The organism is Achromobacter sp. B7 (assembly GCF_003600685.1).
Lineage (GTDB): Bacteria > Pseudomonadota > Gammaproteobacteria > Burkholderiales > Burkholderiaceae_B > Achromobacter > Achromobacter spanius_B.
Genome location: NZ_CP032084.1, coordinates 4,903,799 through 4,959,393, shown reverse-complemented (window position 1 = coordinate 4,959,393; position 55,595 = coordinate 4,903,799). Strand labels below are relative to the sequence as shown.

Below are 55,595 nucleotides of genomic sequence, written 5' to 3'. Positions count from 1 at the left end.
GCTGGAACAACTCTGCGAACTGCTGGACACGCTGCCCATGAACAGCCGCCGCATCTTCCTGATGGCGCAGGTGGATGGCTTGTCGTATGCCGAGATCGCGCAGCAATTGGGCCTGACGCCCAATGCCGTGCAAAAGTCGCTGGCGCGCGCATTGGTGCATTGCTACACGACGGTCTACGGATGAGCCGAGGCGTGATGGACGGCGCCAAGCTGCTGCGCCCGCACGCGCCCGAGGCCGGGCGTGTCGATCCCAAGGTCTTGCGGCAAGCGGCCGACTGGTGGACGCGGTTGCGCGAAGACGCCAGCGATGCCGACCGCGCGCGCTTCGAACAATGGCGGCGCGCGCAGCCCGCGCATGAACTGGCCTGGCAACGCTTGACCGCGTTGACGCGCGATGTGGCCTCGGGCGTGGCGCAGGCCGGCCATGATGTGGCCGCCCACACGCTGCGCCAGGCGCCCTTGATCCAGTCGCGCCGCAACGCCATTCGCTGGATGGTGACGGCGGCGGGGGTGGGGCTGGGCGCGTGGGCCATGGGCGAGGCCGGCACGGTGCGCCGGATAACGGCCGACCTTTCCACCGGCACCGGCGAACGCCGCGCGCTGACTTTGCCCGACGGCACGCGGCTGGAACTGAACACGGCCAGCGCGGTGGACCTGCGCTACACCGCGACCTTGCGCGAGGTCGTGCTGCACGAAGGCGAAATCCTGGTGACGACGGCGCAAGACGCAAAGGGCCGGCCGTTTCAGGTGCGCACGCGCAGCGGCATCCTCACGCCGGTCGGCACACGCTTTGTCGTGCGCGATCTGGACGATGGCCGCGCGCTGCGCGTGGCGGTGCTGCAAGGCGCGGTCGATGTGCGCAGCCTGAACGCCGCCGATGCGCCGCGTCGCGTGCAGGCGGGCAACCAGGCAGAATTTTCAACGGCGGGCGGCTATGCGCCGCGCCCGCTTGAAGCGGCGGCATCGGCCTGGACCCACGGCATGCTGATCGCCGACGAACTGCCGCTGGCGCAGTTCCTGCAAGAGCTTGGCCGCTATCGCCCGGGTCGGCTGGCCTGCTCGACCGAGGCGGCCGCGCTGCGCGTGGTTGGCGCGTTTCCGCTGGCCGACACCGAGCGCGTGCTGGACATGCTGCAAGACGTGCTGCCCGTGCGCGTGCGCCGCTATACCCGTTATTGGGTGTCGGTGGGCTTGGCATAGAAAGTTGTAACCGGAACGGCGTAACGCATCCTCCCGCGCGTCATGTAAGGAAAGCAGCCCCATCGCGCTCTCGCGCGGCACGCTGCGCCCGTCCTTCATGAGCCAGGAATCCCCCTTCATGTCTTCTCGTCCTGCCCGCGTGGCCACCGCCGCCCGCTTGTCCACGCCGCCTCGCCAACGTTTGCCGCGCACTCGTCTCAGCGTTGCCCTGCATCTGGCGTTGCCCGCCATCGCGCTTGCGGCTCCGTGGCCATCCGCGGTGTATGCGCAGGACGCGCAGGACGCGTCGGCGTCGAAGCCGCGCACCGTGAACCTCAACATACCGGCCGGACCGTTAAGCACGGCGTTGGGCGCGTTTGGCGTGCAGGCGGGCGTGATGGTGGCCTCGGACCCGGCGCTGACCGCCAACGCCCGTACACGCGGCGTGTCTGGCACGCTTGCCGTGGACACGGCGTTGTCCGAACTACTGGCGGGCACCGGTTTGCAGGCCGTGGGCCGCGCCGGTGGCGGCTACCGTCTGCAACCCGCGCCGGCCGCCGGGCAGGCGGCAACGCTGGCGCCCGTGACGGTGACGGGCAGCTACAACCCCACGACGGACGGCACGGGGTCGTACACCACGCCCGCCGTCACCATCGGCAAAACCACACAGGCGCTCAAGGACATTCCACAGTCCATCACCGTGTTGACCCGCCAGCGCATGGACGACCAGGTGATGACCAGCCTGCCGGACGCCATCAACAACACAGCCGGCATGGTCGGCGTGCAAGGCGTGGGGGCGGGCGTGGCGATCAATTCGCGGGGCTTTCCGGTCGACCTGCTGCAATACGACGGTGTGTCCCTGCTGCGCAACAGCTACAGCCTGGGCAACTGGGAGCAGGACTCGCTGGTGTTCTACGACCGCGTGGAGATCCTGCGCGGCGCGGCCGGCCTGCTGCAAGGCGCGGGCAGCCCGGGCGGGGCGATCAACCTGGTGCGCAAGCGCGGCGGCGCCGAGCCGTCGGTGGTGCTGTCCGGCAAGGCCGGCTCGTGGGACCACTACGGCCTGACGCTGGATGCGGGCGGGCCGCTGAACGCCGCGGGCACGCTGCGCGGCCGCGTGGTGGTGGACGAAGACCAAAGCCATTCGTATATCGACTACGTGTGGGACAAGACGCGCAACCTGTACGCCGCGTTGGACGTCGACGTGACCGAGGACACCACGGTCGGCATCGGCATCAGCAACCGCTACAGCCGTTCGCGCCCGATGATTGTGGGCTACCCGCGCTACCAGGACGGCGGCGCCATCGATCTGCCGCGTTCGACGTTTACCGGGTCCACCTGGAACCGCGCCAAGAACGACCAGACGATCTTCAACGCCGACGTCACGCATCGCTTCAACGACGCCTGGCGATTCAAGCTTGCCGGCGTGGCCATGAATGAAAAGAACACCACGGTGCACCAGCGCGTGGCCGACGCCGTGCAGCGCGACGGCAGTGGCTTGTCGTATGGCGATTTCGGCGTGGACTTCAACAGCAAGCAGCGCGGGGCGGACATGTCCATCAGCGGCAGCTTCAACGCGCTGGGCATGGAGCAGGAAGTGGTGCTGGGCGCCAACTATTCCAAGCTGACCACGAACGACCGCTTCACGCGGGTGTGGGAAGAGAACGGCAATATCTTCGACCTGGACCACCATCGCCCCTGGCAGGACATCGATTCGATCGCGGCGGCCAGCGGCTATGACTCGCGCAGCAGCTACGACATCCGCCAAAAGGGCATCTATGGCACCTGGCGCGTCAAGCCCACCGAGTCGCTGGCGCTGATCGGCGGCGGCCGCGTCGGCTGGTATGACTATTCCTACAGCGGCGGCGGCAGCACCACCACATCCAGCACATCCGGCAAATTCATCCCGTACGCCGGCATCGTCTATTCGCTGACGGATAACTGGTCCGCCTACACCAGCTACACCACGGTGTTCGAACCGCAGACGCAGCGCACGCAGGAAGGCAGCCTGCTCAAGCCCATCGAAGGCAACAACTACGAAGTCGGCATCAAGGGCGAACTGGCGGACGGCCGCATCAACACGCTGCTGGCGCTATTCCGCTACGACCACAAGAACCGCGCCGTCAACGATTACGCTGCCGGCTTCGCGTGCGACGGCTGGTACTGCTCGCGCGCGTCGGGCAAGGTGCGAAGTCAGGGCGTGGAAGCAGAGGTGTCGGGTGAAGTGCTGCGCGGGCTGGAGCTGTATGCGGGGTACACCTACAACACCACCAAGTACCTGGAAGACCCCGACAACAAGGGTCAGGTCTTCAACACGTGGACGCCCAAGCACATGCTGCGCCTGTGGGCCAACTACAAGCTGCCAGGCATGATGAACCGCCTGAGCGTGGGCGCGGGCGTCAACACGCAGACCGACACCGTCAGTTCGGACCGCGCCTTCAAGCTGGCCGGCTTCACCATCTGGAATGCGCGCGTGGGTTATCAGGCCACGCCGGAACTGAGCATCGGCCTGAACGTCAATAACGTGTTCGACAAGAAATACTACGTGCCGTCCTACAACACGTTGAATAGCAACAACTACTACGGCCAGCCGCGCAACGTCATGCTGACGTTCCGCTACGCGCCCAAGCTGTAAGGGAACCCGGTCAGGACTGGCGGCCGGCGATCCGGCGGCCGGCGTTCCGGCGGCCGGCGCTCCGGCGGCCGGCGCTAGGCCCCCATCAATGCATGCACCTTGCGCGCCAGCTCATCCAGCGCAAAAGGTTTTGCCAGCGTGGGAGCGCCGGATTCGGCCAGCGTCTGTGAACCCGAACCGGTGATGAAAAGCACCTTCAGGCCGGGCCGCAACATCCGGCCGGCGTCGACCACCTGGCGCCCGTCCATGCGGCCGGGCAGGCCCAGGTCGCAAATCAGCAGATCGATCTGGCCCGGCGCCGACAGCGCGCGCAACGCGCTGGAACCGTCGTTGGCCTGGATCACGGCGTAGCCCAGTTCGGACAGCGTTTCCACGACCACGGCGCGCACCGAGACGTCGTCCTCGGCGACCAGCACGGTCGCGCCGGTGGAGGCGCGCGGCGGTTCCAGGCGCGCGGACATTTCGACGGGCGCCAGCGCCCCGTCAAAACGCGGGAAGTACAGGCTCATGGCCGTGCCTTGGCCCGGCCGCGAATTGACCTGCACCTGACCGCCGGATTGCCGCACGAAGCCATACAGCATCGACAGGCCCAGCCCCGTGCCCTGGCCGGGCGACTTGGTGGTGTAGAACGGTTCAAAAATGCGCTGCATGGTTTGTGGCGTCATGCCGCAGCCGGTGTCCGTGACCGTCAGGCGCAGGTAGTCGCCCATGGGCAGCCCGCGTTCGCGCGAGGTCTGATCGGTCAGCGTGACCTTGGCCGTTTCGATGCCCAGCCGGCCTTGCCCTTCCATGGCGTCGCGCGCGTTCAGGCACAGGTTCAGCAGCGCGTTTTCAAATTGGTGCGGGTCAACCCAGGCCGCCCACAGCTTGGGCTCGCACGCCAGGTCCAGCGCAATGCCGGGGCCCACGCTGCGGCGGATCAGGTCTTCCATGCCGCGCACCAGGTGGTTCACATCCACCGCTTGCGGCGACAGGGGCTGGTTGCGCGAAAACACCAGCAGCCGGTGCGTTAGCGCGGCGGCCCGTTCGGTGCCACGCTGCGCCACTTCAATGTGGCGTTCAAGCTCGCCCAACCGTTGCTGCGCCAGCCGCAGGCTGATCAGCTCCAGGCTGCCCGCGATGCCCATCAGCAAATTGTTGAAATCGTGCGCCAGTCCGCCGGCCAGTTGGCCCACGGCTTCCATCTTCTGGCTTTGGCGCAAGGTGTCTTCAGCTTGCCGCAGGGCTTCGGCCTGCGCGCGTTCGGCCTGTACCCGCGAAGTGGTTTCGATCACGGTGTCGATCATGCCGACCACCGCGCCGGTTTCGTCGCGAACGGGGCTGTAGCAGAAGGTGAAGGCGGCTTCCTCGGCCTGGCCGAATCGTTCGATGACCAGCGGGTAATCTTCGATAAAGGTGGCTTCGCCGGCGAAGGCGCGGTCGGCAATGGGGCCGATCATGGCCCAGGCTTCGCTCCAGACATCGCTGAACGAGCGGCCCAGCGCCTCGGGCTTGGCGCCCAGGATGGGCCGGAACGCGTCGTTGTAGATGGTGATGAGTTCCTGGCCCCAGACCAGGCAAGACGGAAAGCGGGACGACAGCACCATGCCCGCCGCCACGCGCAGCGCCGTGGGCCATTCGCTGATGGAGCCCAGCGGCGTGGCGGCCCAATCGAAGTCAGCCACCTTCCTGCCCATCTCGCCGCCGCCGGCAAGAAAAGAGGGGAACGTCGGAAGGTTCTGCATGGTGGTATTGGCGAGAGAACGGGTGCTTGATTCTATCTGACGGCATGGGTGAAGTTAAGCCGCGCGCCTTGCTCAATATCAAAGTTCGCGCACCCCATTTCCGGTAGTCGCGTGCGCGGTACAACGGCGATTGATATAAAATAAAAATCGTTCCCATTTGCGATATCGCGTCAGGTGCGCCTTGCTTGCTTCCCACTTATCCACCTTTGACAACGTCACGAAGCTCTATCGTGATCATCACGGCTGGCTGTCAATGTGGCTGCGCAAAAAGCTCGGCAATTCCTTTGACGCGGCCGATCTGGCGCACGACACCTTTGTGCGCTTGATGTCGGGGCGCCGCCATGACGGCGCCGGTCCCGAGCCGCGCGCGCTGTTGACGCACATTGCCAAGGGCCTGGTCGTGGACCACTGGCGCCGCCGCGCGATCGAGGACGCCTACCTGGCCGTGGTGGCGCAACTGCCCCCGCGCGAGGCGCCATCGCCGGAGCAGAGCGCGCAGATCCTTGAAACGCTGCACGCCATCGACACCACGCTACGCACCTTGCCGGCCAAGACCCGCGAGGTTTTTTTGTTGTCGCAATTCGATGGCATGACGTATGCAGACATCGCCACGCGCGAGCGCGTGTCGCTGGCCACCGTCAAACGCCACATGCAGCGCGCGCTGACGGCCTGCCTGATCGCCTTTGCCGGGCACGCGCCATGAGCGGCGTCGTGGGCGGCAACACGGGAAGCAACTCGGGCGGCAACGCGGGAGGCAACACGGGCGGCAACACGGGAGGCAACACGGGCGGGAACACGGGCGGCGCCATCGATCCCGCCATCCTGCAAGAGGCCGCGGGCTGGCTGGTGCGCTTGCAGTCCGAAACCCTGTCCGCCGCTGACCGCGCCGCCTTTGATCGGTGGCGCGACCGCAGCGCGTCGCATCGCGCGGCGTGGGCGCGGGTGGAGGACATGTTGCGCGGTTTCGGCCAGGTGCCGCCCGCCATTGCCAGCCACACCCTGCGGCGACTGGACCGCCCCGGCCGACGCCAGGCGATACGCGCGCTGGGCGCGCTGCTGGTGCTGGGCCCGGCTGCCGTGGCCGGTTGGCGCGGCCTGCCCTGGCGCGGCCTGTCCTGGCGCGAATGGGTGGCCGATGCGCGCACCGCCACGGGCGAACGCCGCCGGCTGGACCTGGCCGACGGGACGCAACTGGTGTTGAACACGGCCACCGCCGTCGACATCCAGTACACGGCCGATGAGCGCGTGCTGTGGCTGCGCGCCGGCGAAATCCTGCTGACCACCGGGCGCGATCCGTCGCCCGTGTACCGCCCTTTTATCGTGCGCACGGCGCAGGGGACGATACGCGCGCTGGGCACGCGCTTCATGGTGCGCGATGACGGCGCGGGCATACGCGTGGCGGTGTTCGATGGCTCGGTGCGGATACAGCCGCAAGGTCGCGGCGGGCATTCGGAGCCGGCTTCGATGCTTCTGCACGCGGGGCAGCAAACCGTGTTCACCGCCGACGACGTGGCGCCCGCGTCCGCCGCCGATACCGCGTCCGCCTCTTGGGAACGGGGCATGTTGACCGTGCGCGACTGGCGCCTGGCCGATCTGGTGGACGAACTGGGCCGGTACCGGCGCGGCGTGTTGCGTTGCGATCCGGCCGTGGCGGGGCTGCGGGTATCGGGCGCCTTTCCCTTGGCCGATACCGACGGCAGCCTGCGCCTGCTGGAAAAAACCCTGCCGGTGCGCATCAGCCGCGTCACGCCGTTCTGGATCACGGTGGCCGGCCGCCCCGACGTTACAAACTAATTGCGTTTTGGCTGAGCCTTTTTTTCGCTTCGTCCGGTGTACCGGGTGAATCGTCGCGACACGCGAGCGCCACCCCGTCCCTTACGAAGGATCGTTTCATGGTTTTCCGAAATACCCGTACGCCGCGCCTGCCCCGTGGCATCGCCACCCCGTCGTCCTGGGCGACGATGAGGCAAACCACCGGTACGGGCCTGATGCTGCTGGCCGTGGCGGGCGCGCCAGTGGCCGCCACGGCAGCGCCGGAGGCAAGCGCCGCTGCGTCGGGCGCCGTTGCGTCGGGCGCCGTCGCGCCTTCCGCAGCCGCTCCGGCGCTGCGCCAGTCTTACGCCATAGGCGCCGGTCCGCTGGGCGACGTGCTGGCGCAGTACGCGGCGGCGGCGGGGGTGCCGCTGTCGTTTGACTCGACCTTGCTGGCCGGACAGCAAAGCCGCGGCATCGTGGGCGCCTACACCGTGCGCGAAGGCTTTGCGCGCTTGCTGGACGGGTCCGGCTATACCGTGGCCGAGCAGGGCGCGGGCGCCTATTCGCTGCGCAAGCTGCCGGGCGGCGACGCCGGCGCGGCCACGCTGCTGCCCAGCATCACCGTGGCCGGATCGGGCGTGACCCCGTCGGCCCTGCCGCCCGAGTTCGCGGGCGGCCAGGTGGCACGTGGCGCGCGCATGGGCCTGCTGGGCAATCGCGACGTTATGGATACGCCGTTCAACGTCACCAGCTACACCTCTGAAATGTTGACCAACCGCCAGTCCGTCACGCTGGCCGACGCGCTGAACGCAGAGCCCTCGGTACGCTTTACCGGGCAGATCGGCGGCGTGACCGATTCTTTTTATATCCGCGGCTTTCCCATCGGCGAAGGCAACCTGGGCGAAATCGCGTTCGACGGCGTGTACGGCGTGGCCCCCAACTATCACGTCTTCACCGACTACATCGAACGCGTCGAAGTGTTGAAAGGCCCGGCCGCGTTGCTGTACGGCATGTCGCCCAATAGCGGCGTGGGGGGCGTGATCAACATGGTGCCCAAGCGCTCGCTGCCGCAAGACCTGACGCGCCTGTCGGCCGACTACGTTGGCGATTCGCAGTTTGGCGGCCGCGTGGACCTGAGCCGCCGCTTCGGCAATGACGGCGAATGGGGCGTGCGTGTCAACGGCATGCATCGCCAGGGCGACACGCCGCTGGACAACCTGTCATCGCGCACCGACATCGGCGCCTTGTCGCTGGACTATCAGGGCGAACGCCTGCGCGCCTCGCTGGACCTGTTGACCCAACATGAAAAAGTCGACGCGCCCACGCGCCCGTTCCTGGTGGCTTCCGGCATCGACGTGCCGCATGCCGCCGATGGCCGCCGCAACGCCACGCAGCCCTGGGGCTGGTGGAAGTCCGACGGCCAATCCGCGCTGCTGCGAGTGGAATACGACATCAGCGACCGCCTGACCGTGTTCGCCGATGCGGGGGGATCGGACACCGACGTGTCGCGCCTGTCCGACCAGACGCCCACCATCGTCAACAGCGCGGGCGACACGCTGGTCACGCCCAACAACTTCCGCTTCAAGGTCGAGCGCAGCACCTACAACGCCGGCCTGCGCGCCAAGCTGGACACCGGGCCGGTGCGCCACGCCATCAGTTTCATGGGCAGCCTGTACAGCGACCGCAACCTTCAGGCCAGCGTGTCGGGCACCCCGCTGACGTCCAACATCTATCACCCCATCAAGCGCCCCGAGCAGAACATACCCGCGCCGCGCAACGTGCCCAAGGTGTCTTCGTCCGACCTGACCGGGCTGGCTCTGGCCGACACGATGAGCATCCTGGACGAGCGCGCGCAGTTGACGCTGGGCGTGCGCCAGCAGCGCATCGAATCGCGCAACTTCAACGCCACGACCGGCGTGCGCACGGTGAGCTATGACGAAAGCGCCACCACGCCGCTGGCGGGCCTGGTCGTGAAACCGTGGAGCAACGTGTCGCTGTATGCCAACTACATCGAAGGCTTGAGCAAAGGCGACGTGGCGCCGGCCACTGCGTCCAACGCCGGGCAGGTGTTCAAGCCCTACAAGGCCAAGCAAAAGGAAGTGGGCGTAAAGGTGGAGCTGGACAACGCGATGCTGACCTTGAGCGCGTTTGAAATCACCAAGCCCAGCGGCCAGTTGACCAACGGCGTGTACGGCGCGGACAGCGAACAACGCAATCGCGGACTGGAGCTGGGCCTGTCCGGCGAACCGCTGCGCGGCTTGCGCCTGTTGGGCGGGGTGACCTGGCTGGACGCCGAGCTGACGCGCACCAACAGCGCCGCCACGGTCGGCAACCGGCCGGTGGGCGTGCCGACATTCTCGGCCAACCTGGGCGCGGAATGGGACACGCCGTGGGTCGCCGGGCTGACGCTGACCGGCGGCATGGTCTATACCGGGCGCGAATACATCAATCAGGCCAACACGCAGTCGGTGCCGTCGTGGACCACGTTCGACGTGGGCGCGCGTTATGCGATGCGCGTGCAGGGCAAGGACGTGACGTTGCGCGCCAATGTGGTCAACGTGACCAACCGCGCGTACTGGTCCGGCGTGGCGTCCTACGGCACGATTTCGCAAGGCGTGCCGCGCACGCTGATGCTGTCGGCGTCGATGGATTTTTGATCGGCGTGTCCACAGATCGGCGGGCCCACAGTAAGGCCCATGCGCGGAGCAGGCACGTTCCTGCCCGTGCATGCCGGGTTCTGCTGACCTCAAGCATCAAGCCCGGCGGCGCGCGAACACCATGCACACCGGGCTGCCCACGCGCACCTCGTAGCCGTCGTGCGCCAGCGTGCCGTCATGCGCGTTGACGCGCATGCGCACCAGCGTGTCGCTGTCTTCGTTCAGCACGAAGCAGAAGCGGCCGTCGGGCGATAGCGTAAAGAAGCGGGGCGTCTTGCCGCCGGACGGCACGTGCTGCACGGGCGTCAGGCGGCCACTGGACGGGTCCACCCGAAACACGGCGATGCTGTCGTCGCCCCGGTTGGACACGTACAGGTGGCGGCCGTGGGCGTCCACGGCAATGCCGGCGGCGCGGCTGTTGCCGGTACAGGTGTCCGGCAATGATGGCAGCACCTGGAAGGGCTGCAACGCGCCTGCCGTGACCGTGTAGGCCGCCACGGTGTTGTCCAGCTCGTTCACCACATACAGCCAGCGGCCGGTGGGATGAAACGCGGCATGCCGCGGGCCGGCGCCTTCGCGCGTATCGGCCACGCTGTGGGGCGCATCGCCCGTGCCGTGTTGGTCCAGCGCGAAGACGAACACGCGATCCAGCCCCTTGTCGGGCACGGCCACGAAGTGTCCCGACGGATCGACCACGTTGTAGTGCGGCTTGGCAAAGGGCTGCTCTTTGCGGTGCGGGCCGGGCTGGCCGGGCATGGCGATGCGTTGCGCCACCGGACCCAGGGCGCCGTCATCCGCCACGGGCAGCACGGCCAGCGTGCCGCTCAGGTGGTTGGACACCATCAGGAAGCGGCCCGACGGCGCCAGCGCCAGGTGCACGGGGTTGCGGCCCTGGCAGTCCTGCTGGTGCCACGGGGTCAGCGCGCCTTGATGCGGGTCGCGATGCAGCGCGCTGACTTCGTGGCTGTCGCCGTGCACGGTGTAGAGCACGGGCAGCGCGGGATGCGGCAGCAGATAAGAGGGGTTCAGCAGGCCCCCCACTACCTGTGTCAACGTCAAGGCGCCGGTGTCGGGGGCGTAGTCAAAGACGCTGATGCCATCGCCGCGGGCATTGCGTTCGCGCGTGGTGCGCGAGCCGATATAGACGTGCATGGGCTTGCCTTCTTTACAAAACAACAGGCGGCCGGGCACGTCATTGCGCGTCAGGCCGGGGAAGTCAGGATGCCGCTGATGCGCGACAGGTTGTCCAGCGTGCTGCGCAGGTGGCTGGACAGCGCGGCGGCGGCTTCATCGTTGCGCTCGCGTTCCAGCAAATCAAGTATGGCCAGGTGCTGATCGCAGTGCTGTTGGTAGCGGCTGCGGTCCTGCATGGACCGGTACGACAGCAAGCGGCGCACGCGGTTCACGCGCTTGATGGTGTCGATGAAAAATGGGTTGCCCGACGCTTCAACCAGCGATTCATGAAAGCGCACGCCGCGCTCGTGCAGCTGGTCGGCCGTGTCGGTGGCGATGCCGCCGTCCAGCAGGTGTTTCTCGGCGGCGCGGCAGCGTTCGAGGACACTTTTTTCGATGCGGAACGTGGGCTCCAGCAACGCGGCCGGTTCCAGCGCAAGACGCAGCCGGTACGACTGCAACAGGCTGTCCGGCGTGGTCATCATGGACGAGAATTCCCAGCCATAGCCGGGCCGGCGCTGCGCCCAGCCTTCTTGCGACACGCGCGCCAGCAACGCCTGCGTTTGCGCGTTGGTCAGCGCATAGCGCACCCGCAACTGCGCTTCGCTGCATTGCATGGGCAACTGGCCACGCAACAGGTCATCGGCCAGCTTGAAATAGCTTTGCGTGACGATGTCGTTAGCCGAGGGCGGCGCCAGTTCGGCCAGATGGTCCGGGTCGTCGGGCAGGGCGTCGAAGTCCTGCTGCAAGAAGTAGCCACGGTTGGGTTTGCGCGCCACGATGCCGTGGCGCTCCAGCACGCCCAGCGCGTCGTTGACGGGCGAACGCGACAGGCGCAGCCGGTCAGCCAGCTTTTGCGCGGTCAGGTGCGCGCCGCCCGGCAGGCGGTCTTGCCGGATGACTTCAAGAATTTTGGTGACGGTATTGGTTTGCGCGCTCATGGGGTCGTGGCGGGTCGGAGTGTGTCCGCTAGGATAGCGGGAATGACGCCGCCCATCCGCAACAAACGCACGTCCAACTGGGTCTCGACGGCCGCCGTGGCGTGCAACGCGTGCACCGCGCCGTTGGCGCGCAAGATGCGCACCGGCACCGACAGGCGCGGGGCCAGGCTGGCGGCCGGCGCATCGATCTCGATCTGGTCGCCGGACTGCATGGCCAGCGTGTCCGGCGTCACCCCGTCCGGCAGCCGCAGCGGCAGGATGCCCATGCCGATCAGGTTGGACCGGTGGATGCGTTCAAAACTCACGGCCAGCACGGCGCGGATGCCCAGCAGCCGCTGGCCCTTGGCGGCCCAGTCGCGCGATGAGCCCGTGCCAAAGCGCGCGCCGGCCAACAGCACCACGGGCTCCCCCTCCTGGCGGTAGTGTTCGGCCGCTTCCCAGATGGGTTCGACGCGCCCGCTGGGCGCGTGGCGCGTGTGGCCGACGGGGGCATCCGGGCATAGCCGGTTGACCAGGCTTTTGCTGTAGAACGCCGCGCGCATCATCACTTCCCAATTGCCCCGGCGCGAGGCGAACACGTTCAGGTCGTGGCGGTCGTCGCCGCGCGCCACCAGGAAGTCGGCCACCAGGCTGTCGGGCGGGATGGCACTGGCGGGCGACAGGTGGTCGGTGGTGATGTCGTCGCCCAGCACCAGCAGCGGGTGGGCGACGTAGTGGCCCAACTGCCCAGCCTGTTCGGTTGCGGCAAAGGGCGGGCGGCGCAGCGCGGTCGACGCGGGGTCCCACGGAAAACGCGCCGTGTCCGGCGATTGCAGCGCCTGCCACGCCGGGTTGGCGCTGGCGATCTTGAAGGCGGCGCGGTAGTCGTCCGGCTGCAAACCGCGCGCCATCGCGGCATCGATGTCGGCATCGCTGGGCCACAGCTCGTGCAAGGGCACGGGGCGCCCGTCCGCTGCGGTCTGTACGGGCTCTTGCGACAGGTCGCGTTCGGCATCGCCGGCCAGCGCAAAGGCAATGACCAGCGGTGGCGACATCAGGAAGCCCAGGTCCAGATCCGGATGGATGCGGCCGGTGAAGTTGCGATTGCCCGACAGCACGGCAACGGGGTGGACCGCGCCGACGGCCATGGCGTCGCGCACCGGGCCGGGCAGCGACCCGGAATTGCCGATGCAGGTGGTGCAGCCATACCCCACGATGTCAAAACCCACCGCCGCCAGATCGTCCAGCAGGCCGGCGCGCGCCAGGTAGTCGGCGGCGGCGGGCGAGCCCGGGCCCAGCGACGTCTTCACCCAGGCCGGCACGCGCAGGCCGGCCTGGCGCGCCTTGCGGGCCAGCAGGCCGGCCGCCATCAACAGGCGCGGGTCGGACGTGTTGGTGCAACTGGTGATGGCCGCGATGGCGACCGGGTAGCGCGGCAAGCCGCCCACGGCGGGCGCCGCGGGTTGGAAATTCAGCGCGGCCAGGATGGGCTTGGTGTGGCCGTAAGGGTGCAGGTCCTGCGGCCGCTTCGGGCCGGCCACGTGCATGCCGACCTGGTCCAGCGCGATCTCGATCACGCGCGTGTAGCGCGGGCTGGCGTGCGGGTCCAGCGCGATGCCGGCGTGTTCGGCGTAGGCGGCCACGCGCGCGATGTGCGCCTCGGTGCGGCCGGTCTGGCGCAGGTAGTCCAGCGTGGCGGCATCGATGGGAAAGTAGCCGGTGGTGGCGCCGTATTCGGGCGCCATGTTGGCCACCACGCAACGGCTGCCCGCCGACAGGCTGCTGACGCCCGGGCCGAAGAACTCCACGAATTCGCCCGACACCTCGATAGCGCGCAGCCGTTGCGTTACGGTCAGGGCCAGATCGGTGGCGGTAACGCCGGGGGCCAGCGCGCCGGTCAGGCGCACGCCGATCACATCGGGAATGCGCAGCAATGTCGGCATGCCGAACATCACCGTCTGCGCCTCCAGCCCGCCCACGCCCCAGCCCAGCACGCCGATGCCGTTGATCATGGGCGTGTGGCTGTCGGTGCCGATCATCATGTCCGGAAACAGCAGGCCGTCATCGCCCTGGCAGACCACGGTGGCCAGCTGTTCCAGGTTGATGGTGTGCATGATGCCGGTGCCCGGCGGGTGGATGCGCACGTTGGACAAGGCCTTGGACGCCCAGCGCAGGAAGCGGTAGCGCTCGGCGTTGCGGCGCAATTCCAGGTCCAGGTTCAGCGCGGCGGCGTCCGCCCGCGCATAGGCCTCGACGGCCAGCGAATGGTCCACCGACACGTCCACGGGCAACACGGGGTTGAGCACGGCGGGGTCGGTGCCGGCTTCGGCCAAGGCGTCGCGCATGGCCGCGATGTCGACCAGCGCGGGGGTGCTGGTGGTGTCGTGCATCAGTACGCGGCCGGGCTGAAAGGCAATCTCGGCATCGCTGGTGCCCTGGTCCAGCCAGCGCAGCAGGGCGGACACGGCGGCGTCGCGTTCGTTGCCCTGCATGTTGCGCAGCGCGTTTTCCAGCAGCAGGCGCAGCACCACGGGCAAGCGCCAGTAGTCCGCGCCGACCATCGCGGGCAGGTCCAGGCAGGTGTGCGCGACGCCGTTCAGCGTGAAGCGAACGTGGCGCGGCGGCAAGGCATTGGTGTTTTCCATAGCTGCAAGTTTTGCATATTGCACATATAAAATGCAATTAAGTAAAAACCCGGCCGTCGTTTCGAACAGGCCGAAACGGCCGAACGCCCAGCAAGCGGAAGGCCAAACAGGAGACTTGCCATGCCCCCGATCCGACTGCCCGCCGCCGCGACGGCGCGCGCCCTGCCATTGCGGCTGCCTTTGCGTCTGCCTTTGCGTCTGCCATTGCGTCTGCCTTTGAGGCTGACTTTGCCGCTGACTTTGCGGACGGCTTTACGGGCAGCTTTACGGACGGCTTTGCGGCCGGCGCTCTTGCTGCCCCTGGCCTTCTGCCTGGGCGCCGCCGTCCTGCCCGCCGCCTCGGCCGTGGCGGCCGATACCGGCCGGCCCATCAGCCTGATCGTGCCGTTTGCGGCAGGGGGCGGCGTCGACGGCATGGGCCGCTTGCTGGCCGAACGCCTGCGCAGCGAAATGCCGCAGGGCGTCGTGGTGGAAAACAAGCCCGGCGCCAGCGGCATGCTGGGCGCGCAGACGGTGGTGCGTTCCGCCCCGGACGGCACCACCTTGCTGCTGGGGTCGGCGGGCGAAACCGCCATCAACCCGCTGGTGTTCAAGAGCAAGATGCAATATCAGCCGGAAAAGGACCTGGTGCCGATCGCGCTGATCGCGCGGGTGCCCAATGTGCTGGTGGCCAACCCCAAGCTGCCCGTCAGTAATGTGGAGCAGCTGGTCGCGTATGGCCGTGCGCATCCCGACAAGCTGACGTACGCCACCAGCGGCGTGGGCAATCCGCAGCACCTGAACGGTGAGCTGCTGCAATCGCTGGCCGGAATCAAGATGGTGCACGTGCCGTACAAGGGCGCGTCGGCACAGTTGGTGGACGTGGCGGCCGGCAGCGTCGACCTGACGTTTGTCAGCCTGGCGGGCGCCTTGCCTTTCATCAAGAGCGGCAAGGTCAAGCCGCTGGCCGTCACGTCGGCCAAGCGGGCCTCGTTCGCGCCCGACATTCCGGCCGTGGCTGAAACGCCATCCCTGAAGGACTATGCGCTGGAAAACTGGTTCGGCGTGTTCGTGGCGGCCGGCACCCCGCCAGCCGTGCAGCAGAAGTTGGCCGCCGCCATCGACCGCAGCCTGCGTGACGAAAAATTCGTGGCCAGCATCCGCGACCTGGGCGGCGAGGTGCAGCCGATGAGCCAGGACGAATTCCGCGCCTTCATCAAGGCGCAGACAGCGGTGTTCGCCAAGGTGGTGGCCGACGGAAATATCACGGCGGACAACTAGCCCTGGCTCGCGTCGTGCAGCAGCAGTTCCAAGCCCACGCGCTGTCCCGACCGCACCCGGCTGATGGCGTGCCGGGCGGTCACGCGGTAGATCCCTTGTGCGCCTTGTACCGGCCGGTGCGACACCGCGATCACCGCCGCGTCGCCCAACTTCAAGGGCAGCACCATGGGGCGGGACTGCATGCGCGGGCGCTGCTCGGTCATCACGAATTCCCCACCCGTGAAATCCACGTCGGGCTCGGACAATAGCGCGACCAGTTGCAGCCCGAACACGGCTTTCCCGTTGTCGTGATGCGTCAACGCTTGATAGTCGCCCTGCGTCAGCGTGCGCACGGCGGACAGCGGCCGCGTCTGGCCCGCGTCGCGGTTGCGCTGGGTCCATGCCGTGAAGTCGTCGGGGTAGGCGTCGGGTTGGACGTTGGGGTCGGCAGCGGGCAACTGCAAGGCGGCTGACCACGCGCGCGCGATGGGCAGCAGATGCCGGTACAGAACCGGCCGCATGGCAGCCAGCGCGGGGGGCACTGTGGCGCCGACCAGCCGACGCGCGGCGTCCGGCGCGAACAAGCCGGGCAACAGCGCCCAGCCTTGCGCGTCAAGGTCCCGGAATACCTGTGCCCAGTCCGTGTGGTCCAGGGGGCGGTGCAGGGCTTGCCGGCTATCAGGTCGGGTGTCGGTGAAGCGTTCTGGCGGTGTCGGGTCGGGCATCGTGGCGTGGCGGGTGTTTTGTGCGTGGCTCAGCATAGGCTCGCGCGCCGGCCGGCGTCACTCCGAAGTTTGCTATCGAAGTTTGCTATCGACGTTTGCTGCCGAAGTTTGCTTTGCGGCCATGCAGTATGCTTACCCGTTTCATGAACCGCCCCCATCCCGCCCGCAATGACTGATTTTCCCTTTGACGCCGTGTTGTTCGACTGTGACGGCGTGCTGGTCGATTCCGAACCCATCACCAGCCACGTGCTGACCCAGATGTTGAACGAGCTGGGCTGGGACATCACCCACGAAGAAGCCATGCGCATCTTCACCGGCAAGGCCGTGCGGGACGAGCTGCCGTTGATCGAAGCGCGCACCGGCGCCAAGCTGGGGCCGCAATGGTTTGACGAATTCCGCCAGCGTCGCAACGCCGCCCTGGACCGCGACCTGCTTGAAATTCCCGGCGCGCCCGACGCCGTGCGCGCCCTGCACCGCACGCTGGACGGCCGCATCGCCGTGGCGTCCGGTGCCGACCGCCGCAAGGTCGAACTGCAACTGGTCAAGGTCGGCATTGCGGACTGCTTTGATGGACGCGTTTTCAGTGGCCACGAAATGCCGCGCAGCAAGCCGTTTCCCGACGTCTATCTGGCCGCCGCGCAGGCGCTGGGCGTGGACCCCAAGCGTTGCGCCATCGTGGAAGACACGGTCACCGGCGCCACGGCAGGCGTGGCCGCGGGCGCCACGGTGTTCGGCTACAGCCCCGACGCCAACGGCCACAGCGGCGCCGAGGCCTTGCGCAATGTGGGCGTGGCCCACGTGTTCACCGACATGAACCAGTTGCCCGCGCTGCTGGCGGGCTGGCAGGCCGGGGCACGCTGACCGGCCTTGCCGCAGTCCTGCCTGCGCCGGCTATTTCCCGTAATTCGCGTACTGCTCGCCGCCGTCCAGGTCGATGACGGTGCCGCTCAGGTAGCCCGCGCGCGGCGATGCGCCGAACACGATCATGTCGGCCACTTCGGCCGGCTCCATCAGCCGATTGAACGGCAGGTCCGATAGCGTTTCCTGCCACCGCGCTTCGTCGCCCCAGCGGGCCTGCGCGCGTTGCCGCGCCAGGGTCAGCACGCGGTCGGTCCGCGTGCGCGACGGGTTCACGCCAAAGACTCGCACCCCGTGGCGCGGCGCGTCACCGCCCAGCGCGCGGGTAAAGGCGATCAGCGACGCATTGGCCGCCGCGCCGCAGATGTAGTCGGCACGCGGCGCGGCGCCCGCCATGCCGATGATGTTGGCGATGACCCCCGCGCCCGCCTCGCGCATGTGCGGGTAATAGCAGCGCGCCAGGCTGATGTAGCCATGCACCTTCAATTCCCAGCCCGCGCGCCAGCGTTCGTCCTGCACCTGGTCCAGCGCGCCGCCGGGCACCGCGCCCGCGTTGTTCACCAGGATGTCGATGGGGCCGGTGTCTTGCGCCAGCCGTTGCGCCGCGCCGGGCTGTGCCAGGTCCAGCGTCACGGCCTGGGCCGCGCGCCCGGTCTGCTCGCGGATGGACGCGGTGGCCGCATGCAGCGCCGCATCGTCGCGTGCCACCAGGATGGGGTCCGCGCCTTCGCGCGCGAACGCCACGGCGCACGCCAGGCCGATACCCTTTGACGCGCCCGTGATCAGCACGCGTTTTCCGGCCAGCTGCAAGTCCATGTCTGCCTCCTGTGAATTCGCGCCCGCACACGCGGCGCAAGCCATGGTTGTAAACCAGTTGCGTGGGCCAAACCAGTAAGAAAACGCAGCATGGCGCGGGCACCGGCGCGCCTGCTATGCTGCTTCACCCTTGTCTTGCAGGAAGCGAAAGATGGCGCAAGTCTGGCTGGAAATCTGGTCCACGGTACGCAGCGAGTTCGCGGATATCCCCGACGTCGGCGAAGCCACGCGCATTGTGCTGCGCTTGGGGATGGCGGTGTTCCTGGGCGGGCTGCTGGGCTATGAACGTGAGCGCAGCGGAAAGGCCGCGGGCCTGCGCACGCACATGCTGGTGGCGCTGGGCGCGGCAATCTTCGTGCTGGTGCCCCTGCAAGGCGGCATGGAAGTGGGCGACATCAGCCGGGTGCTGCAAGGGGTGATCGCCGGCATTGGCTTTTTGGGGGCGGGCGCCATCATCAAGCTCAGCGATGAACGAGAAATCCATGGGCTGACCACCTCGGCCAGCATCTGGATGACGGCGGCGATCGGCGTGGCGGCGGGGATGGGACGCGAGGCCACGGCGCTGGTCAGCACCTTGCTGGCGCTGTTCGTCCTGGCCGTGCTGCGCCGCGTCGAGGCCCGCATCTGGGAACGCAAGGACAAAAATAGCGTGATCGCCACCGACGACAAGCCGGCGCGTAACGTTTGAACAACGGTTGAACAACGGCGTTCAGCTGCCGCCGGACACGTCGATGAACGAGCCGCTGGTGTAGCCGGCTTCTTCGGAACACAGCCACATGACGGCGCCGGCTACTTCCTCGACCGAGCCGCCGCGCCGTAACGGGATGACGCTTTTCAGGCGGTCGACGCGGCCGGGTTCGCCGCCGCTGGCGTGCATGTCGGTGTAGATGGTGCCCGGGCGCACGCCATTGACGCGGATGCCTTCGGGCGCCACTTCCTTGGACAGGCCGATGGTCATCGTGTCCAGCGCGCCCTTGGATGCCGCATAGTCCACGTATTCGTTGGGCGAGCCCAGGCGCGCGGCGGCCGAGGACACGTTGACGATGGCGCCGCCCTGGCCGCCGTGCCGCGTCGACATCCTGCGCACGGCTTCGCGCGCGCACAGAAAAGCGCCGATGACGTTCGTGGACAGCACGCGCAGCAGGCGGTCGGCTTCCATTTCGTCCAGCCGCATCTGCGTTTCCAGAATGCCCGCGTTGTTGACCAGCGCATCGATGCGGCCCAGGCGCTCGTCCAGCGTGCGGAACATGTGCAGCACGTCATCCTCTTGCGACACGTCGGCCTGGATGGCCAGCGCGGTGCCGCCATCTTGCTGGATGTCGGCCACCACGGCGTCGGCGGCGTCGGAATGGGTGCGGTAATTGATGCCTACCGCGTAGCCCCGGCGCGCGGCCAGCTTGGCGACGGCGGCGCCGATACCCCGGCTGCCGCCGGTAACGAGTATGACTTTCGGCATGGTGTTCTCCTGGATGCGATTCACGGTAGCAGAACCGGGGGCGTCAAATCCAGACGTCGTTGGGCGCGCTGCGCTCGCCGCCGTGGTCGCCGGTATTGGGTACGCCACAGGGTTCCACCAGCATCAGGTGGGCCTCTTCGGTGGCGCAGGGTTTGTGCTCCACGCCTTTGGGGATGACGGTCATGTCGCCCGGACCCAGGTCGATGTGGCCCAGGTCGGTCTGCCCATCACGCAGGTCGATGCGCAGGCGGCCGCTGATCACGATGAAGGTTTCGTCGGTGTCGGCATGGCTGTGCCAGACGAATTCGCCTTGCACCTTGACCACCTTGAACTGGTAGTCGTTCATCTGCGCGATGACCTTGGGGCGCCAGTGTTCGTTGAACAGGGCCAGCTTGCCGGCAATGTTGATGGCGGGAATGGGGGGCATTTTGAAAGCCAGGATGAATGATGACCTCGCAAGCTTAGGGCTTGGGCCGGCTTGGCGTCTTGTACGTTCTTGCAGGTTTTGCAGGTGGGTGGGAGGGTTCCGGGGCCGTTGCCGGCTGTTGTAATTTTCTTTGGCCGCCGCGCGCACTAGCGGTGCAGCATGCGGCGCCAACGGTCGGGCGTCATGCCGTAGGTCTGCGCATGGCGGCGTGTCAGGTGGCTTTGGTCGGTAAAGCCGGCGCCGGCCGAGGCGTCGGCCAACGACGCACCGGCCGCGATCAGGCGGCGCGCCAAGTCCAGCCGGCGCAGCATGACGTAGCGGTAGGGGCTGGTGCCGAACAGGGCCCGAAAATCGCGCGACAGGCTCCAGCGGTCTTTGCCCGCGGCCTGGGCTAGCGCGTCCAGCGTGATCGTGGTGTCCAGCGACGCGTGGATGTACTGGCGCGCGCGCTCGGTGGCGACGTAGTCGGCGCAGCGGCGGCCGCGCGGCCTGCCCGCGGCGGCGCACAGTGCATGCGCCAGGTCGTATAGCGCGTCGTCTTCCTGCAAGGGGTCAAGCGCCGCGTGCGTGTCTTGCAGCAGCGCGCCGCTGGCGGCGTACAGCCGGGCGTCGGCCGAGATGCCGCCAGGGATGAACGGCAAGGGCCGCCCGCCCAGAATCTGCTGGATCAGCGCGGGCTCGACATAAAGCATGCGGTAATGAAAGCCGGCCTCGGTGCCCGCTTGGCCGTCATGCGCTTCGTCGGGGTGCAGCACGATGGTGCCGCCGGGCAGGCTGTGCCGAACGGCGCGGCGGTAGTGAAAGCTCTGCACGCCCGCCAGCGTACGGCCGATGGCGTAGGTGTCGTGGCGGTGCATGTCGTAACCATGACCCCCGAAGTAGGCTTCGATGCGCTCCACGTGGCCGGTGTCGGCGGCGCGAAGGATCCAGTCCTGAGTCGGTGTGGCGCGGGTCATGGCGGCCTGCCTTGGGGTTAAGGCTGGGCTAGCGTAATGGCTAGGTCAGGGGGGTTACGCCTTCACCTGCACCAGTACGAACTCGTTGCCGTACAGGTCGATGAAGTGGGCGTAGACGGTGCTGTCGTCATGGACGGGTTCTTTGGTGAAGCGCACGCCGCGCGCGACAAAGCTGCCGTGGTCGCGCATGACGTCGTCGGTGTAGAACACGCCCACCGGCTGGCCGCCGGTCTGGTCGCCGACGCGGTCGCGTTGCGCCTGCGTCAGCGCTTGCAGCAGCCAGACACCCACCGCCGGTTGGGCGGGCAGGCGCAGGTGCACGTAGCGCTGCTGGCCCACGGGCATATCTGCGAATACCTCCATGCCCAGCTTGTCTTGATAGAAGGAAATGGCGGTGTCGTAGTCGTTCACGAGAAGGACGAGACGGCCCAGCGAATGCATGTCAGGACTCTCTTTGAGGTTAAGCGTGCGGCTATGCTAACCCGCCCAGGCCCCTTTTTTGTTTAATCGGCCTCGCGCACGAGCCGCAGGCCGACCAGGGGGTAGCGCGTTTCCTGCGTATTCCAGTTGCGATACGACGAACGCGTGTACAGCGCCCAGGTATGCCAGGACCCGCCCCGGCGCACGCGTACGTTGCCGCTGGCCGGGCCGGTGGGGTCGTCGGTGGGCGACTGCGCGTAATAGTCTTCGCCATACCAGTCCGACACCCATTCCCAGGCGTTGCCGTGCATGTCATACAAGCCGAAGGCGTTGGGCGCATAGCTGGCCACCGGCGCGGTAAAGGTGTTGCCGTCGTGGCGTGGGTTGGCAAAGGCGTGCCATTTTGGCCACAGGGGCGCGGTGTCGGCGTCAAAGCCGTTGCCCACGTCCGCCATGCCGGCCGGGTCGTCGCCATTCTGATAGCGCGTGCGGGTGCCGGCGCGGCAGGCGTATTCCCATTCCGCTTCGGTGGGCAGGCGGTAGACGTGGCCTTCTTGCTGGGTAAGCCAGCGCGCCAGGGCGGTGGCGTCGTTCCAGCTGATGTTCACCACCGGGTGGTCGTCGGTCTGCGCAAAGCCGGGGTTGCGCCAGGAATAGCGGCGGTCGCGGCCTTCAAAGGCGTCGCCGCGTTCGGATTTGTCGGGATCATACGCGGCGTTGTAGCCGTAGCCTCCCGTGCCGTCCGCCTCGGACTCGGGCACGTAGCCGGATGCCTCGATAAAACGTTTGAACTGCCCGACCGTGACCTCGGTGCGTTCCAGGTAGAAGGGCCGGGTGATGCGCACCGTGTGCACGGGCGCTTCATCGAACAGCTGGGTGAAACGGTCCTTGGGATATTGGGGGTAGTCACGGGCGAGCGTCTCGGCCGATTCGTCGCTGCCCATCTGGAACGTGCCGGCGGGTATGGCCACGAATGTCATGTCCAGCGAATTGACGAGCAGCGCGGGCGGCTCGGCCGCCGCTGCGGGCAAGGACAGCGCCGCGCCGGCCAGGCACAGGACGGCAACGGGCAGGCGGGGTGACAACAGGCGGGGTGACAGCAGGCGGGGTGACAGCAGGCGGGCAAGTAGCGGGCGAAGGCGGGTACGCATGATTGTCGGCGGCATAGGCGCAAGAAGGCGCAAGGGGCGCAATAGGGCGGGGGCGAAGTGCGCCCGACGGGGGCGCGGGCAGGGGTGCGAAAGTGTAGGGCGGCCGTTCGGGCACGGCCAGACGCGGTCAACCCTAGTGTCGGCCCCCGGCTGTCGGCTAGCGCTGTCAGCCCGCCTTGCGCAGCGTGAAGTTGATGCGTCGGCTGCCCAGCCGGGGGTGCGGGGCTTCCTTCATCGGCATCACGCCGTGATAGCGCAGGCGGTCCACGCCGCCCCAGACCACCACGTCGCCATGAAACAAGGGCACGCGCGCCGCCTTGTCGGCGCGGTCGTCGCCGCCGAAGAGGAACAGCGCGGGCATGCCCAGCGACACCGACACGATCGGCGCGTCGAAATCTCGTTCATTCTTGTCCTGATGCAAGGACAAGCGAGACCCCGGTTCGTAGCGGTTTACCAGGCAGGCGTCGGGCGTAAAGCCGGGAAAGCCGGCTTCCAGCGCGGCGGCTTGCGCCAGTTGCAAAAACGCGGCGGGCAGCGCCGGCCAGGGTTGGCCGGACAGGGGATCAATGCGCGTATAGCGGTACCCGTGCGCGTCCGTCGTCCACCCCCATTCGCCGCAATTGGTCAGCGCTACCGACATGGTGTAGCCGCCCGGCGTGCGCATGTGGCGAAAGGGCGACTGCGCGGTCACGGTGTCCACGCCTTGCAGCAGCGCGTCGGCGTGCGCCAGCGCAAAGCCGCGAAGCGCATAAGACTGAGGGCCGATCTGGTCCCGGCCGTGCTGCGCGGTGTCTTCGTCGTCGAACAGGTTCAGGGTCATGGCGGGGCCTATCGTGTGGCGGGCCTAATTCGCGGTGGGCCTATTGTGTTGCGGCCTATTGTGCGGTGGCCTATTGTGCGGTGGCCAATGGTGCGGCGGCCTGTTGTGCGGCGACCCATGGTGCGGCGGCCTATCGTGCGGCGGCCTATTGTGCGTCATGAAAGATCAGCCCCAGCGTGTGGCGTCGGCCCGTGTGCAGCGCGCTGACGCCGTGCCGCATTGCCGTCTTGCGCCAGCCGCGCACGCCCGGCACGGGACGCAGGTTCACGGTGAAGATCAGCGCGTCGCCCTGTTGCAAGGGCAGCACGTCGATGCGTTGCTCGCGGCTGCTGGTCTCCTGCATGACGAATTCTCCGCCCGTGAAATCGTGGCCGGGGCGCGACAACAGGATGGCCACTTGCAGCGGGAACACGTGTTCGCCATACAAGTCCTGATGCAGGCAGTTGTAGTCGCCCGGGCCGTATTGCAGGATCAAGGGCGTGGGGCGGCGCTGGCCGGCGTCGTGGCAACGTTGCAGGAAGGCGGCGTGGTTGTCAGGGTATTGCACCGCAATGCCCAACTGCCGGTTCCAGCGGTTGGCAATGGGAGCCAGGCGCGGATACAGCGCGGTACGCAGCTCGTGCAGCAAGGGCGGCAAAGGGTAGGAAAAATACTTGTATTCGCCCCGCCCGAAGCCATGCCGCGCCATCACGATGCGGCTGCGGTAGCGGTCGGGTTCGTCGTACCGATTTGCGAAGTCGTCGCATTGCGCGGGCGTCAACAGGCCGGGCACGATGGCATTGCCGTGCGCGTCCAACGAGTGCGTGATGGCGGTCCAGTCCAGGTCGGGAAAAGCGGGGCAGGGCGGGGCATCCATGGCGATCGGCAAGTGCGGTGAAACAAAACCGTGAATCTACGTCCGGCAGGGGTGGCGGCGAACTCCGCTTGTTGCGATGGCGATAAGCCCGGCAAATGGGACATTACGAACGTTATAGCAGCGCGTCTCAAGACCTGCCACAGCCGCGTGCCACGGGAGTGGGCCGGGGGCGGGGGCAAAGGCAGTGGGCAAAGGCAGCGTGCAAAGGCAGCGTGCAAAGGCAGCGTGCAAAGGCAGCGTGCCAGGCCAGCGTGCCAGGGCGCGGGGCCACAGCCACGAATCGCCGCCGCAAGTCACCCGTCACAGCAGCGATTCCAATGGCAGCAGGGAAACGAACCATACCGAGAACCGCTTCCACGCCGACGTGCCGGGCTCGGTATCGTGGCGCACCCTCTTGCCATCGCGTTGCTCCTCCCAGATCACGTCGCCCTGCTCGTTCAGGCATACGCGGTAGGCCAGCTTGGGCAACTCTTGCTGGAAGGCGTTGGCGATGCCGGCCGCGAGCGTGGGGCTGTCGATGACAAAGCCCAGCTCGGTATTCAGGGTGGCGGATCGCGGATCAAAGTTGAACGATCCGACGAACACGCGCCGGCCATCCACGGCAAAGGTCTTGGCATGCAAGCTGGAGCCCGAGCTGCCAAAGGGCCCCATGCTTTTGTTGCGATCCGCGCCGCGCGCCTGCCGCTTCATCTCGAACAGTTCCACGCCACTGGCCAGCAAGTCCTTGCGGCGCCGGGCATAACCGGAATGCACCACCGCCACGTCGGTCGCTTCCAGCGCGTTGGTCAGCACCTGCACCTTGACCCCGCTTTGCGCCAGCTTTCCGAATGCCTCGGTGCCACGGGCGGTGGGCACGAAGTAGGGCGACACCAAGTACAGATCCTGCGTGGGCGCGCCGATGATGTCGTGCAACTGATGCGGCAGCATGGCTTCGGGTGGCGCGGTGCCCAGTGTCTTGCGCGGGTCGTCGCTGACCATCCGGGTATCGGCCCATTCCAGCGTCAGATCGCCGGCCAGCAACTGCCGGATGAAAGGCAGCCGCTTCATGGCACGCGCGTACGCCGCGGCCTCGGGCGAGCCCTCGACTTTGCTGGCCTGCTCTTCCAGCGCGTCCAGCTCGCCGGGGCCGGCCGGTTTCAGTATCCGGTCGACCGGGTAAGCCGAATCGCTGCTCCAGTAGCGGTCAAAATCCTTGGACACGTCGTTCACCGCCGCGCCGATTGCCAACACGTCCAGGTCGGTGAACAGCACGCCGCTGGTGGCCCCAAAGTACTCGTCGCCGATGTTGCGGCCGCCGATGATGGTGGCCTGGTTGTCGGCGGTGAACGACTTGTTGTGCATGCGCCGGTTCAGGCGGCTGAAATCCGTGACGTAGCCCAATGGCTTGGGCCAGCGCAACACAAACGGGTTGTACAGCCGCACCTCGATCATTGGGTGGGCGTCCAGCGCGGCCAACACTTTGTCCAGCCCGGCCGTGCCGTTGTCGTCCAGCAGCAGGCGCACGCGTACGCCCCGGTCTGCCGCGGCGTGCAGCGCTTCCAGCAGCATGGTGCCCGTCATGTCGTTGTGCCAGATGTAGTACTGCACATCCAGGCTGCGCTCGGCGGCGCGGGCCAGCATCATCCGGGCGGCGAAAGCGTCATGCGCATCGCCCAAGGGGTGGATGCCCGACTTGCCGGGGTGCGCGGCGGCCAGCGGCGTGATGCCACGGCCCAGCGCGGTGGCCGCTGCGTCCTCGGGCGTCAGCGCCTGTGATTCGTGACGCTTGTCCAGCGGGGGCAGGCTGCAACCACCCAGAAACGATAGGCAAAGGAGGGGCATGAGTAGGGTTCGGGCCAAAAGCATGCCGTATTGTGCCGAATTTCCTCACGCGCTCGGCGCCTTGTGGTGTTTCCGTATCTGGGATAAATTCCCGGATATGGAAAATGCAAGCAACGATCTTGATTTGGACCGCCGCATCGCCCACCGGCTGCGCGCACTGAGGCAGGAACGCGGCTGGTCGCTGGACGAGCTTGCCGGCCTGGCGGGCGTCAGCCGCGCCACGCTCTCACGCCTGGAAAACGCCGAGGTCAGCCCCACGGCGTCTGTGCTGGGCAAGCTGTGCGCCGCGCACGGCATGACCATGTCGCGCCTGATGATGATGGTGGAAGACGACTTCGCGCCGCTCGTCCCAGAAAGCGCCCAGGCGGTGTGGGTGGACGACAGCGCGGGATTTCGCCGGCGCTCGGTGTCCCCGCCCGCGCAGCAACTGGCCGGCGAAGTGCTGGCCTGCGAACTGGCGCCCGGCGCCCGCATCGCCTACGACCAATCGCCCCGGCCAGGTCTGGAGCACCACCTGTTGATGCTGGAGGGCGAACTGGCCATCACCGTCGACGGGCAAACGTACACGTTGGCGCCGGGCGACTGCCTGCGCTACCAACTGTTCGGCGCCAGCCTGTTCGTGACCCCGCCGCAACGCGGTGCCCGCTACCTGTTGTTCATCGTCTGAGCCCACCATGAAGTCCATGCCACCCATGACACCCATGCCACCCATGACACTAGACCGCGCCAATACCGACGTAACCCTGTTGACGGCTGACGCCGCCCGCGCCTGCCTGAACGAGCTGGGCGACGTGCTGCATGCCTGCGTGCACGGCGGCGCCAGCGTCAGCTTCGTCCTGCCGTATTCCACCGACGACGCCCAAGCATTCTGGCGCAACAAGGTGCTGCCGGCGGTAGAAGGCGGCCGTCTGTCGCTGTGGGTCGCCCGCCAGAACGGCCGCATCGCCGGATCGGTGCAACTGGATACCGACACCCCGCCCAACCAACCGCACCGCGCCGAGATCCGCAAACTGCTGGTCCACCCCGACTTCCGCCGCCGCGGCATCGCCCGCGACCTGATGCGAGCCGCGGAAGCCCACGCCATCCACCTGGGCCGCACCCTGCTTACCCTGGACACCCGCAGCGGCGACAACGCCGAACCGCTATACACATCGCTAGGCTACGCCACGGTAGGCCAGATCCCCGGCTTCAGCCGCGACCCGCACGATCCGGGCAAGCTGGACGCGACAACGATCATGTACAAGCGGGTTTGACGGGCTCGGCAAAGCCGCAGAGTTCGTCGATCTCTTTGGGGAACGAGGTGTAGGGCACGTTGTATTCGATGAATTCGGCGAGGCTTTCCGGGATCCCTATCAAGACCGACCAGAGGATTTTTGCGGGCGCTCACAATGGCGCCCACCGCTTCCCTTTTGGGCTGGCAAGGTCGCTGCGGTACCTGTCAGCCCAATCGCGTTAGAAACGCAAGAAGGTCCACAATAAAAACGGGCCAGATTTGACCCGGTCGAGTCAAATCTGGCCCGCTAGCCTGGCCGCTTACCGCAGGCAGGGACGTTATGCCATCAAGCCAGCGGCTTGATACCCACGCTGTACGGGGGCGCGTTGCCGCGGGCGGGGGCTTTGATCTTCAGCATCGAGCCACCGGGGGTGAACTCGAATTCCTGAAACGGCACTTCAAACCATTGGTGAAAGCTGGTGCGCGAGAACTCGGGCACCCAGACTTTGGGGCGCTTGGCGTCGCAGTGGAATTCAACCAGCGTGCGGTCGATGCCCAGCGGACGCGTGTTGCCAATGCGGTAGCTGACGCGCAGCTCGGCGCTTTCTGTCGAGCCGGGGCGCCAGGTCAGGCCGATGGATTCCATGAATTGTTCAATCGCCTGAATACCGCGATGCATAGTTGACTCCGAATGCTGGCGGGCGACGCGCGCCCACAAAAATCCGCCGCATGCAGCGGCGGGAAACACCCGAATTATCCGACATTCCGCGTCGGGATGCCCAGACCGGGCCTTCCTGGGGCTGCTGCAAGCGCAGCGAGCCGGGCGCGGCGAGCGGAAGGCGATGTCACAGGGCGCAGGCCGCCCGATGCGGCCGGACAGGTCATCAACGTAGAAATAGGCAGGTTTCACGCAAGAACGAGCCTGTACGCACGGGCGCTCGATTTCTAACATTCTCTTCAGGCTCAGGGGCGGTGCTTTTCACGGAAAGCGCGGCGCTCGGAGCCGGCCGCCAGGCATCTTGCCGGGGGCCGCAAGCACGCAAGCAAGCACGCAAGCAAGGGAAGAAAATCGCATGAACTCCGAAAAAATCTGGCTGGTGACGGGCGCATCCACGGGCTTGGGCCTGGTGTTGGTGAAGATGCTGCTGGGCCAAGGTCACAAGGTGGCGGCAACGTCGCGCGATGGCGATGCGTTGTTGGATGCGGTCGGGGCCAAGCTTGAGGGCCAGTTCCTGCCGTTGACCGTGGATCTGGCCAACGATCGCAATGTGCGCCGCGCGGTGGACGCGACGGTGGCCGCGTTTGGCCGCGTTGATGTGGTGGTGAACAATGCGCGGGCGGCCTGCCCGGGGTCGTTGGCCGAGCTGTCCGATGCGCAGGTGCGGGCCGCCTTCGACATCAACGTCTTCGGCACGCTGAACGTGATACGCGCCGTGCTGCCGCGCATGCGGGCGCAGGCAGGCGGCCACATTATCAACGTGTCGTCGATTCTGGGCTTTGATGGTGGCCATGCCGAATGGGGCGCATACAGCGCGGCGAAGTTCGCGGTATGTGGCCTGACCGAGGCGCTGGCCGCCGAGGCTGCCGCGTGGGGCGTGCGCGTGTCGCTGGTGTACCCGGGCGCGATGCGGGCGGGCTCGCCGCAAGACGGCGGCGGTTCGCCGGAACGTGCCGCGCGTGGGGCGCACGCGCAAGAGGGTGGCGACGTGGCCAAGGCCGCGCAGGCGCTGATCCAGGCGGCGCACGCGCAATACGCGCCGCTGCACCTGTTCCTGGGCCGCGACGCCTTCGATCAGGCGCGCGGCAAGATCCAGTCGGTGCAGCAGGAATTGGCGCGATGGCGCGAGATGTCGGTGTCCATCGGCTTTGTCGACGAACGGCGTCTGGCCGCATGAGCGCTGCGGCGGCAAGGCGGATTTGATTGCCCGCCCGTTCGCGTACCCGTCATCCGCCCCAGCCGCGCGCAACCTGCCAGGCGCCCAGCACGGCAAGGCTGATCATGAAGCACAGCTTGAACATCCGCGCCGACAGCTTGTTGCGCAGCCACTGCCCCAGCGCCATGCCCGCCAGCGCGGGCAACAGCATCATTACCGACGACCCGGCCGCGTTCGGGCTGTAGCCGCCGTTGATCCACAGGCCAAGCGCCAACGCCACGGTGGACACCGTGAAAGAGATGCCCATGGCCTGGATCAGCCCGTCCTTGCCCAGGTTCAACGCTTGCAGGAACGGCACGGCCGGGATGACGAACACGCCGGTAGCCGCCGTGATGACGCCGGTCACCGCGCCCACCAACGCGCCCAGCGCGTGCTCGTGGCGGCGTGGCACGCTGGGCGGCGTGCCGAACAGGCCCCACGCGGCATAGGCGATCAGCGCCAGTCCCAGGGCGACGCCGGCCCACTGCCCGGTGGGCGCGCCCAGCCACAGCGAGCCGGCCACTGTACCCACGCAGATGCCGACCTGCATGGCGCCGATGCGGCGCAAGCTGTGCGGCAGTGTGGGCCAGGGGCGCGCTTGCCAGAGATTGGTGACCAGCGACGGCACGATCAGCAAGGCGGCCGCCTGCGCGGGCGCCATCACCAATGCCAGCATCGCCATCGAAATGGTGGGCAGGCCCAAGCCCACGACGCCCTTCACCACGCCGGCCAGGACGAACACCGCGATGACGGCGGTCAGCATCGCCGGGGTGCCGCCGGGCACCAGATCGGCGGGGGTCATGGCGTTACTCCGTTGGCGTCCAGGCTATGGCTGGTCCTATGCCTGTGGCTATGGCTATGGCTATGACTGTGGCTATGACTGTGGCTATGGCTATGGCCATGGCCATGGCCATGGCTGGCCCTGATGCCCAGCCTCCGATCAGCCGAAAAAAGACGCGCGGGCGGGGACGCTGGAACGAGGCGATTGATAAGGCGGGAAGTCATGGTGTAACGGTCGGCATTGGAGTCGAAGGCAGCGTAAGTGGCGCAGGTAAGCAGGCTTCGATTTTGCGCCGCCACGTACCGCCACGCGATCGGGAAATTGCATAGCCTTCCTATGGCTGCACCATAGGCAGTGCGTGCTACGCTGCCCGAATGCGATTCGACCTGACCGACCTTCGTCTATTCCTGAACGTATACGAAACCGGCTCCATTACCGCCGGCGCGCAGCGTACGCATATGACGCTGGCGTCGGCCAGCGAGCGCATTCGTGGCATGGAAGGCACGTTGGGCGTCGCCCTGTTGCTGCGCGCGCATCGCGGGGTCGAGTCCACGCCCGCCGGACGCACGCTGGCGCATCACGCGCGTGTCGTGCTGGGGCAAATCGACCGCATGCGGGGCGAACTTGACCACTACGGCCAGGGCCTGAAAGGGCACGTGCGCGTGCTGTGCAACACCACGGCGCTTACCGAGCACCTGCCGCCGGTACTGGGCGATTTTCTGCGCGACCATCCGCGTGTCTCGGTGGACCTGCAAGAACGCACCAGCGTGGAAATTGCCGATGCGCTGCGCGCGGGCGCTTGCGACATCGGCGTGCTGGCCGATTCGGCTGACTTGCAGGGCCTGCACACGCGCGTCTTCCGCCACGATCCGCTGACCCTGGTGGTGCCGCGCGGCCATGCGCTGGCGAACCGGCGTTCGGTCACGCTGGCCGAGGTGGCTGACGCGGATTTCGTGGGGCTGATTGAAGGCAGCGCGCTGCAAGAACATTTGGCGCATCACGCGCGCCGTGGCGGCAAGATGCTGTCGTACCGCGTGCGCCTGCGCGGCGTTGACGACGTGTGCAAGATGGTGGGGCGGGGCGTGGGCATTGCCATCGTGCCGCGGGCCGCCGCCGTGCGCCTGGGCAGGACGGCCGGCGTGCAACGCGTGGCGCTGGCGGACGACTGGGCCACGCGCGATCTGGTGCTGTGCGTGCGCGACACCCTGCCGGCATACGCGGATGCGCTGGTGTCCTACGCGTTGCGCAACGCGCCCGTCAAGACCCCGCCAGCGGGCGAGCCTTTGGCAGATGGCCGCGCTGAAACCACGAGCCTGACGCGATCGCGACCAGGATGATCAGCCCGTACAGGCACATTGCCACGGCCGCCACCAGGAAGAAAACCGTCAGTGACCCCGTCAGGTGCAGGGCGATGCCGCCCGCGCCCACGGCGGTGACCAGGCGCAGGCAACCGGCCAACAGCGGCCACTTCAACCGGCCCGCGCCCTGCGAGGCAAAGTACATCGAAAACCCCAACGCAAAGAATCCATACACCGGCCCGACCGTTTGCAGGTAAAGGGCGCCGGCTTGCAGCATGTGGTCTTCGGCGCCGAACAATCGCAGCCAGGCTTCCGGGAAAAACGCCGCTGCCAGGCCGATGGATTCGGCCAGCACGAAAGCCATCGCGCCGCCCGTCAACGCGATGCGCACGGCGCGCTCGGGCTGCCCCGCGCCGATGTTGGAGGCCACCATCGCCACCATGGGCGCGCCCAGCCCGAACGCGATGGGCATCAGCAGGTATTCCAGCCGCACGGCAATGCCGTAGCCGGCCACCGCCGCCGTGCCGGCATAGGCGCCGACCAACGCGGCAATCAGCGCTACCTGGGCGTTTGTCAGCAGCGGATTCAACGTGGCCAGTGCGCCCACGTTAAGAATGCTGCGCATCAGGGACAGGTGCAGTCGGCTGATGACCAGCCGCGCGGGGTTGCGGCCGCTGGCGCAGTAGACGCCCAGGATCAGCGCGCCCACGCCGTAGTAGATGACCAGCGCCCAGCCGCCACCCGCCACGCCCAGCGCGGGAAACGGCCCCCAGCCGAAGATCAGGCAGGGCGACAAGGGCACCAGCAACAGCGCGCCGCCGCAGATCACCGCGCCGGGCACCAGCATGTTGCCGGTGCCGCGTATGACGCTGGCAAAGGCGTTCATCAACCACATCAGGATGATGCCGCCAAAGATGACATTGGAGTACGCCAGCGCCGCGTCCAGCGCTTCGCCCTGCGCGCCCAGTGCGCGATACAGTTGCGGGCCGAAGACCAACAGCAGTACACAGAACAGCAGACCCAGCAACGCGTTCAGCACGACGGCGTGCAGCACCAACTGGTTGGCCTCTTCCTGGCGCCCTGCGCCCAGCGCGCGCGCCACGGCGGCCGAGATGCCGCCGCCCATCGCGCCTTGCGACATGTTGCCCATCAGGAACAGCACCGGCACGACCAGCGCCACGCCCGCCAGCACCGATGTGCCCAGCCGCGCCAGGAACCAGGTTTCGATCAGGCCGGTGGCGGACTGGGCCGACATCATCAGGATATTCGGCCAGGCCAGGCGGGCCAGCGTGGGGGCAATGGGCGCATGAAGCATCGCTTGCAAGCGCGCGTTGGCAGGGCGTGGCGGGGGAGTCGCTGACATGGTTGGCGGCTGGAAGGGGGGCGATGGCTAGGGCGGAGTAGGGGGCGAAAGGGGCGAAAGGGGGCGCTGCAAAGGCACGACGGAGGACACGGTAAAAGGCGCTACGAAAGGCACGGCAAAGGCACTACGAAAGGCACGGCAAAGGCACTACGAAAGACACGCCAAAGGCGCTACGAAGACACGGCAAAGGCACTACGAAAGACACGCCAAAGGCGCTACGAAGACACGGCAAAGGCGCTGCCTCGGCGTGTCACGAGGTGGGATAAAATTTACGTGCATATGCCAATATCTGTCAACAATGCGCTGGACGCCGGCCGTTCCCGGCAGTAGCGTATTGAGCTTGCCCGATCCACTTTGCCTGCCCGTTTGCCACGCACATGTCCGACGCTGAACCCGCCACGTCCGGCCCAACCTCCGGCCCGACCCCCGGCGCTGCCCCGGGCCAGACCCCCGGCCAGACCCCCGGCCAGACCTCCGGCCCGATCCCCGACCCGCTCGTCTGCAACGGCGCCGCCTTGCGCAAGGCGACCCGGCGCGTCTCGCAGCTGTATGACACGGTGCTGGCGCCTTGCGGTTTGAAGGTGTCGCAGCATTCCATCCTGGTGCACATCGCCCGTGCCGGCACCCCGTCCATGACCGACCTGGCGCGCGCGCTGGTGCTGGACCGGTCCGCGCTGGCGCACAACCTGAAACCGCTGGAGCGCGACGGCTATGTGGAAACCTCGCGCGACGAACGCGATGGCCGCAGCCGCCGGGTGGCGCTGACCGACGCGGGCCGGGCCAAGCTGGCGGAATCCAAACGCTTGTGGAAGGATGCGCAGCGCCGTTTTGAAGCGGCCTACGGCACCGAACGCGCGGCCGCATTGCGGCATGCCTTGGCGGATATTTTTTCCGAGGACTTCGCCCTGGCCTTCAGCCGGGGCTAGCGCGCGCGGCCACCGCCTGCCACAGCACGCCGGCCAGCACACAGCCCATGCCCAACGCTTGCGCCGCCGTCACCGTTTCGCCCAGTACCGTTGCCGCCAGCAGCACGGCGCACGTCGGCGCCAACGCAGTGAACAACGCCGCTTCCGCGCCGCGCACGCGCGCCGCGCCCGCATACCAAAGCAGGAAGCCGCCCACCGTGGGGACCAGCGCGTAGTAGCCCACGGCCATCATCGCGCTGCTTGAAAAGGTAAGCGACCACGGGGCTTCGGTCACGCTGGCCAGCGCCGAAAACGCCAGTCCAAACCCGGCCATCACCGTCGACAGCGCCAGCGGCGGCACGGGCACGTGCAAGCGTTTGTTCAGCAGGATGAACAGCCCTTCGCACACGACCGCGCCCAGAATCAGGGCGTTGCCGGTCCATGACGCGGGCGTGTCCGCGCTACCACCGCCCCGCGCCATCAGCGCGACGCCCGCAGCGGCCACGGCAATCGCGCCCAATGTTGCCTTGCCCGGCCGCTCGCCCAGCAGCAGCATCGCGATGCCCGCGGACACCAGCGGCAGCGTGCCCAGGATGATGCCGCCGTCCACCGCCGACGCGCGCTGCAAGCCGGCGATCAGCAATGTCGTGTAGCCCACGCTGCCGGCAATGGCTTGTGCGGCCAGCAGCATCCAGTCGCGTCGGCCCAGGCGCGGCACGCGGGCGCCGGTGCCGGCCATCAACACCGCAAAGCACGGCAGCGCCAGGGCAAAGCGCAAGGCGGTGGCGGTAAAAGGCGGCATGCCGGCGCCGATGATCTTGCTGGCCACAACCGTGCTGCCCACCAGCACCATGGCCGCCGCCAGAAAGCCATAGCCTTGGAACCTGTCCCTTGCGTTCATTGCCCCGTCCTTGCTGAAGAAAACCGCAGCATGGGCCGACGCGCGCAGGCGGTCTTGAACGAAATTGCAGGGCTGGGTCAGTAGGAGGGCGGTATCGGCGGCAGAGGTCTGCTTTGAACGAGCGTGCATTGCCGCATCGGGCAGCAGTGCCCCGCCCCGAGCAGGATTGCGCCACCGCATCGCGCGGCAGGGGCCGCCCTGAGCAAGATTGCGCCGCCGCCTCGCGCGGCAGTGGCCGCCCTTGAATCCAATTTCATTGAATGAAACGCCACTGCCGCCTCAGGCGGCGCGGGCCGCTGATGCGTAATGGCCGGGCGACACGCCGTAGGCGCGCGCGAACAGCCGCGTCATGTGGCTTTGATCGGCAAAGCCGCTGGCGGCGGCGACGTCGGCCAGCGTCATGCCGCGCCGGATCAGCTGCCGCGCCAACAGCAGCCGACGTTGTATCTGATAGGCGTGCGGCGTCATGCCGGTGGCGCGTGTGAAGGCGCGCAGCGCTTGATAGCGGCTGAGTCCGCTGGCGGCGGCAAGGTCGGCCAACGACAGCACGGCGGCGGGGGTGTCGTCGATCAGGCCCTGCGCATGGCGGATGCAAGCGGGAACACCCGCGCGCGCATCCGGCGCCAAATCGGGCGCGCGCTCGCCGTGCGCCTGCATCAGGATGCGCAGCAATAACGCGTCGCTAGCCAGCGGGGCAGGGCTGCCGATGGCGTGCGCGTACAAGCGCAACACGTCGCGGGCAAGGTGGGGCTGGTCGCGTGCCGGGTAGACGAATTCGTACGCGGCGGCCAAGCCGCCGGCTTCGGCAAGCTGGCCGGCGGCGTCCATCACCACGTCCGGGTCCAGGTACAGCATCTGCCAGGCGCGCGGCGTGTCTCCGATGGGCGCGCCGTCGTGCACTTCGCCGGGGTTGACGGTAATGACGTGGCCCGGGCCGGCCGTGACTTGGCCCCGGCCGCTGTGGGACACCTGCGCGCCCTGGCGCATCACGCCGATACCGAACTGATCATGCGTATGCCGCGCGAACGCATGGCGGCTGCGCGCGGCAACGGCCTGCACGCCGGCAAGCACGCTGCGCTGCATCTGGAATTGACCGGAAGGCATGGACGGATAGGGCGGGGCTGGGCGCGTGGCGGTGGCCCAGTATCGCTTGCCGATCCCGACGCGATCAAGCCTATTGCAAGCCGTTCCAGCGCGCCACCGACGGCTCGGCCGCCGCCCATTTCCACTGGCCGTTTTGCTGGCGGCAGATCAGGCTGGTGTAGGCGGGGGCGGGCGCGTCTTCCTGCTCGACCGTGAACAGCACTTCGCGGCAGCGGGTCAGTGGCGTGGCGATATCGCGCACCACCTGGATGCCGCCGTTCTCGTTTCCCACGGGCAGCGCATGCCGGATCTGCCAGTGGCGGATCTGGCCGATCGGCAGGTCGCCCGCCGCGTTGGCCATCACGTTCTGTTGATCGTTCTTCCATTCGCGCAGCACGTATTTCACCGTGGCGTCCACGGCGGCCTGCACGGTTACGCCGATGGCGTAGCCCGCAACCGGGTTGGCCGTGGCCGCGCCGCTGACTGTGCCGACCACGGCGCCCGTGGCCCCGCCGATTGACGAGCTCTGGCAGCCGGACAACAGGGCGCCGGCCATCAGCGCCAACACACAAACACGCCGGATCACTGCAACGACCCCCAACGCGCCGTGGCCGGCTCGGCGCTGGCCCAGCGCCACTGCGCGCCGTCGCGGCAGATGGTGGTGACGTAGAACTCGCGCGCGAGTTCGTCCTCGGCCTTGTTGGAGGGCTTGTGGGTGGCCTTGTTGGCGGCCTTGTTGGTGGCCTTATCGGCGGATTGGTCGGGGGATTTATCGGCAGGCTTATCGGCTGGCGTGTCGATAGAAAACACGACTTCCTTGCACTGCAGCCCGACGCCGCCGATCAAGCGGCTGACGGCAACCTGCCCCTGCGCGTCGCTTTCGATGGGGATCTGGTGCTTGACGCGCCACGGGCCCACGGCGCCTACATCCAGCGCGCCGGCCGCTGTGGCGATGGCGTCTTGCTCTTCGCCGCGCGTCTTGCGCTGCGCGTAGGCCAGGGCCGCTTTCGCCCCGGCCTGTACGCCCAGGCCGATGCCGGTGGCCACGGTGGCGTTGTCGGTAACTTTGTTGGCAATGGCCGTGCCCGCGATACCGGCGGCCGCGCCGGTGCCTTCGTTAAGCATCGAATTGCAGCCGGACAGCGCGGCGGATGCGGCAAGGCCAATCAAGGCAAGGGCAAACGCGCGGCGCGGCGCGTGTGAGGGCGGGGTGGGGAACAAGCGGCGGCCTCCTGCATGAATCTTGGCGCCGCAAGTATAGGATCGGGGTGGCCGCGCACGGGCCAACGTTTGCATTGGTTGACAATTTTGTCGACAAACGCCCGCTTCAAGGCCTCCCGTCAATTCCCCGGCCGCGCGCCCTTGGTGTAGACCTCGCGCAGCTTTGATGCGAACAGCGCGTCCACGTTGCGCCGCAGGCCATCGGCCCGCGTGAACAGCGAGATCGGCGGCAGCGTCCAGTCAAACGAATACGGCACGATGGCCGCGCCCGCGATCCGCACCAATTCGTCGGCGATATCGGCCGGCAGGATCGACACGGCGCGGTCGCTGGCCACAATCATTTCGCCGATCAGCTTGGACGAATCGCTTTGCACCGATGGCGGCGGCGGCGCCACCCCCGCACGCAGGAAAATCTCCGCCACCTGGTCCCGGATGGGGCTGCCCGGCGTGCCCAGAATCCAGTCCAGGTCGGCCAACCGCTCCCATTCCAGCCGCGACCGCCCCAGCCGCGCCGCCAGGCGCCGGCTGGCGATCAGGCGGGGCTGCTGGTGGTACAGCACTTCAAAATCGATATTGCTCAGGTCGACCGACGGCGTGGCCCAGCCCACCACCACATCCAGCGTGTGGTCGCGCAGCTGGCGCAGCAGCGCGGGGCCCTGGCCTTCGTGGATGGTTGCGGTAATGCGCCGGCCTTGCGGCAAGGTGCGGCCAATGGCCGCCGACAGCATCTGGCCCGACACAAACGGAATGACGCCGATGTGCAGATGGGCGGCATGGCCCGCCGCCACCGCTTCCATTTCCTGCACCAGATGGCCCAGGTCGTGAACCAGCCCACGCGCCCGCGCCAGCACCACGGCGCCCAGCGGCGTGGGCGTCATGCCGCGCACCGAGCGGTCGAACAGCGGCACGTCGAACATGCTTTCCAGTTCAGCCAGCGCGTTGGTCACGGCGGGCTGGCTGGTGGCCATGTGTTCGGCCACGCGGGTCAGCGATCCGTGCTGCTCGATCTGTAACAGCAGCATCAGGTGGCGCATCTTCAGCCGCGAGGTCAGTTTCCGGATTACCGCATCCGGGTCAAAGGCCGTCATAGACACGTCATAAGGTAAAGATAATGGGACGATATTAAATCCGAATCAACACCTTATGTCTGCGCGCCTAGAATTTTTCCCATATTCACGTCACCCTTTTATTTCGCCACACGAGGCTACCGCCGCATGAATTCGCCCTCCGACCGCCAGGCAGCATTGGACTATCACGAGTTTCCCACCCCGGGAAAGATTTCAGTGGTGGCGTCCAAGCCGCTCGTCAACCAACGCGATCTGGCGTTGGCGTACTCGCCGGGCGTTGCCTCTGCCTGTGAAGAAATCGTGGCCGACCCGGCCAACGTCTACCGCTACACCGCGCGCGGCAACCTGGTGGGCGTGATCACCAACGGCACAGCCGTGCTGGGCCTGGGCAACATCGGCGCGCTGGCCTCCAAGCCCGTCATGGAAGGCAAGGCGGTGCTGTTCAAGAAGTTTGCCGGCCTGGATGTGTTCGACATCGAAATCAATGAAACCGATCCGGACAAGCTGGTCGAGATCATTGCCGGGCTGGAGGCCACTTTCGGCGGCATCAACCTGGAAGACATCAAGGCGCCGGAATGCTTCACCGTCGAGCGCAAGCTGCGCGAGCGCATGAAGATTCCCGTGTTCCACGACGACCAGCACGGCACCGCCATCACGGTATCGGCCGCGTTCATCAACGGCTTGAAGGTCGTGGGCAAGGACATCAAGAAGGTCAAGGTCGTGACCTCGGGCGCGGGCGCTGCTGCCCTGGCGTGCCTGGATTTGATGGTGGACCTGGGCCTGCCGCTGGAAAATATCTGGGTCACCGACATTGAAGGCGTGGTCTACGAAGGCCGTGTCGAACTCATGGACCCGGACAAGGCGCGTTTCGCGCAAAAGACCGATGCCCGCAAGCTGGCTGAAGTGATTCAGGACGCCGACGTGTTCCTGGGCCTGTCCGCCGGCGGCGTGCTCAAGCCCGAAATGGTTGCGGCCATGGGCACGCGCCCGCTGATCCTGGCGCTGGCCAACCCCACGCCGGAAATCCTGCCGGAAGTGGCGCATGGTGTGCGTGACGACGTGGTCATGGCCACCGGCCGTTCCGACTACCCGAACCAGGTCAACAACGTCCTGTGCTTCCCGTACATTTTCCGGGGCGCGCTGGACGTGGGCGCCACCACCATTACCCGTGAAATGGAAATGGCCGCCGTGTACGCCATTGCCCAGTTGGCGGAAGAAGAGCAGAACGAAGTCGTTGCGGCCGCCTATGGCACCTACGACATCTCGTTCGGCCCGGAATACCTGATCCCCAAGCCGTTCGACCCGCGTTTGATCGTGCGCATCGCGCCGGCCGTGGCCAAGGCAGCGATGGACGGCGGCGTTGCCACGCGTCCGCTGGCCGACCTGGAAGCCTACGAAGAACAGTTGCAGCAGTTCGTGTACCACTCGGGCGCGTTCATGAAGCCGCTGTTCTCGGCCGCCAAGCGCATCGTGCGCGGCGGCGGCAAGGCGCGCATCGTGTTCACCGAAGGTGAAGACGAACGCGTGCTGCGCGCGGTGCAGGTCGTGGTTGACGAAGGCCTGGCCCGTCCGATTCTGGTGGGCCGCCCCGCCGTGCTGCTGTCGCGCATCGAGAAATTCGGCCTGCGCCTGCGCCTGGGCGAAGACGTTGAAGTGACCAACCCTGAATACGACGAACGCTTCCATCAGTACTGGACGACGTACTGGGAACTGATGTGCCGGCGCGGTATCACCAAGGAAATGGCGCGCGTGGAAATGCGCCGCCGCCTGACCTTGATCGGCGCAATGATGGTGCACCTGGGCGATGCCGACGGCATGGTCTGCGGCACGGTGGGCGCCTACCACGACCACCTGCGTTTTGTGGACGAAGTGATCGGCCGCCGTCCGGGCGCCAACGTGTATGCCGCGATGAACATCCTGCTGCTCAACGAGCGCACGGTGGTGTTGGTGGACACGCATGTCAACGATGAGCCCACGGCCGAGCAGATCGCCGAGTTCACGGTGATGGCGGCGCAGGAAATGGCCCGCATGAATCTGGCGCCCAAGGTGGCGCTGCTGTCGCGGTCGAATTTCGGCACGGGCAGTTCCGCGTCGGGCGCCAAGATGCGCCGCGCGCTGGAGCTGGTGCGCGACGCCGCGCCCGAGATCGAAATCGACGGCGAAATGCACGGCGATTGCGCGCTGGACGAAGCGCTGCGCATGCGCATCCTGCCGTCGTCCACGCTGAAAGGTGAAGCCAACCTGCTGGTGTGCCCGAACGTGGATTCCGGCAACATCGCCTACAACCTGCTCAAGACGGCCGCGGGCGGCAACGTGGCGGTCGGCCCGATCCTGTTGGGCGCGAACGCTCCGGTGCACATCCTGACGTCCAGCTCCACGGTGCGCCGCATCATCAACATGACGGCAATGACCGTGCTGGACGCCAACCGCGTCGAAACGTCGGCCTGAGGCGCAGGCGTTTCGCGCGTGGCTGCAATCAACGCCATCGTCAACGCCGTCAATCAACGCTAGCGACCATTGCCGGCAACCAACGCCAGCAACCAACGCCAGCAACCAATGCCAGCAACCGACGCCCCGACCCCCCGCCTTACGCGCGGCGGCTCGGGGCGTTTTTTTTCATGCCTTCAACGGCGCGCCGGCACCTGCCGGACGTCACCCCGAAGGCAAGCTGGCCGCCACCCCCAACGCTACCCCGCGCTACCCCCACGCCAAGGCTCAAGGCAGATGTGGCAGCAGCCGCTGCGGCAGCGAATAGTTGTCGATATGGTCGCGGAACGCCGCAATGAACAGGTCTTCGGCCGCGCTGCGGTGCGCGTCCCCGTGCCAAAGCAGATGCAGGTCCGCCGCGCACACGCCTTCGCCCGGCGGCAGCCGCCACAAGCGGCCCTCGGCAAGATCGGCCTGCACGCTGTGTTCCGGCAGGCAGCCAATGCCAAAGCCCGCCACCAGCAGACGCTTGACCTCGTCATGCTGTGACGACGTTGCAATGATGCTGCCCGAGAACCCGCGCTGGTCACGAAAGATCGTCAGCGGAGACAGGCTGTCGCCCAGGGCGTCGCTGGCGAACGAGACAAAATTCTCGTTCAGCAGATCTTCCATGCGGATGTCCGCGCGCCCGAACAGCGGATGGTGTTTGCCGCAGAACATCGCGTAGCGCTGTTGCAGGAACAGTTTGTGGTCCAGCCGCTTGGGAATCTGTCGGCATAGCGCGATGCCCGCCGTCGCGCCCCGCTGCTGCAACACGTTCACGATTTCGCTGCTGGGCAACACGTCCAGCTGAACTTCTATGCGCGGGTGCGCCCGATGAAAGCGCACCCAGAAATCGTCATACACCGCCGAATGAATGCGGCTGGCCACCAGCAGATGGATGCGGCCCACGGTTTGTTCCTCGGCCTGCGCCACGTCGCTGACCAGTTGCGACACGTTGCCGTGAATGGCCAGCGCAGCTTGGCGCACCTCTTCGCCGGCCCGCGTGATGGCAAATTTGGAGTGATGCCGTTCGATCAGGCGGCGATCCAGCTGCTGTTCCAGCCGGCGCAACGCCTGGCTGACCGCTGACTGCGTCAGGTGCAGTTTGATAGCAGCACCGCTAATGCTGCGCTCTTGCGCGATGACCAGAAAAGTCCGCAGCAGGTTCCAGTCCAGGCGATCGCCCACGCGCGTAATCGTCGTGGGAAGAATCGATTTATCTTTCATAACACATTGATCGGTAACGATTTGGTGGGGCGCGGTGGAGGCGAAGGCGCAATGCCCGGACATGATATCCGAACATTAATCCTGCTTAAGTCAATGATAAGAAATCAGAAATTGACCGCTCCCACGGGCGCGGGCGATAAAGCCGCCATCAAATCCAAAAAATCCCAAGGAGAAATCATGTCGGCCCCCGCCCATCCATCCGCCGCCAGGCAACCGGTGCGCGCCGCCGCCGCGGCTTTCATCGGCACCACCATCGAGTGGTACGACTTCTACATCTACGCCACCGCCGCCGCGCTGGTGTTCGGCAAGGTGTTCTTTCCCACCGCCGACCCGTTCGTCAGCACGATGGCGTCCTTTGGCACCTTCGCGGCGGGCTTTCTGGCGCGGCCGCTGGGCGGGCTGGTGTTCGGCCACCTGGGCGACCGCGTCGGCCGCAAGAACGCGCTGATGGCCACGCTGGTCATCATGGGCGTGGCAACCGTGGGCATCGGCCTGCTGCCCAGCTACACGCAGGCCGGCATGCTCGCGCCCGCGCTGCTGTTGGTGTTGCGCCTGGCGCAGGGCCTGGCGGTGGGCGGCGAGTGGGGCGGCGCGGTGTTGATGGCAGGCGAACACGCCTCGCAACGGCGGCGCACCTTCGCGGCATCCTTCGCGCAGCTGGGTAGCCCGGCAGGCTTGATCCTGTCGCTGGTGGCGTTCCGCCTGATCACGACGCTGGACGAGGCCGACTTCCTGGCCTGGGGCTGGCGCATCCCGTTCCTGGTCAGCGCCGTGCTGCTGGTAGTGGGTTACTTCATCCGTATCGGGGTCAGCGAATCGCCCGACTTCGCCAAGGTGCTGGCGAAGCAGGAAACGTCCGAAGTGCCCGCGCGCGAAGTGCTGCGCACTGCGTGGCGCACCGTGCTGCTGTGCATGGGCGTGTGCACCGTCGCCATCGGCGGCATCTATTTCACCAACACGTTCATGCTGGCCTACACCACGCAAACGCTGGGCCTGGACCGCGCGATGATCCTGGACTGCCTGTTCGCCGTCGCCATCATCCAGCTGATCGTGCAGCCGCTGGCCGCCTGGTTCGCCGAATCGCTGGGCACGTCGCGCGTGCTGATGATCGCGGCGGCGTGTTCGGTGTTGGCGCCGTACCCGATGTTCATGCTGGTCAGCCAGGCCACGCCGCTCAGCATCGTGGCCGGCATCGCCATCGTGCTGGTGTTCATGGCAACCATCTATTCGGCAATGGCCGGCTTCATCAGCGCGGCCTTCGAGACCCATGTGCGTTATTCGGGAATCTCGCTGTCGTACCAATTGTGCGGGGCCGTTGCCGGCGGGTTCACGCCGTTGATCGGCACCTGGCTGTCGCACCAATATCCCGGCCAGTGGCTGCCGCTGGCGCTGTTCTATTCCGCGCTGTCGGCCATTACGCTCGTGTCGATTTGGGGCTTGGCCAACCACCAGCCGCGCCGCGCGGCCAGCGCTCGCACCGTCACGCCGGCCGCGTAGGCCGGGCGCTCAACATTCCTCTTCAAGGAGACTTCATGGACACCACCCAAGCCCCCGCCGCGTTGACGGCCGAACAGACGCGCCGCATTCTGCAGGCGGTCGATGACCGCTTTGATGCGCAACTGGCCTTCACGCAGGAGCTGGTGCGCTTTCCGTCCTTGCGCGAGCAAGAGCACACGGCACAGGACTTCCTGTACGAGGCGATGCGCCAACGCGGCTTTGCGATGGACCGCTGGAAGATCGACGTCAAGGACATCGAATCGCATCCGGGCTTCGGGCCCGTCACCGTCTCGTACGAAAACGCCTTCAACGTGGTCGGCACCTACCGGCCCGACGTGCAGACGGGCCGCTCGCTGATCTTGAACGGCCACGTGGACGTGGTGCCCACGGGCCCGCAGGACATGTGGAGCCGATCCCCTTGGGACCCGGCCATCATCGACGGCTGGATGTACGGACGCGGCGCCGCCGACATGAAGGCCGGCCTGGCCGCCAACCTGTTCGCCTACGACGCCCTGCGCGCGGCCGGCTACGCACCCGCGGCGCCGATCTACTTCCAGTCCGTGGTGGAAGAGGAATGCACGGGCAACGGCGCGCTGGCTGCGTTATTGCGCGGCTACAAGGCCGACGCCGTCATCATCCCCGAGCCCGAAGAAAACATGCTGGTGCGCGCCAACGTGGGCGTGTTGTGGTTCAAGGTCCGCGTGCAAGGCCACCCCACCCATACGCGCGAAATGGCCAACGGCTTCAACGCCATCGACGCCGCCTACGCCACTATCGAAGCGCTGCGCAAGCTGGAAACCAAGTGGAACGGGCAGCATCATTGCCACCGCCATTTTGAACACCTGGACCACCCCATCAACTTCAACATCGGCAAGATCGAAGGCGGCGACTGGCCATCCACCGTGCCGCCCTGGTGCGAATTCGACGTGCGCGCCGCCATCTACCCCGGCACGACGGCGGACGAAGCCCGCGCCGAAATCGACGCCTGCCTGCGCGACGCCGTGTCCGACCCCCGCCTGGGCGGAACACCGCCAGCCGTCACCTACACCGGCTTCTACGCCGAAGGCTACGTGCTGGAAGAAGGCTCCGACGCGGAAAACACCCTGCGCGAATGCCACCGCCAGGCCTTCCAAAGCGAGCTGCAAAGCTTCACCACGCCCGGCTACCTGGACGCCCGCGTTTTCGTCATCTACGGCGACATGCCCACCCTGGTCTACGGCCCCAAGTCCCTGGACATCCACGGCTTCGACGAACGCGTGCACCTGGAATCGGTACGCCTTATCACCAAGACCATCGCGCTGTTCATTGCGCAATGGTGTGGGGTGCGGGAGTGAGGTAACGCGCACTCACGTCGCGTGCTCCTCAGCGTGGCACGAATGAAAATGGCCCCGGTGGGGCCATTTTCTTGGGCAAGCGCTCGCATCAACTCCGCATCAAGTACTGCTGGCCTTCCAGGTGCCGTCCGGTTGCTTGCAGAACCAGAATTGCCATTTCTCGGTGGTGCTGCTGCGGGCGAAGTCGGCGACCAGGAAGCGGCAGACGCGGTCGTCCTTGATCTTGCTGGTTTGCGTGGGCGTCAGTTGTACGGTGATTGGCGCGGCGCGCTTGGGCTGGGTCTTGCTGGTCCATTCGGTGCGCTGGCCGTCGGCCGATTGGTTCAGCGCCTGGGCGACGGCTTCGTGGAACGAGGTGCGGTCGCCGTTGGGAATCTGCGTGATGAGAGAATTATTCAGCATCACCGGCGGTGCGGCGACGGCGGCTGCCGACATGCCGCTTGCGATGAGCAAGGCGGCGAGAACGCGGGTGTATCTCAAGATAGGCTCCCTGTCTGATGAGTCAGATTTTCTTGCTGGCACTGGAGCCGATAGTACGCGAACGCGTTGCGTTTGCCACGCACGTTGCCGCGCAAAAAAAGGCCGCCTGGTTCAAGGCGGCCAAGGTACAACAGGGAGGGGGTAATCGTGGTCAGGCGTGGTCAGGCGTTGTCAGCCAGATCAGTTGCCGTGGTAGACGCCGGCGAAGGGCATGTCGTTGGGCTCAACGTTGGAGACCAGGCCGGCAGCCTTGGCGGTAGCCAGTTCGGCTTGGACGTCGGCGCGGGTCTTGCCCGATTGCGGGGCACCGTAAACGCCCTGGAAGGGCACGTTGTTCGGTTCCACGTTGGTCACCAGGCCAGCGGATTTGGCGGCGGCCAGTTCGGCCTGCACTTGCGCGCGGGTCGGGCCTTCGTACTGCGTGCCGTAAACGCCTTGGAACGGCACGTTGTTGGGTTCGATGTTTTGCGATGCGTAGGCGCCGGCGCTCAGGGCGGCAAAGGACAACATCAATGCGGTAGCTAGGGTCTTCTTCATGGTAAATCTCCGATTTCAAGAGCCTTGGGTGCGAATCAGGCGGCCTATCCGTCGTGGTTCGTTGCTGTTTCCCGATGACTGAATTCTGCGCCGATCCCGGGTAGGGATAAACCCGGATATCCGTAAAAGATATTTCCATCAATGGAAGAATATCGTTCGATTTTCCGATTTATTCCATTTATGGAAGCCATAGCGTCCCCCCAGGCGTCTTAGAGGAGCCCGCATGGAACAGGTCCGGCTTACCGGTGTACGAGCCACGCTCTTGATCACGCTGTACGCCAAGGCAGCGGAAAGCCGCCTGCCTGGATCGTTGTTGCAGGACCGGTACGCGGCCGAGGCCGTGGCGCGTATCGACCATGATTTCGCCGCGCTGCGCATGAGCCGCGACGCCATGATCGGGCTGTCCATGCGCGCGTACACGCTGGATGCCTGGGTGCGGGAATTCCTGGCCGCACACCCGGACGCCACGGTGCTGCATCTGGGATGCGGGCTGGACAGCCGGGTATTTCGGGTGGACCCGTCACCCGGCGTAGGGTGGTTCGATGTGGATTACCCCGATGTGATCGCGCTGCGGCGCGCCGTCTATCCCGACCGGCCAGGCTGCGAATTGCTGGGTACGTCGTTGGCCGAACTGGATTGGCTGGCGCGCATTCCCACGGACAAGCCGACGCTGGTGGTGGCCGAAGGGCTGCTGCTGTATTTGCACGAAGCGCAGGTACTGAACTTGCTGCGGGTGATCACCACGCAGTTTCCCTCGGGCGAGATCGTGTTCGACGCCTACTCACGGCTGGGGCTGGCGCTGGCCTCGCGCAACCCCATGTTCCGCGCGACCGGCGCGCCGATGCGGTGGAACTTGGAGGACGCGCAGGTGCTCGAAGCGCAGGTGCCGGGTCTGCGATTGCGCACCGAACAGTGGGTGTACGAAGAGGCCGGCGCGCAATGGGCGCGGTTCAGCGGGCCTGCACGCGTGGGCGTGTGGCTGATGCGGCGTGTGCCGCTGCTGCGCAAGCTGGGCAGGTTGCTGCGTTACGGTTACTGAGGCGAGCAGGGGCGTGCAGGGCGTGCAGGGCGTGCAGGGGCGCGAAGGCGCGCAAAGGCGTCCAGCAGTACCGGTCAGTAGTGCGGCGGTAGTTCGTCGCGCAGGCTGCGAAAGGGCGCGGCGCCTTCAGGGGCTTGTTGGCGCAGGTCGGCCACCTCGCGCTGCAGGCGCTCTATTTGCTGTTGTTGGCGGACGATAATCTGGTTCAGTTGTTCCAACAGATCATCCGCAAAGCTGGACTTGATTTCCAGCTCTTGCAGGCGGCGTTCTATGTCTTGCATGGGTTCCATGGCGGCTATTAGACCCTTTCCTGCCGCGGATTTCCAACGGAACACGGGATCTTTCAGGCTTTTATACAGGGAGACATCGGTGACGGACCAGGCGGGGCGTTGCACATGGCGGCAAGCAAAAGGCGCTACGCGCGGGCACGGGCAGCGCGGGCTGCGGCGGGGCTTGCAGTGGCTGATGCAGGGCTCGCTGGTGGCGGGCATGGTCAACACCGCCTGGGGACAGACGGTGGACGTGACCCTGGCGCCGGTGGTCGTGACAGGCACACGCCTGGGCACGTCCGTGCTGGACACGCCGGCGTCGGTGGATGTGGTCGACGGCGCGGTGATGCGCCAGCGCCAACCCGGCATCAACCTGTCGGAAGGGCTGGCGGGCGTGCCCGGTCTGCAAATCCAGAACCGCCAGAATTATGCCCAGGACTTGCAGATATCCAGTCGAGGCTTCGGCGCGCGGTCCACGTTTGGCGTGCGCGGCGTGCGCCTTTACGTAGACGGGATCCCGGCCACGATGCCCGATGGCCAAGGGCAGACGTCCAACATCGACATCGCGTCGCTGGCCCGTGTTGAAGTCATGCGCGGGCCGTTCTCGGCGTTGTACGGCAATTCGTCGGGCGGGGTGATCCAGGCGTACACCGAAGATGGCGCGGCGCCGCCGTCCCTGTCGGCCAATGGGTGGGGGGCCAGCTTTGGCACATGGCGTTATGGCGCATTGGCCAGCGGGGTCACTGGCGGGGGCGAGGGCGAGGGCGACGGCGTGGGCGCCCTGGACTACGTGGTGAGCGTCAGCCGCTTCACCACCGATGGCTATCGCGACCACAGCGCGGCGCGGAAAAACCTGGCCAACGCCAAGCTGGGCTTGCAGCTGGACGACGCCAGCCGGCTGACCATCGTGCTGAACAGCGTCGACCTGAAAGCACAGGACCCCTTGGGCCTGACCTGGCAGCAGTTTCAGGATGACCCCCGCGCCGCGCCCTTGGCCGAGCAGTACGACACCCGGAAAACGGTGCGCCAGACCCAGGGCGGCGTGGTCTACGAGCGGCAGGTGGACGGACGCAATACGTTGCGCGTGATGGCGTATTACGGCCAACGCGACACGAGGCAGTACCAGTCAATTCCCCCCGCCGTACAACTGGCGCCCACGCAGGCGGGCGGCGTCATCGACCTGGCTCGCGAATACGGCGGCGCGGACGTGCGCTGGACGTCCGAGCTTGATGTCGGCGGCCGGGCGCTGACCTTGGTTGGCGGCTTTGCCTACGATGCCATGCAGGAAGACCGCAAGGGCTATCAGAACTTCACCGGCTCGGTAGCCAACCCGACCCTGGGCGTGCAAGGCGCGTTGCGGCGCAACGAAACCAACACCGTGTACAACGCCGACCCCTATGTGCAGGCGTCGTGGAAGGTGGCGCCGCGCTGGACCCTGGACGCGGGCCTGCGCTACAGCACGGTCAGCTTCGATTCCAACGACCACTACCTTGCTGCCGGCAATGGCGACGACAGCGGCGACGCGCGCTATCGCAAGGCCCTGCCCATGGCGGCGGTGCGTTATGCAGCCAGTGACGATGTCAGCCTGTACGCGTCTTACGGGCGCGGATTTGAAACGCCCACGCTGAACGAAATCTCGTACCGCCCCGGTGGCCAGCCCGGCTTGAACTTCGGCTTGGCGCCGTCGCTTAGCACCAACCTGGAGGCGGGCGTGAAGGCGCGCGTGGCAGGCGGCCTGGCGACCGCCGCGGTGTTTCACACGGGCACGGAAGACGAGATCGTGTCGGCTGGCAGCAGCGGCGGGCGCACCAGCTATCAGAATGCGGGCCGCACACGGCGCGACGGCGTGGAACTGGGTTGGTCCGGCGAACATGCGCCGCACTGGCGCACGCAGCTGGCCTATACCTGGCTGAACGCGCGTTACGCCGACGACGGCACGGGCGGCATCCGCGCGGGCAACAAGATACCGGGCATCGCGCGGCAAGCCTTGTTTGCGTCCTTGGCGTGGGCGCCGCCGCAAGGCTGGCAGGCGTCGGTGGAAGGGCGCGTGTTAAGCAAGATCTACGTGAACGACGCCAATGATCAGGACGCGCCAGGCTATTTCGTTGCCGCCATCAGCGCGGGCTACGTGAAGAAAATCAACGCCTGGGAACTGAATGCCTACGCGCGTGTGGACAACCTGTTCGACAAAAAGTACGTCGGGTCGGTGATCGTCAACGAAAGCAACGGCCGCTATTACGAGCCGGCCGCCGGGCGCAGCGTGGGCATGGGGCTCGGCGCAACGTATCGCTTCTGACGATGCCGCGCAGCCGTGGCGCGGCGTCAGTCAGGCGCGCTTGAATAGCAGATGCCGTGGTCTTCACATTGCGGGCATCCGGGCGCGGCCGACGGCGGCAGGCCAGCATGCTCGCAGGCCGAATAGGCCAGGAATTTTTTCCAGCGCAGGTTGCGCGTATTGCGCATCACCAGGCCCGGGTAATGGCGCGCCAGCAGAAAGGTGACATCTTCGCGGCCGGCCAGACCCAGGTCGCGCCACAGGTGGTCGGGCCGCAGGCAGGCGTGCGCCAGCACGCCGGTGACCCAGGCCGTGGTGCCCAGGTCGGGGGCGCGATAGGCCTCAAGCAACACGCGCATCAGCAAGGTGAAGCCGGGTTGCGGATCGCCCCGGCCGTGGACCGCGTACACGGCGTATTGCTCGACAAACGCGGCCAGCCGGGCGTCTTCGGATTGCAGCGCGCCCGGAAAAAGATGGTCCGTCAGGTCCGCGATCTCGTCCGGGCTCAGGCCGCTGCGCGCCAGATCGTGGTGCGCCAGGCTGGTACCGATGACGGTGGCGAAAAAGCCGGCGTCGGGATGGCCGGGTGGCGCGTGGTGCAAGAGGGCGCGCGCGAACCGCTGCACCGACACGGAAATGTCGGCCTGGGCGGGGGAAGAAGTCAGCACAGCGTCCATGGCGGGGGTAGCGGTAATCGCTAAAGTAATTCTGATGTTAATGAAGTCGTTATGTTGCGAAATATATATCGAAAGCCATGACAGGCCGGCGATATTGTGGACAAAATGGTCTCAGGACATACCCGAACGGTGCAGACGCCAAGTGATCAATAAGACGCACTTGCCCAGAGGCAAAGTGGCGCTCGCGAGTATCATCGGCGTCCTTGCACTTTCCGGGTTTCCCCTAGCATGCCGAGCCGCTTCCGTCCCGCTGTTTCCCGATTGTTTGGCGCCGTCCTGATCGCGCTGGCGGGCCTGTCGGCAGCGCCGCCACCGGCCGCCGCCTACGACATCGGTGCGGTCATCGACGCCGTGCGCCTGTCGCGCTATCCGCTGCGCGACCCGGAACGCCGCGTCTGGGGAGCAGAAAACGTAAAGGACGCGGTACTGGTCGGGCAGATGGAAAACCGGCTCTATCTGTATCGGTATTTGCGGCCGGACGCCAAGACATTCAGCCTGGAATTTCGGTCCCAGCCGCTGGTGATCGATTCTTCCAGATGGAGCGCATCTCGACAGGAAAACGTGGTGGTCCGGTCACCGCGCAACGGGGAAACCCTGTACTGGGTAGGCGTGTCCTATAACGGTGATGACGACTCGCAAGCCCAGGGCTTCCTGGTCGACGCAAGCGGCGTGGCCGCGTCGGTGCTGGCCGATGCCAGGCTGGCCGTGGTAACGGCCGACCGCCCCTGGACAGATGAACGCCGCGCGCAGGCCCTGGCCACGCTGCGGCCCGCCCTGACCGACTATCCCGTACGCATGAAGGCGTTTCCGGCCGACCTGCGGTTTGAATACCGCGCGCCGGTGGACGTGACCGCTACCTTCCGCACGCTGCATCAAGTGGCGCGCGCCATCCCGCGCGCCAAGACGGCGGAGTTCAACCGCGCGTTGGCCGACCTGCGCCGTTTTGTCATGGAACAGGACCCCCGCGAAATTGACCCCAACAATGAAGACGCCGAGATGCTGACGGCGCTGAACGACTACGGGTTCTGGCTGGCCGAATCCGGCGACACCGAACAGGCCGATCGCATTTTGTCCGAGGTCTTGCGGCGTGATCCGGCGCGCACGGCAGCCTATCTGAACCGTGCCGATGCGCGCTGGAGACAAAGCACCAAAGCGCGCGACCGGCGCGACTATTTCGAAGCGCTTGCGCGCGAGGACTACCGCCTGTATTGCTCGCGCCGGCTGGCGGCCAACGACGCCATTCCCGCCAACATCGCCGCCCGCATCAGCGCGGCGCTGAAGGAAACGGCGCCGCTTGACGCAAAGAGCTGCCGGCCCCGCCTGGCGATCTTCAAGGCGATCCAGGCCGAAGATCTGGACGCGGTGCGCGCCGAATTGGCGGCCGGCCAGAACCCGAACGGCGAGAACGAACACGGCCGGTCCGCGCTGGCGGTGGCCGTCTCGCAAAAGCAGCTGGACATTGTGCGGGCGCTGTTGGCGGCGGGGGCGCGTGCCGATGGGCCAAACAATGGCTATGTGCTGCTGGCGTCCGCGTTGCCCGACGCCCGCGACACCCGCCCGGCCGAGCAGCGCTATGCGCTGGCCGACGCGCTGATCGCGGCGGGCGCGCCGCTGGATGTGCCGGACTCCAGCGGCATGCCATTGCTGATGCGCCGCGTGTCGTATTCCAGCGAAGACAAGGAAACGCTTAGCTACCTGCTGGCCAAGGGCGCCAACCCGAACGCGCACGACAAAAGCGGCCGGTCGGTGCTGCACGCCGCGATGCAAAGCCCCAAGACCTTGTGGTTTGCGGAGGCGCTGCTGGCCAAGGGCGCCGACATCAACGCGGCCTATGTGCGCATGTACTACGGCAATCGCGGTATGTGGGAAACGCCCTTGCTGGAAGCGCTGCGCGACGCTATCAGCGGCGAGTTCACCCCGACGGTGGTGTATCCGATTCCTGAACGGTTGCGCTTTGCGCTGGCGCACGGGGCGGACCCGGCCGTGGGCGGCTACAGCGCGAACAAGACGCCGGATCGCAACGGCATGGACGAGGCGCTGGCGCTGGCCGCGCGCACGATGCAGCCGACGCTGGTCGACCTGCTGGCACAAGCGGCCAAGCCGCCGTATCAAGCACTGACGCCGGAGCCGCTGTCGCGCCTGTTGGGCGTGTGGAATCAACTGGAGATCCGCGCGGCCATCAAGCAGAACAGCCCCGACTGGGACGGCCAGCGCGCCAAGCTGCGCGCCACCGCCGACCGCTTGCTGGCCGCCGGCGTGCCGTTGACGCGCCCGGACGACGCCACGGGCATCGCCAACAACAACATCGCGCCGCTTGGGCTGCCCTGGCTGCCTGACGACCTGTATCAACAATGGCTGGAAAAGGGCGCCAACGCGTCGGACAGAAGCGACCCGAACACGCGCATCGATGGCGTTGCGGATGCCGATGCGCTGCCGCTGGTGATCATGCTGCGCGCGGGCAACGAGGCCAAGGCCAGGATGCTGATAGACCACGACGCCGGCCTGTATCGCACCCAGTGGCGCTGCGGCATGGCGGTAGCCGATGTGCTGGCGTGGCAGCTGGGCAATAGCGGCCCGATCAGCCCGACGGGCGCACGCGCGGTGCGGCAGGTCTTGGAAGGGGCGCAAGGCGCGGCCAGTTGCGACTTGAACCAGACGTCGCGCGTACAGCCGTTCGTGGGAATCAGCGCCCGCGACCTGGCCGCGCGCGCCAACGTGACGCTGGCGGTAAAGGCGCCCCAACCCCGGTAGCCAGGGCGCCCGAGCCTCGGTAGCCAGGGCGCTGCCGCCGCCGGTCTGCATTTTCCACGCCGCACTTTCAAAACAAAACAGGCGCCCGAAGGCGCCTGTTTTTTTGCGTGAACGCTGACGGGCAGCGTCATCGGCAAACCGTTCTTACATGGCGTGGCCCATGTTGACGTTCATGTTGTACAGCACCCATGCCGACCCGCCGACGATGATGGCGATGATCATCACGGTGAAGACGAACGCGGCCAGGTTGTCGCGTGCCGACTTCGACGCGCCCATGTGCAGGAAGTACACCAGTTGCACCAGCAACTGGAGCACGCACAGGGCAACGACGCCGACGATGGTGATGGTGTGCGACAGCGCGCCGTGCATCACCAGGCCGAACGAGCCGAAGGTGAGCAGCAACGAAAGCACGAAACCGATGATGTAGGACTTCAGGCTGCCGTGGTCGGCGGCGTGATCGTCGTGGCCGTGTGCGGCCGCAGCGGAGTGCGACATCAGATGGCTCCCATGAGATAGACGAAGGTGAAGACGCAGATCCAGACGATGTCCAGGAAGTGCCAGAACAAGCTCAGGCACGCCAGACGACGCTTGTTGATCGAGTCCAGGCCATGGCGGCGGATCATGTCCAGCAGGACGATGATCCAGATCAGGCCGAAGGTGACGTGCAGGCCGTGCGTACCGATCAGCGTGAAGAACGCCGACAGGTAAGCGCTGCGGCCCGGGCCGGCGCCTTCCGTGATCAGGTGATGGAATTCCCAGACTTCCATCGCGATAAAGCCCGCGCCGAACAGGAACGTGACCATCAACCAGCCCATTGCGCGGGACTTGTTGTTGGCGTGCACGTTCAGGTTGGCCATGCCGAAGGTGAAGCTGGAGAACAACAGCAACAGCGTTTCGACCAGCACGAACTTCAGGTCGAACAATTCCTTGCCCGTGGGGCCGCCCGCGGTGGCGTTGGACAACACCGCGAACGTGGCGAACAGCACCGAAAAGATCAGCAAGTCGCTCATCAGATAGACCCAGAAACCGAAAACGGTCTTGGATCCATCGTCATGATGCGCGTGATCGTCGTGACCCGCGTGGGGGTGAGTGGCTACGGCTTGAATCATGGCTCAGGCGGCCTTTTGCATTTTGTCAAAGTGAGCGTTTTCGATGCGTTCGACTTCCGCGGCCGGGACCCAGTAATCGACGTCGCGGTCGTAGGCACGGGCGATGAACGAACCGATCATGCCGACGAAACCAGCGGCGGCGAGCCACCAGATGTGCCAGATCAGCGCAAAGCACATGACCAGGCCGAACAAGCCGATGTAGACGCCAGCGCCGGTGTTCTTCGGCATGTGGATGTCTTCGTACTTGGCCGGGCGCTTGTAGGCCTTGCCGCTTTGCTTGTCTTCCCAGAACTGGTCCAGCTCATCAACGTGAGGAACGTGGGCAAAGTTGTAGAAAGGAGCGGGCGACGAAATCGACCATTCCAGGGTGCGGCCATCCCAGGGATCGCCAGTGACGTCCTGGTTTTGCTTGCGTTGGCGTACCGACACGAACACTTGCTGCAACAGGAACCAGATGCCCAGCATGATCAGCGCGGCGCCAGCCAGCGCGACCAGCAGGTACGGCTGCCATTCCGGGTTGTCGTAGTGGTTTAGGCGACGCGTCATGCCCTTGAAGCCCAGGATGTACAGGGGCATGAAGGCCATGAAGAAACCGACGAACCAGCAGTAGAACGAGTAGCGGCCCAGGCGCTCGTTCAGCGTGAAGCCGAACGCCTTCGGGAACCAGTAGGTCATGCCCGCGATACAACCGAACACCACGCCACCGATGATGGTGTTGTGGAAGTGGGCGATCAGGAACAAGCTGTTGTGCAGCACGAAGGACACGCCGGGGATGGCCAGCATCACGCCGGTCATGCCGCCGATGACGAAGACGATCATGAAGCCCAGCGTCCACAGCACCGGCGTCGTGATGCGCAGGCGGCCGCGGTAGATGGTGAACAGCCAGTTGAAAATCTTCGCGCCCGTCGGGATCGAGATAATCATTGTCGCAATGCCGAAGAAGGCATTGACGTTGGCCCCCGCACCCATGGTGAAGAAGTGGTGCAGCCAGACCAGGAACGACAGCACGCCGATGGCGGCCGTGGCGTAGACCATGGACTTGTAGCCGAACAGCGTCTTGCGGGCAAAGGTGGCAACCACTTCCGAATACACGCCAAACGCCGGCAGCACCAGGATGTAGACCTCGGGGTGACCCCAGATCCAGATCAGGTTCACGTACATCATGACGTTGCCGCCCATGTCGTTCGTGAAGAAGTGCGTGCCCAGGTAGCGGTCCATCGTCAAGAGCGCCAGCGTGGCGGCCAGGACGGGGAAGGCGGCGACGATCAGCACGTTGGTGACCAGCGAGGTCCACGTGAAAATCGGCATCTTCATCAGGCTCATGCCCGGTGCGCGCATGCGCAGGATGGTCACGATGAAGTTAATACCGCTAAGCGTTGTGCCCAACCCGGATATCTGGAGCGCCCAGATGTAGTAGTCCACCCCGACGCTTGGGCTGTAATCCAGCCCTGACAGCGGCGGATAGGCAAGCCAGCCGGTCGCGGCGAATTCGCCCACGAACAGCGAGATCATCATCAGCGCGACGCCGGCGCCGAACAGCCAGAAGCTCAGCGAGTTCAGGAACGGGTAAGCCACGTCGCGGGCGCCGATCTGCAACGGCACCACGATGTTCATCAGCCCGGTAATGAAGGGCATCGCCATGAAGAAAATCATGATGACGCCGTGGGCGGTGAAAATCTGGTCGTAGTGGTGCGGTGGCAGGAAGCCGGCCGAGTCGGCGGAGGCTACCGCCAGCTGCGTACGCATCATGATGGCGTCGGCAAAGCCGCGCAACAACATGATCAGCGCGACGATGATGTACATCACGCCGATGCGCTTGTGGTCGACGGAGGTCAACCATTCCGTCCAGAGGTACTTCCACTTGCCGAAGTAAGTGATGGCGCCGAAGACCGCTAGGCCTCCCAGGCACACGGCGGCCAGCGTAACCATGACGATAGGTTCATGGTACGGAAT

51 protein-coding genes (2 of these 51 running past the window's edge) are annotated in these 55,595 nt (G+C 66.4%); 22 read left to right on the top strand and 29 right to left on the bottom strand.

The window, feature by feature from the left end; genetic code table 11:
* The 3 genes from DVB37_RS22510 to DVB37_RS22500 all read left to right on the top strand — a co-directional run.
* Positions 1–184, top strand: partial view of a sigma-70 family RNA polymerase sigma factor gene (locus DVB37_RS22510; RefSeq protein WP_046806773.1) — the 3' end only. The gene continues 326 nt to the left of window position 1, outside the view; 184 of the gene's 510 nt are visible here — the last part of the coding sequence; its start codon lies off the left edge, out of view; the stop codon is at positions 182–184.
* 11 nt (positions 185–195) lie between these two features.
* Entirely contained in the window at positions 196–1,200 is a 1,005-nt protein-coding gene (locus DVB37_RS22505; protein ID WP_046806772.1) for a FecR domain-containing protein, read from the top strand.
* 118 nt (positions 1,201–1,318) lie between these two features.
* Entirely contained in the window at positions 1,319–3,814 is a 2,496-nt protein-coding gene (locus DVB37_RS22500; protein WP_240433964.1) for a TonB-dependent siderophore receptor, read from the top strand.
* Between the two features lie 74 nt (positions 3,815–3,888).
* Here the strand turns inward: DVB37_RS22500 and DVB37_RS22495 are convergent, their stop codons facing one another.
* Complete coding sequence (locus DVB37_RS22495; protein WP_240433963.1) at positions 3,889–5,538, bottom strand: ATP-binding protein; 1,650 nt, start codon at positions 5,536–5,538, stop codon at positions 3,889–3,891.
* 253 nt (positions 5,539–5,791) lie between these two features.
* Here DVB37_RS22495 and DVB37_RS22490 point away from each other — a divergent pair, with 253 nt between their 5' ends.
* The 3 genes from DVB37_RS22490 (at position 5,792) to DVB37_RS22480 (ending at position 9,950) form a co-directional block, all read left to right on the top strand.
* Positions 5,792–6,241 carry a sigma-70 family RNA polymerase sigma factor gene (locus DVB37_RS22490; protein ID WP_370638729.1) on the top strand — a complete coding sequence of 150 codons (450 nt, stop codon included), beginning with the start codon at positions 5,792–5,794 and terminating at the stop codon, positions 6,239–6,241.
* Entirely contained in the window at positions 6,238–7,332 is a 1,095-nt protein-coding gene (locus DVB37_RS22485) for a FecR domain-containing protein (protein WP_120156816.1), read from the top strand. The genes DVB37_RS22490 and DVB37_RS22485 overlap by 4 nt, the downstream gene beginning before the upstream one ends.
* A gap of 98 nt (positions 7,333–7,430) precedes the next feature.
* Positions 7,431–9,950, top strand: a complete 2,520-nt coding sequence (locus tag DVB37_RS22480) for a TonB-dependent receptor (protein ID WP_120156815.1) — start codon at positions 7,431–7,433, stop codon at positions 9,948–9,950.
* Between the two features lie 96 nt (positions 9,951–10,046).
* On the opposite strand, the gene DVB37_RS22475 is transcribed toward DVB37_RS22480, so the two are convergent.
* The 3 genes from DVB37_RS22475 to acnA are packed head-to-tail and all read right to left on the bottom strand — an operon-like array spanning position 10,047 to position 14,688.
* A complete protein-coding gene (locus DVB37_RS22475; RefSeq protein WP_120156814.1) occupies positions 10,047–11,102 on the bottom strand; it encodes a lactonase family protein in 1,056 nt (351 codons plus the stop codon).
* Positions 11,103–11,152: 50 nt separating this feature from the next.
* Positions 11,153–12,064, bottom strand: a complete 912-nt coding sequence (locus DVB37_RS22470) for a GntR family transcriptional regulator (protein ID WP_120156813.1) — start codon at positions 12,062–12,064, stop codon at positions 11,153–11,155.
* The gene (gene acnA, locus DVB37_RS22465) at positions 12,061–14,688 is read right to left on the bottom strand and encodes an aconitate hydratase AcnA (RefSeq protein WP_120156812.1); all 2,628 of its coding nucleotides are present in this window, start codon (positions 14,686–14,688) and stop codon (positions 12,061–12,063) included. The genes DVB37_RS22470 and acnA overlap by 4 nt, the downstream gene beginning before the upstream one ends.
* Before the next feature lie 291 nt (positions 14,689–14,979).
* Here acnA and DVB37_RS22460 point away from each other — a divergent pair, with 291 nt between their 5' ends.
* Entirely contained in the window at positions 14,980–15,948 is a 969-nt protein-coding gene (locus DVB37_RS22460; protein WP_240433962.1) for a tripartite tricarboxylate transporter substrate binding protein, read from the top strand.
* Here DVB37_RS22460 and DVB37_RS22455 read toward each other — a convergent pair.
* A complete protein-coding gene (locus DVB37_RS22455; protein ID WP_120156811.1) occupies positions 15,945–16,688 on the bottom strand; it encodes a 2OG-Fe(II) oxygenase in 744 nt (247 codons plus the stop codon). The two genes, DVB37_RS22460 and DVB37_RS22455, sit on opposite strands and share 4 nt — an antisense overlap.
* A gap of 132 nt (positions 16,689–16,820) precedes the next feature.
* Between DVB37_RS22455 and DVB37_RS22450 the strand changes: the two genes are divergently transcribed.
* Positions 16,821–17,513 (top strand): HAD family phosphatase, encoded by a 693-nt coding sequence (locus DVB37_RS22450; RefSeq protein WP_104142258.1) that lies wholly within the window; start codon positions 16,821–16,823, stop codon positions 17,511–17,513.
* Between the two features lie 30 nt (positions 17,514–17,543).
* Here the strand turns inward: DVB37_RS22450 and DVB37_RS22445 are convergent, their stop codons facing one another.
* The gene (locus DVB37_RS22445; RefSeq protein ID WP_120156810.1) at positions 17,544–18,326 is read right to left on the bottom strand and encodes an SDR family oxidoreductase; all 783 of its coding nucleotides are present in this window, start codon (positions 18,324–18,326) and stop codon (positions 17,544–17,546) included.
* Positions 18,327–18,477: 151 nt separating this feature from the next.
* Between DVB37_RS22445 and DVB37_RS22440 the strand changes: the two genes are divergently transcribed.
* Positions 18,478–19,014 (top strand): MgtC/SapB family protein, encoded by a 537-nt coding sequence (locus DVB37_RS22440; protein WP_104142260.1) that lies wholly within the window; start codon positions 18,478–18,480, stop codon positions 19,012–19,014.
* Positions 19,015–19,035: 21 nt separating this feature from the next.
* Here the strand turns inward: DVB37_RS22440 and DVB37_RS22435 are convergent, their stop codons facing one another.
* The 8 genes from DVB37_RS22435 to DVB37_RS22400 all read right to left on the bottom strand — a co-directional run bounded on the left by DVB37_RS22435 (position 19,036) and on the right by DVB37_RS22400 (position 26,257).
* Positions 19,036–19,782, bottom strand: a complete 747-nt coding sequence (locus tag DVB37_RS22435; RefSeq protein ID WP_046806762.1) for an SDR family oxidoreductase — start codon at positions 19,780–19,782, stop codon at positions 19,036–19,038.
* 43 nt (positions 19,783–19,825) lie between these two features.
* A complete protein-coding gene (locus DVB37_RS22430; RefSeq protein ID WP_104142261.1) occupies positions 19,826–20,209 on the bottom strand; it encodes a cupin domain-containing protein in 384 nt (127 codons plus the stop codon).
* A 146-nt stretch (positions 20,210–20,355) separates the two neighbouring features.
* Complete coding sequence (locus DVB37_RS22425) at positions 20,356–21,165, bottom strand: AraC family transcriptional regulator (RefSeq protein WP_104142263.1); 810 nt, start codon at positions 21,163–21,165, stop codon at positions 20,356–20,358.
* 54 nt (positions 21,166–21,219) lie between these two features.
* On the bottom strand, positions 21,220–21,606 hold the full coding sequence (locus DVB37_RS22420; RefSeq protein WP_046806761.1) for a VOC family protein: 387 nt from the start codon (positions 21,604–21,606) through the stop codon (positions 21,220–21,222).
* A 62-nt stretch (positions 21,607–21,668) separates the two neighbouring features.
* On the bottom strand, positions 21,669–22,736 hold the full coding sequence (locus tag DVB37_RS22415; RefSeq protein ID WP_240433961.1) for a formylglycine-generating enzyme family protein: 1,068 nt from the start codon (positions 22,734–22,736) through the stop codon (positions 21,669–21,671).
* Positions 22,737–22,902: 166 nt separating this feature from the next.
* Entirely contained in the window at positions 22,903–23,556 is a 654-nt protein-coding gene (alkB, locus tag DVB37_RS22410) for a DNA oxidative demethylase AlkB (protein WP_120156809.1), read from the bottom strand.
* Between the two features lie 145 nt (positions 23,557–23,701).
* Positions 23,702–24,412, bottom strand: a complete 711-nt coding sequence (locus DVB37_RS22405) for a 2OG-Fe(II) oxygenase (protein ID WP_120156808.1) — start codon at positions 24,410–24,412, stop codon at positions 23,702–23,704.
* A gap of 300 nt (positions 24,413–24,712) precedes the next feature.
* Positions 24,713–26,257 carry a phospholipase D family protein gene (locus tag DVB37_RS22400; protein ID WP_240433960.1) on the bottom strand — a complete coding sequence of 515 codons (1,545 nt, stop codon included), beginning with the start codon at positions 26,255–26,257 and terminating at the stop codon, positions 24,713–24,715.
* Between the two features lie 73 nt (positions 26,258–26,330).
* Between DVB37_RS22400 and DVB37_RS22395 the strand changes: the two genes are divergently transcribed.
* Both DVB37_RS22395 and DVB37_RS22390 read left to right on the top strand, forming a co-directional pair.
* Complete coding sequence (locus DVB37_RS22395) at positions 26,331–26,900, top strand: helix-turn-helix domain-containing protein (RefSeq protein WP_120156806.1); 570 nt, start codon at positions 26,331–26,333, stop codon at positions 26,898–26,900.
* A 16-nt stretch (positions 26,901–26,916) separates the two neighbouring features.
* Positions 26,917–27,486: a GNAT family N-acetyltransferase gene (locus DVB37_RS22390; RefSeq protein ID WP_240434176.1), complete on the top strand. Its 570-nt coding sequence runs from the start codon at positions 26,917–26,919 to the stop codon at positions 27,484–27,486.
* A 306-nt stretch (positions 27,487–27,792) separates the two neighbouring features.
* Here the strand turns inward: DVB37_RS22390 and DVB37_RS22385 are convergent, their stop codons facing one another.
* Complete coding sequence (locus tag DVB37_RS22385) at positions 27,793–28,125, bottom strand: hypothetical protein (RefSeq protein WP_006221349.1); 333 nt, start codon at positions 28,123–28,125, stop codon at positions 27,793–27,795.
* Positions 28,126–28,519: 394 nt separating this feature from the next.
* On the opposite strand from DVB37_RS22385, the gene DVB37_RS22380 reads away from it, so the two are divergent.
* Positions 28,520–29,341 (top strand): SDR family oxidoreductase, encoded by an 822-nt coding sequence (locus DVB37_RS22380; RefSeq protein WP_046806756.1) that lies wholly within the window; start codon positions 28,520–28,522, stop codon positions 29,339–29,341.
* 49 nt (positions 29,342–29,390) lie between these two features.
* Here the strand turns inward: DVB37_RS22380 and DVB37_RS22375 are convergent, their stop codons facing one another.
* Positions 29,391–30,161 carry a sulfite exporter TauE/SafE family protein gene (locus DVB37_RS22375; RefSeq protein ID WP_120156804.1) on the bottom strand — a complete coding sequence of 257 codons (771 nt, stop codon included), beginning with the start codon at positions 30,159–30,161 and terminating at the stop codon, positions 29,391–29,393.
* On the opposite strand from DVB37_RS22375, the gene DVB37_RS28855 reads away from it, so the two are divergent.
* Positions 30,160–30,285, top strand: coding sequence for a hypothetical protein (locus DVB37_RS28855; protein ID WP_256373724.1), 126 nt, complete (start codon positions 30,160–30,162; stop codon positions 30,283–30,285). The two genes, DVB37_RS22375 and DVB37_RS28855, sit on opposite strands and share 2 nt — an antisense overlap.
* A gap of 229 nt (positions 30,286–30,514) precedes the next feature.
* Entirely contained in the window at positions 30,515–31,477 is a 963-nt protein-coding gene (locus DVB37_RS22365) for a LysR substrate-binding domain-containing protein (protein WP_120156803.1), read from the top strand.
* Here the strand turns inward: DVB37_RS22365 and DVB37_RS22360 are convergent.
* Positions 31,398–32,801, bottom strand: a complete 1,404-nt coding sequence (locus DVB37_RS22360; RefSeq protein ID WP_162941269.1) for an MATE family efflux transporter — start codon at positions 32,799–32,801, stop codon at positions 31,398–31,400. The two genes, DVB37_RS22365 and DVB37_RS22360, sit on opposite strands and share 80 nt — an antisense overlap.
* Before the next feature lie 377 nt (positions 32,802–33,178).
* Between DVB37_RS22360 and DVB37_RS22355 the strand changes: the two genes are divergently transcribed.
* On the top strand, positions 33,179–33,727 hold the full coding sequence (locus DVB37_RS22355) for a MarR family winged helix-turn-helix transcriptional regulator (protein ID WP_371683085.1): 549 nt from the start codon (positions 33,179–33,181) through the stop codon (positions 33,725–33,727).
* On the opposite strand, the gene DVB37_RS22350 is transcribed toward DVB37_RS22355, so the two are convergent.
* From DVB37_RS22350 to DVB37_RS22340, 3 genes are all read right to left on the bottom strand, one after another.
* Complete coding sequence (locus DVB37_RS22350; RefSeq protein WP_120156801.1) at positions 33,714–34,607, bottom strand: DMT family transporter; 894 nt, start codon at positions 34,605–34,607, stop codon at positions 33,714–33,716. The two genes, DVB37_RS22355 and DVB37_RS22350, sit on opposite strands and share 14 nt — an antisense overlap.
* A gap of 279 nt (positions 34,608–34,886) precedes the next feature.
* A complete protein-coding gene (locus DVB37_RS22345; protein WP_120156800.1) occupies positions 34,887–35,711 on the bottom strand; it encodes an AraC family transcriptional regulator in 825 nt (274 codons plus the stop codon).
* 70 nt (positions 35,712–35,781) lie between these two features.
* On the bottom strand, positions 35,782–36,258 hold the full coding sequence (locus DVB37_RS22340; RefSeq protein ID WP_240433959.1) for a hypothetical protein: 477 nt from the start codon (positions 36,256–36,258) through the stop codon (positions 35,782–35,784).
* Positions 36,259–36,401: 143 nt separating this feature from the next.
* Here DVB37_RS22340 and DVB37_RS29005 point away from each other — a divergent pair, with 143 nt between their 5' ends.
* Positions 36,402–36,893, top strand: coding sequence for a hypothetical protein (locus tag DVB37_RS29005; protein WP_371683084.1), 492 nt, complete (start codon positions 36,402–36,404; stop codon positions 36,891–36,893).
* A gap of 137 nt (positions 36,894–37,030) precedes the next feature.
* Here the strand turns inward: DVB37_RS29005 and DVB37_RS22330 are convergent, their stop codons facing one another.
* Positions 37,031–37,999, bottom strand: coding sequence for a LysR substrate-binding domain-containing protein (locus DVB37_RS22330; RefSeq protein WP_046805149.1), 969 nt, complete (start codon positions 37,997–37,999; stop codon positions 37,031–37,033).
* A gap of 126 nt (positions 38,000–38,125) precedes the next feature.
* Here DVB37_RS22330 and DVB37_RS22325 point away from each other — a divergent pair, with 126 nt between their 5' ends.
* Positions 38,126–40,426 carry an NADP-dependent malic enzyme gene (locus DVB37_RS22325; RefSeq protein WP_120156798.1) on the top strand — a complete coding sequence of 767 codons (2,301 nt, stop codon included), beginning with the start codon at positions 38,126–38,128 and terminating at the stop codon, positions 40,424–40,426.
* 267 nt (positions 40,427–40,693) lie between these two features.
* Here the strand turns inward: DVB37_RS22325 and DVB37_RS22320 are convergent, their stop codons facing one another.
* Complete coding sequence (locus tag DVB37_RS22320) at positions 40,694–41,674, bottom strand: LysR family transcriptional regulator (protein WP_120156797.1); 981 nt, start codon at positions 41,672–41,674, stop codon at positions 40,694–40,696.
* A 177-nt stretch (positions 41,675–41,851) separates the two neighbouring features.
* On the opposite strand from DVB37_RS22320, the gene DVB37_RS22315 reads away from it, so the two are divergent.
* Together DVB37_RS22315 and DVB37_RS22310 are read left to right on the top strand one after the other, a co-directional pair.
* A complete protein-coding gene (locus DVB37_RS22315) occupies positions 41,852–43,171 on the top strand; it encodes an MFS transporter (protein WP_120157603.1) in 1,320 nt (439 codons plus the stop codon).
* Between the two features lie 35 nt (positions 43,172–43,206).
* Complete coding sequence (locus tag DVB37_RS22310) at positions 43,207–44,505, top strand: ArgE/DapE family deacylase (protein ID WP_046805156.1); 1,299 nt, start codon at positions 43,207–43,209, stop codon at positions 44,503–44,505.
* 99 nt (positions 44,506–44,604) lie between these two features.
* Here DVB37_RS22310 and DVB37_RS22305 read toward each other — a convergent pair whose 3' ends face one another.
* Both DVB37_RS22305 and DVB37_RS22300 read right to left on the bottom strand, forming a co-directional pair.
* Complete coding sequence (locus DVB37_RS22305) at positions 44,605–44,985, bottom strand: hypothetical protein (RefSeq protein WP_052946030.1); 381 nt, start codon at positions 44,983–44,985, stop codon at positions 44,605–44,607.
* 180 nt (positions 44,986–45,165) lie between these two features.
* On the bottom strand, positions 45,166–45,522 hold the full coding sequence (locus DVB37_RS22300) for a DUF4148 domain-containing protein (protein WP_046805157.1): 357 nt from the start codon (positions 45,520–45,522) through the stop codon (positions 45,166–45,168).
* A gap of 223 nt (positions 45,523–45,745) precedes the next feature.
* Here DVB37_RS22300 and DVB37_RS22295 point away from each other — a divergent pair, with 223 nt between their 5' ends.
* A complete protein-coding gene (locus DVB37_RS22295; protein WP_104145616.1) occupies positions 45,746–46,561 on the top strand; it encodes a class I SAM-dependent methyltransferase in 816 nt (271 codons plus the stop codon).
* Positions 46,562–46,635: 74 nt separating this feature from the next.
* On the opposite strand, the gene DVB37_RS22290 is transcribed toward DVB37_RS22295, so the two are convergent.
* On the bottom strand, positions 46,636–46,851 hold the full coding sequence (locus DVB37_RS22290; RefSeq protein WP_120156796.1) for a SlyX family protein: 216 nt from the start codon (positions 46,849–46,851) through the stop codon (positions 46,636–46,638).
* Between the two features lie 199 nt (positions 46,852–47,050).
* On the opposite strand from DVB37_RS22290, the gene DVB37_RS22285 reads away from it, so the two are divergent.
* Positions 47,051–49,126: a TonB-dependent receptor gene (locus DVB37_RS22285; RefSeq protein WP_240434174.1), complete on the top strand. Its 2,076-nt coding sequence runs from the start codon at positions 47,051–47,053 to the stop codon at positions 49,124–49,126.
* Positions 49,127–49,152: 26 nt separating this feature from the next.
* On the opposite strand, the gene DVB37_RS22280 is transcribed toward DVB37_RS22285, so the two are convergent.
* Entirely contained in the window at positions 49,153–49,782 is a 630-nt protein-coding gene (locus DVB37_RS22280) for a nitrogen fixation protein NifQ (protein WP_120156794.1), read from the bottom strand.
* Positions 49,783–50,010: 228 nt separating this feature from the next.
* Between DVB37_RS22280 and DVB37_RS22275 the strand changes: the two genes are divergently transcribed.
* Positions 50,011–52,533 (top strand): ankyrin repeat domain-containing protein, encoded by a 2,523-nt coding sequence (locus tag DVB37_RS22275; RefSeq protein WP_240433958.1) that lies wholly within the window; start codon positions 50,011–50,013, stop codon positions 52,531–52,533.
* Between the two features lie 144 nt (positions 52,534–52,677).
* On the opposite strand, the gene cyoD is transcribed toward DVB37_RS22275, so the two are convergent.
* The 3 genes in view from cyoD to cyoB are tightly spaced (at most 3 nt apart) and all read right to left on the bottom strand, a layout consistent with a single transcriptional unit that may run on beyond the window.
* Positions 52,678–53,028, bottom strand: coding sequence for a cytochrome o ubiquinol oxidase subunit IV (gene cyoD, locus DVB37_RS22270; protein ID WP_046805162.1), 351 nt, complete (start codon positions 53,026–53,028; stop codon positions 52,678–52,680).
* Complete coding sequence (gene cyoC, locus DVB37_RS22265; RefSeq protein WP_006222595.1) at positions 53,028–53,642, bottom strand: cytochrome o ubiquinol oxidase subunit III; 615 nt, start codon at positions 53,640–53,642, stop codon at positions 53,028–53,030. Before cyoC ends, cyoD begins: the two co-directional genes overlap by 1 nt.
* A gap of 3 nt (positions 53,643–53,645) precedes the next feature.
* Positions 53,646–55,595: the 3' portion of a cytochrome o ubiquinol oxidase subunit I gene (gene cyoB, locus DVB37_RS22260; RefSeq protein WP_046805163.1), read on the bottom strand. 27 nt of this gene lie beyond the right edge of the window; only the last 1,950 of its 1,977 coding nucleotides appear in the window; its start codon lies off the right edge, out of view; its stop codon occupies positions 53,646–53,648.

What these genes read in the sequence shown, in the direction of transcription:
- DVB37_RS22505 (WP_046806772.1), top strand. Translation starts at nt 196, where the DNA reads ATGGACGGCGCCAAGCTGCTGCGCCCGCACGCGCCCGAGGCCGGGCGT.
- DVB37_RS22500 (WP_240433964.1), top strand. Translation starts at nt 1,319, where the DNA reads ATGTCTTCTCGTCCTGCCCGCGTGGCCACCGCCGCCCGCTTGTCCACG.
- DVB37_RS22495 (WP_240433963.1), bottom strand. Translation starts at nt 5,538, where the DNA reads ATGCAGAACCTTCCGACGTTCCCCTCTTTTCTTGCCGGCGGCGGCGAG.
- DVB37_RS22490 (WP_370638729.1), top strand. Translation starts at nt 5,792, where the DNA reads ATGTGGCTGCGCAAAAAGCTCGGCAATTCCTTTGACGCGGCCGATCTG.
- DVB37_RS22485 (WP_120156816.1), top strand. Translation starts at nt 6,238, where the DNA reads ATGAGCGGCGTCGTGGGCGGCAACACGGGAAGCAACTCGGGCGGCAAC.
- DVB37_RS22480 (WP_120156815.1), top strand. Translation starts at nt 7,431, where the DNA reads ATGGTTTTCCGAAATACCCGTACGCCGCGCCTGCCCCGTGGCATCGCC.
- DVB37_RS22475 (WP_120156814.1), bottom strand. Translation starts at nt 11,102, where the DNA reads ATGCACGTCTATATCGGCTCGCGCACCACGCGCGAACGCAATGCCCGC.
- DVB37_RS22470 (WP_120156813.1), bottom strand. Translation starts at nt 12,064, where the DNA reads ATGAGCGCGCAAACCAATACCGTCACCAAAATTCTTGAAGTCATCCGG.
- acnA (WP_120156812.1), bottom strand. Translation starts at nt 14,688, where the DNA reads ATGGAAAACACCAATGCCTTGCCGCCGCGCCACGTTCGCTTCACGCTG.
- DVB37_RS22455 (WP_120156811.1), bottom strand. Translation starts at nt 16,688, where the DNA reads ATGCTGAGCCACGCACAAAACACCCGCCACGCCACGATGCCCGACCCG.
- DVB37_RS22450 (WP_104142258.1), top strand. Translation starts at nt 16,821, where the DNA reads ATGACTGATTTTCCCTTTGACGCCGTGTTGTTCGACTGTGACGGCGTG.
- DVB37_RS22445 (WP_120156810.1), bottom strand. Translation starts at nt 18,326, where the DNA reads ATGGACTTGCAGCTGGCCGGAAAACGCGTGCTGATCACGGGCGCGTCA.
- DVB37_RS22440 (WP_104142260.1), top strand. Translation starts at nt 18,478, where the DNA reads ATGGCGCAAGTCTGGCTGGAAATCTGGTCCACGGTACGCAGCGAGTTC.
- DVB37_RS22435 (WP_046806762.1), bottom strand. Translation starts at nt 19,782, where the DNA reads ATGCCGAAAGTCATACTCGTTACCGGCGGCAGCCGGGGTATCGGCGCC.
- DVB37_RS22430 (WP_104142261.1), bottom strand. Translation starts at nt 20,209, where the DNA reads ATGCCCCCCATTCCCGCCATCAACATTGCCGGCAAGCTGGCCCTGTTC.
- DVB37_RS22425 (WP_104142263.1), bottom strand. Translation starts at nt 21,165, where the DNA reads ATGACCCGCGCCACACCGACTCAGGACTGGATCCTTCGCGCCGCCGAC.
- DVB37_RS22420 (WP_046806761.1), bottom strand. Translation starts at nt 21,606, where the DNA reads ATGCATTCGCTGGGCCGTCTCGTCCTTCTCGTGAACGACTACGACACC.
- DVB37_RS22415 (WP_240433961.1), bottom strand. Translation starts at nt 22,736, where the DNA reads ATGCGTACCCGCCTTCGCCCGCTACTTGCCCGCCTGCTGTCACCCCGC.
- alkB (WP_120156809.1), bottom strand. Translation starts at nt 23,556, where the DNA reads ATGACCCTGAACCTGTTCGACGACGAAGACACCGCGCAGCACGGCCGG.
- DVB37_RS22405 (WP_120156808.1), bottom strand. Translation starts at nt 24,412, where the DNA reads ATGGATGCCCCGCCCTGCCCCGCTTTTCCCGACCTGGACTGGACCGCC.
- DVB37_RS22400 (WP_240433960.1), bottom strand. Translation starts at nt 26,257, where the DNA reads ATGCTTTTGGCCCGAACCCTACTCATGCCCCTCCTTTGCCTATCGTTT.
- DVB37_RS22395 (WP_120156806.1), top strand. Translation starts at nt 26,331, where the DNA reads ATGGAAAATGCAAGCAACGATCTTGATTTGGACCGCCGCATCGCCCAC.
- DVB37_RS22390 (WP_240434176.1), top strand. Translation starts at nt 26,917, where the DNA reads ATGCCACCCATGACACCCATGCCACCCATGACACTAGACCGCGCCAAT.
- DVB37_RS22385 (WP_006221349.1), bottom strand. Translation starts at nt 28,125, where the DNA reads ATGCATCGCGGTATTCAGGCGATTGAACAATTCATGGAATCCATCGGC.
- DVB37_RS22380 (WP_046806756.1), top strand. Translation starts at nt 28,520, where the DNA reads ATGAACTCCGAAAAAATCTGGCTGGTGACGGGCGCATCCACGGGCTTG.
- DVB37_RS28855 (WP_256373724.1), top strand. Translation starts at nt 30,160, where the DNA reads ATGGCGTTACTCCGTTGGCGTCCAGGCTATGGCTGGTCCTATGCCTGT.
- DVB37_RS22375 (WP_120156804.1), bottom strand. Translation starts at nt 30,161, where the DNA reads ATGACCCCCGCCGATCTGGTGCCCGGCGGCACCCCGGCGATGCTGACC.
- DVB37_RS22365 (WP_120156803.1), top strand. Translation starts at nt 30,515, where the DNA reads ATGCGATTCGACCTGACCGACCTTCGTCTATTCCTGAACGTATACGAA.
- DVB37_RS22360 (WP_162941269.1), bottom strand. Translation starts at nt 32,801, where the DNA reads ATGTCAGCGACTCCCCCGCCACGCCCTGCCAACGCGCGCTTGCAAGCG.
- DVB37_RS22355 (WP_371683085.1), top strand. Translation starts at nt 33,179, where the DNA reads ATGTCCGACGCTGAACCCGCCACGTCCGGCCCAACCTCCGGCCCGACC.
- DVB37_RS22350 (WP_120156801.1), bottom strand. Translation starts at nt 34,607, where the DNA reads ATGAACGCAAGGGACAGGTTCCAAGGCTATGGCTTTCTGGCGGCGGCC.
- DVB37_RS22345 (WP_120156800.1), bottom strand. Translation starts at nt 35,711, where the DNA reads ATGCCTTCCGGTCAATTCCAGATGCAGCGCAGCGTGCTTGCCGGCGTG.
- DVB37_RS22330 (WP_046805149.1), bottom strand. Translation starts at nt 37,999, where the DNA reads ATGACGGCCTTTGACCCGGATGCGGTAATCCGGAAACTGACCTCGCGG.
- DVB37_RS22325 (WP_120156798.1), top strand. Translation starts at nt 38,126, where the DNA reads ATGAATTCGCCCTCCGACCGCCAGGCAGCATTGGACTATCACGAGTTT.
- DVB37_RS22320 (WP_120156797.1), bottom strand. Translation starts at nt 41,674, where the DNA reads ATGAAAGATAAATCGATTCTTCCCACGACGATTACGCGCGTGGGCGAT.
- DVB37_RS22315 (WP_120157603.1), top strand. Translation starts at nt 41,852, where the DNA reads ATGTCGGCCCCCGCCCATCCATCCGCCGCCAGGCAACCGGTGCGCGCC.
- DVB37_RS22310 (WP_046805156.1), top strand. Translation starts at nt 43,207, where the DNA reads ATGGACACCACCCAAGCCCCCGCCGCGTTGACGGCCGAACAGACGCGC.
- DVB37_RS22300 (WP_046805157.1), bottom strand. Translation starts at nt 45,522, where the DNA reads ATGAAGAAGACCCTAGCTACCGCATTGATGTTGTCCTTTGCCGCCCTG.
- DVB37_RS22295 (WP_104145616.1), top strand. Translation starts at nt 45,746, where the DNA reads ATGGAACAGGTCCGGCTTACCGGTGTACGAGCCACGCTCTTGATCACG.
- DVB37_RS22290 (WP_120156796.1), bottom strand. Translation starts at nt 46,851, where the DNA reads ATGGAACCCATGCAAGACATAGAACGCCGCCTGCAAGAGCTGGAAATC.
- DVB37_RS22285 (WP_240434174.1), top strand. Translation starts at nt 47,051, where the DNA reads ATGGTCAACACCGCCTGGGGACAGACGGTGGACGTGACCCTGGCGCCG.
- DVB37_RS22280 (WP_120156794.1), bottom strand. Translation starts at nt 49,782, where the DNA reads ATGGACGCTGTGCTGACTTCTTCCCCCGCCCAGGCCGACATTTCCGTG.
- DVB37_RS22275 (WP_240433958.1), top strand. Translation starts at nt 50,011, where the DNA reads ATGCCGAGCCGCTTCCGTCCCGCTGTTTCCCGATTGTTTGGCGCCGTC.
- cyoD (WP_046805162.1), bottom strand. Translation starts at nt 53,028, where the DNA reads ATGTCGCACTCCGCTGCGGCCGCACACGGCCACGACGATCACGCCGCC.
- cyoC (WP_006222595.1), bottom strand. Translation starts at nt 53,642, where the DNA reads ATGATTCAAGCCGTAGCCACTCACCCCCACGCGGGTCACGACGATCAC.